Origin of the sequence: Streptomyces alfalfae (assembly GCF_004127445.1) — a bacterium.
In the GTDB taxonomy this organism is placed as follows: domain Bacteria; phylum Actinomycetota; class Actinomycetes; order Streptomycetales; family Streptomycetaceae; genus Streptomyces; species Streptomyces alfalfae.
This window is the reverse complement of sequence record NZ_QEXM01000038.1, coordinates 170,036-227,706: the sequence shown is the minus strand read 5'-3', so window position 1 is coordinate 227,706 and position 57,671 is coordinate 170,036. Positions and strand designations below refer to the sequence as shown.

Genomic DNA, 57,671 nt, shown 5'->3' with positions numbered 1-57,671 from the left:
GTTCCAGTCGCAGTGGCCCATGAGGACCTGGCCGCGCCCGGCGTCGAGCAGTGCGGGCAGCGCCTGGGTGGCCTCGTCCTCTTCGAGCAGGGTGATGCCCTGGCCCTCCCAGCTGCGCACCAGGGAGGCGCTGAGCCGCCTGCCCGGGTCCTTGGACGCCCAGGGGCCCCAGTTGACGGCGGTGGCGGGCAGGTTCGCGCCCGTGCGCTGTGCCATGAGGTGGTCGAGGAAGGCGTTGCCCGCCCCCGCGCCGGTCTGGGTGGCGGCGCCGAGCAGGGCTCCGGCCGTGGAGCAGCCGAGGAAGAAGTCGAGCTCGGGCAGGTCCGCTGTGGCCTCGTGCAGCAGCCAGGCGCCGTAGACCTTCGTGCGGAAGACGGCGTCCAGGCTCTCCCAGGTCTGCTGGGCGACCGGCAGGTCCTGCGCGGTCTCCTGGGCCGCGTGCACCACGCCGCCGACGGGCGGCGCCTCCCTGGCGAGTCCGGCCAGGACACGGGAGACGTCGTCGGCGGAGCCGATGTCGCAGGGATGGACGCGGGCCGTGACGCCTTCGCCCAGGTCGGGAGCGGGGCCGCCGGTTCGGCTCAGGAGCGCCAAGTGGCGGGCGCCCAGGGCGACGAGGCGGTGCGCGAGGGCCCGGCCGACCATGCCGGTGGCGCCGGCGACCACGTAGGTGCGGTCGGGGCGGACGGTGACGGGCGCCGAGGGGGTGGGCACGGGGTCGGCCGTGCGCAGCCTGCGCACCCAGCGCCCGCCGTCGCGGTGGGCGATCTCCAGTTCGTTCTCCTCGGCCGCCAGCCACTCGCCGACCAGGCCGGTGGCGTCGTCGGCGCCGGGCTGGAGGTCGACCAGGGTCACGCGGTAGCCGGGGAACTCCATGCCGAGGGCACGGCCGAAGCCCCACAGGGTGGCCGCTGCCGCCGGGTCGGCGCCCTTGTCGCCGGGCAGGTGCTGTGCGCCCTCGCCGACCAGCCAGAGCCGCTGCCCGCGGCCGAAGCCGCCCCGGGCCAGGGCGTCCAGCACGGCGAGCAGGTCGCGGTAGTTGACCTCGCATTCGGCGCGCAGCCGGGCCGCCGCGTCACCGTCGTCCGGTGCGGTGGCGCCGGCGTGGGCGCGCCACAGCCAGCACACGTCGGTGGGGCGTTCGCCGCCCGGTGCGCCCAGGGTGTCGGCGAGGGCCGCGGGGTCGGCCGCCACGGTGAGGGTGACGCCCTCGGCGGCGGCCCGCTCCGTGAGCGCCTGCGGCAGCCGGGTCGTGTCGCCCGCCACCAGCACGCGGCGCTGCTCGCGCCGGGTGTCCGGCAGTGCCTGGGCGACCCAGTGCTGCTCGTAGTACAGCCCGTTCGCGTGCTGCCGGCCCTCGGGGTCGCGCTCCGCCTGCCAGGCCGCCTCGGCGGCGCGGCGCTGCTTGGTGGGCAGCCAGTACCGCTTGCCGTCGAAGGGGTACGAGGGCAGCGTGACCCGGCGTTGCGGCGCGCCCTCGTGGTAGCCGGCCCAGGAGACCGGGACGCCCGCCTCGTACGCCTTGGCGAGCGAGCGGCGGATCATGTCGCCGTCGTGGTCGTCGCGGAAAGTGCTGCTCAGCCAGACGTGGTCGGCCTCACCGGCCGAGGACCTGGCCAGCGCGGTGAGCGCGGCCGAGGGGCCGAGCTCGACGAAGACGTGCCGTCCGCGCTGGTCCACCGCCCGCACGCCGGCCTCGAACTGCACCGGCTCCTGGAGGTGCCTGACCCAGTACTCGGGGTCGGCCATCTGCCGGCCGCGCGCCACGCGCCCGGTCACATTGGAGACCAGGGCCATGGTGGGCGTACGGAAGTCGACCGTGCCGAGCACCTCACGGAACTCGTCGACGATCTCGGCCATCAGCGGGGAGTGGTACGGGACGGCGCCCCGCAGCGGGGTGACCTTCACGCCGCGCTCGGTGAGGCGGCGGCCCGCGTCGGCGAGTGCCGCCTCGCCGCCGGTGAGCAGGCACTGACCGGGGCCGTTGACGGCGCCGATGCTCAGGTCGGGGTAGCTCTCGATGAGCGGGGCGACCTCGTCGGCCGGCGCGCCGACGGCGGCCATGCCGCCCTTGTCCCGCACCGCCTCGCTCAGCCGGCCGCGGGCGGCCACCAGTCGGGCCCCGTCCTCCAGGGAGAAGAGGCCGGCCACCGCGGCGGCGGCGAACTCGCCCAGGCTGTGTCCCATCAGGACGGAGGGGCGCACGCCCCAGGACAGCCACAGCCGGGCCATCGCGTATTCGAGGCTGAACAGCGCGGGCTGAAGGTACCGGGGTTCGTGGATGCGCTCGGGCGCCTCGCACTCGCCGCGGATCAGCTCGCCCAGGGGCACGCCGAGCAGCGGGGTCAGGATGCGGTCGCACGCGTCGAGGGCGGCGCGGAAGGCGGGGTACTGCCGGTGGAGCGCGGCGCCCATGCCGGGGTACTGCGTGCCCGTGCCGGAGAAGAGGAAGGCCACCTTGGGGGCGCCCGCAGAGCCGCCGCGGGCCGTGCCCTCGGCAAGGGCCGCGACGCGCTTGCTCAGCGCCCGTACGGCGCCGTCGCGGTCGCCGACCACTTCGGCGATGCGGTGCCGGAAGTGCGCGCGGCCGGTGTTGGAGGTGCGGCACAGGTCGGCGAGCGGGGTCTCGGGGTGCCGGTCGAGGTGGTCGAGGTGACGCTCGGCGAGGCGCCGCAGGGAGGTGCGGCTCTTGGCCGACAGGGTGAGTACGGCGCTGGGGCGCGCGTCCGCCGTGTCCTCGTCCGCCGGAGCCTCGGCCGGGGCCTCCTCCAGGACGACGGAGGCGATCGTGCCGGTCACGCCGAAGCCGTTGACCATCGCGCGGGCGGTGTCCGCGGCGGGCCAGGGGCGGAGCTCGGTCGGGACGGTGACGGGGGCGTCGTCCCAGGCGATGCGGCGGGAGGGGGTGACGAGGTTCAGGTGCGGGAAGACGGTCTTCTCCCGCAGTTGGAGCACCGCCTTGATGAGGGAGCCGGCGCCGGCCGCGCCCTCCATGTGACCGATGTTCGTCTTGAGCGAGCCCACCACCATGGGCCGGTCCTTGGTGTGCGACGCGGCGAACACATCGCTGATGGCGTCCATCTCGGTGGGGTCGCCTAGCGCGGTGCCGGTGCCGTGGGCCTCGACGTACTGGATGTCGCCGGGCTCCAGGCGGCACCGGGCGAGGGCGGAGCGCATGACCTGTTCCTGGGCGGCGCCGTTGGGGGCCACCAGGCCCGCGCTCTCGCCGTCCTGGCCGACCGCGGAGCCCCGGATCACGGCGTGGACGGTGTCGCCGTCGCGCCGTGCGTCGGAGAGCCGCTTCAGGACGAGCACGCCGCAGCCCTCGGCGCGGGCGTAGCCGTTGGCGCTCTCGTCGAAGGTCTTGCACTGGGCGTCGGGTGCGAGCACTCCGCCCAGGCGGAGGATCGCGTGGTTCTGGGCGTTGTGGATGACGTTGACGCCGCCGCTCAGCGCGACCCCGCACTCGCCGCCGCGCAGCGCCTGCACGGCGAGGTGGGTGGCCGTCAGCGACGAGGAGCAGGTGGTGTCGACGGTCATGCAGGGGCCGCGCAGCCCGAGGAAGAACGACAGGCGGCCCGAGACCGCGCTGTGGGTCAGTCCGGGCGCGAGGTAGCCGTCGAGGTCGGCGGGGGCGAGGTCGGTGGACTCGAAGATGTAGTCGAGCGTGGTGACGCCCATGAACACGCCGGTGTCGCCGTGGCGCAGGGAGACGGGGTCGATGCCCGCGTGTTCCAGCGCCTCCCAGGCCGTGTGGAGGGCGAGCCGCTGCTGGGGGTCGATGTAGGGCGCCTCTTTCGGCGACACCGAGAAGAAGGCGGCGTCGAAGCGGTCGACGTCGGGGACGAAGCCGCCGCGCGGCCAGTCGTCCCCCTCCGCCCCGGGCGCGGCGGCGCCATCGGCCGCCGCCCCGGAGCCGGTCGACGCCGCGTCGGGGCCGGGGGCCGCCGCGTCGGGCGCCATCTGGCGGCGTTCGCCGGCCGGCAGCGGCCCGATGCCGGAACGGCCCTCGCGCAGGAATTCCGCGAACGTGTCCGCGTCATTGTTGCCACCCGGAATGCGAAGGCCCATGCCCACGATGGCTATGGGTTCGTATTTCTCGCGTTCAAGGGCGGCGAGCGCTTCCTCCTTGCGTCGTAGATCGGCGATCACGGCGGCAAGTTCGGCCGCCGTCGGACTGGCTTGCTCCGACATTTATTCCCTCCGGTCAGAAAACAGATCACGCACAGAGATGGTCTATCAACTGACCGGCGGTGGGGTGACCGAAAAGAGCGGCCGTGGAAATCTCGCGCCCCAGCCTCCGCTCCAGGGAGAGCTTCACCTCGCTCAGCCGCAGGGAGGTGAGTCCCAGGTCGAGAAAGCCCACGTCCAGCGGGAACTCCTCGTCGTCGGTCATGAAAAGGGCGCTTCTGAACTCCCCCACCACCAGGCTCTCGACGAGCTCCCGGCGCTCGTGCTCCGGCAGGAGCTCCAACTGTTCCACGGCGAGAAAATCATGCGACACCACGCCACCGCCTCTCTACGAATCGACTGCTGCTCCGCAATCGAAACAGCCCCACCTGATAGTGAACTGATAGCCGCCTGATGGCACCCCTTCGCGGGTTCCGCCACGTTCCTGCAAGCGGCACGGAAATATTCTCCGGCCGGTTTACCGCCGCCGAATCGGTGCTATGTTCCCTGACATGAATGCAAACGAATTCAACGTGATCGATGAATTAGACAGGACACTCAAGACGCTCGGGCTCTCCCGCGACGAAGCCGTCAGCGAACTCGTCGTGAACGGGCGGGACCCGCTGGTGCCGTCCACCCTCCGGCTGGGCTCGGCGATGGGCATAGCCCTGCTGTCCGCCGCCGTGGGCGCGGCTCAGATCTGGCAGGAGTCGACGGGCCGCCCCCAGCGCCTCGGCCTCGACCTGGACCAGGCGCTCCACCAGCTCACGCCCTACCTCGGCGGCGGCAACACCCTGAACGGCTACGGCTCCAACATGGGCAGCGTCCTCGGGCTCGACGGCGCCCTCGCCCCCGCCCTGTGGGACCTGTACCGCACGGCCGACGACCGCTGGGCCATCCCGATCGCCTGCTACCCCAACACCCGCGACACCTTCCTCGACCTGCTCGGCACCGCGCACACCCGCGAGCACATCGCCGCGGCCATCGCGGACCGCGTCTCCTGGGAGCTGGAGGAGGAGGCAGCCGCCCGGGGCGTCCCCCTGGCGATCGTCCGCAGCAGGGAGGAGTTCCTCGCCCACCCCCAGGGCAAGGCCGTGCTGGCCGAACCGCTCGTGTCCGTCGAGCGGGTGGGCGACGCCCCGCCGCGCCCGCTGCCCGCCGGCGTCCAGCCGCTGTCCGGTCTGCGCTCCCTGCAGTTCACCCACGTCTTCGCGGGCACGGCGGCCGGCCGGGTCCTCGCCGAACAGGGCGCCGACGTCCTGCACGTGTGCGAGCCGAACGCCTTCGACCACGACCTGTGCTGGAACGAGACGGGCGTCGGCCTGCGCTCGGCCCGGCTCGCCCTGAAGCCCGAGGCCGACAGCGACGGCGAGGGCCGCCGCACCTTCCGCGAACTCCTGCGCTCCGCGGACGTGTTCGTGCACAACCACCGGCCCGCCAAGATGGCCCGGCTCGGCCTCACCCCCGAGGAGGTCGCCGAGATCAACCCCGGCGTCATCCACGTCTCCGTGCGCTGTTACGGCCACAGCGGCCCCTGGCAGGAGCGCGGCGGCTTCGACCAGCACGCCCAGGCCCTGACCGGCGTCAACTGGAGCGAGGGGCAGGACGGCCGCCCCCAGCTGCCGCCCGGCCGCATGCTCAACGACTACCTCGCCGCCTATCTCGCCGCCGCCGGCGTCATGAGCGCGGTCCTGCGCCGCGCCCGCGAGGGCGGCAGCTACCAGGTGCGCGTCTCCCTCGCCGGCGTCTCCAACTGGGCGTACGAGCTGGGCACCTTCACGCACGAGCAGTCCGAGCGGCTGCTCCCCCCGGCCACCCTGCCGCCGCCCCGGCGCCTCACCCGGCCCACCCCCCTCGGCGACCTCTCGCTGGTGGCCCCGCCGGTCACCCTGAGCGAGACCCCGGCCGCCTGGCGCGGCCCGCTCCTCGTCCCGCGCGGCTCGTCGCAGCCGCGCTGGCACGACGACGTGGCGTCCTGACGCACCGCGCCCGCCACGCGCTACGCCCTTCCGTCACCCCACCCGAAGAGAGAGACGCCATGTCCCGCATCCCCTGCCTCGACGACGCGTCGATGCCCGAGTCCCTGCGCTCCCTCAGCCAGGGGCGGATCATCAACGTCTACCGGATACTCGGCAACGCCCCCCGGTCGGTCACCCAGATCGCCCGCCTCGGCGCCGCGCTCTTCGCCGAGGGCAGCCTCAGCGCGATCGACCGCGAACTGCTCATCCTCACCTACGGCACCGTCTTCGAGGCCGAGTACGAGTGGGAGCAGCACGTCCCCATCTCCCGGGCCGTGGGCGTCACCGACGCCCAGCGCGCGGCCGTGCGCGGCAAGCGGTACGACGCCGACGCCTTCACCCCGGCCCAGCGGGCGCTCCTCGGCTTCGCGGCGGCGGCGGCCGCCTCACCCCTGGTGGACGAGGACCGCTTCGCGGCGGTGGCGGCGCACTACACCGAGGAGCAGCTCGTCGAGACCCTGGTCCTCGCGGGCTTCTACTACCTGCTCGCCCGCGTCTGCACCGTCCTCGACGTCGAGATCGACGCACCGGAGACCGACGAACTGGTGCGCATGGCACAGAGCATGCACAGCCACTGACCACGACTCCACGGAATCCGCATGACTCCTGGTCATGGAGTGCAACCGTTCGTGCACACGACGAGATATCGTTGACCCCAGACGGCCAACTGGCATGGATTAAGCCGCCAGTTGGCCGAAACGTGTGCCATGGGAAGTTCGTCGCGACCCAGGAGACGCCGGGAGGCACCGGCGTCGCCTTCCAGTCGGTGGCGTCGGCCACCCTGCCCCCGATGACACCCGTAGAGGACGTGATGACAGACCTGGTACAGGCCGCCACCGTGCTGCCCTCGGTGCTGACCCTGGCCGCCGGCGGTGCGGCCTGGCGGTTCCGGGGCCAGCGCCGGGGCGAGCGCGCAGAGAACGACCGCCTCCGCCGGCACGCCGAGGAGATCGCCGCGCAGCAGCGCGCCGCCGAAGACGTCCTGGCGCAGCTCGCCGGTGGTGTGCTGCCCCGCCTCGGAGCCGAGGCGGAGCGCTCGGGCACCGGCCGCGGGGCCGACATCGACCTGCCCGACGTCCTGGTCGGCACGGTGCTCGCCCAGCGGCTGACGGAGCTGGCCAACTCCGCGGCCCACACGGTGCGCAAGGTGCAGTACGACGCGCAGACCAGCACCGGCTCCCAGCTCACCGAGGTCCAGGAGACCGCGCGCAAGCAGGTCGAAGGCGCCCGGCGGGCCGCGGAGGAGTCCAGCCGCGCGGCGGTGCGCGCCGTCTCCTCCGCGATGGTCGGCATGGCGTCGAAACTGAGCCAGCGGGTCAGCCAGGGCGTGCGGCGCCACGAGGGCGACGAGGCGTACGAGACGCTGGTCGGCATCGACCACCCCACCCAGCAGATGCTGCTCGTGGCCCAGAACTACGTGGTCCTCTCGGGCGGCAAGCTGTCGCGCCGCTGGCCGGCGACCCCGATGACCGATGTGGTGCGGGCGGCCATGGGCAGCATCGAGGAGTACGAGCGGGTCGAGCACCAGGAGCTCACCGTCACGGTGACCAGCCGGGCCGTCGGGCCCGTCGTGCACGCCCTCGCGGTCCTCCTGGACAACGCGGTGCGCTACTCCCCCGCGTCCTCCCGGGTGCACGTCGCCTTCCAGGAGGGACACCACGGGGTCTCGGTCATCGTGGACGACGCCGGTCTGCGCATGAACGAGGAGCAGCTGACGTGGGCCAGGCAAATCCTGACCGGTGAGCGGCGCGACGACGTCAACCGGCTCGGCGCGCACCCGCAGACCGGCCTGCGGGCGGCGGCGGCCCTGGCGGGCGACTACGGCTTCCGCATCGACCTGGAGGCCCCGAACCCCTTCGGCGGCACCCGCGTCTACATGTTCATCCCCAAGAGCCTCCTGACGACGTCCCCCGCACCCCGGACCGCTCCGCCGCCCGCCGTCGAGCCGGAACCCGCGAGGCGCACCACCGCCAGCGGGCTGACCGTCCGGTCGCGGAAGACCCCGGCCGCGGGCGGGCGGACGCCCGCGGCGGCCCCGGAGAGCCCGGCGCCCGGACGCCCCTCCGTCGCCGCCGCCTGGGCGAGGGGGACGCGCAGCGCCCGTACCGAAGACCCGAACACCACGCACGAAGGAGCCTTACCGTGACCACCGGCAACGAACTTGGCTGGCTGCTGGACCGCTCACTGGGGTCCGTCGAGGGCGTCCGGCACGCGGTGCTCATGAGCTCCGACGGCCTGCTGCACTCCCGGACGTCCGGCATCGGACAGGACGACGCGGAGAAGTTCGCCGCGATCACCGCGGCCGTCCGGGCCGCCGCGCTGGCCTACGACGAGGAGACCGGCGGCGGGGGCACCCGGCAGGCGCTGATCGAGCTGACCCACCACGTGGGCCTGATCACCCAGGCCGGGGGCAACACCATGCTGTCGGTGCAGACGACGGGCCCCGACGCCGACATCGGCCTGATCACCCAGCACATGCTGGAGCTGGCCCAGCGCGTCGGCCATGAGATGAAGGTCGCCCCGCGGCAGCCTTCCGGGTCCGGCCTGCCGGCGACGTGAGCGGACCGCGGCGGGACCCGGACCTGGTCAGGCCGTACGTCCGTACCGAGGGACGGGTCCGCGCCGACCCGGACGTGCGCCTGGAGACCGTGGTGCTCGCCGCGAGCGGCCCCCGCGAGGGGCTGGGGGCGGACGCCCGGCGGGTGATGGGTCTGTTCGCCCACTCCCGCGGCGGCGGTCTGGCGGTCGCGGACATCGCGGCCGCCCTGGAGTTCCCTCCCTCCACGGTGCGCATCCTCGTCTCCTCGCTCATCGACGACGGCCTGCTGACCCGCCCGGTCGCCGCCGATGACGACCGACCCCAGACAGATCTGCTCCAGGAGGTACTGCGTGGTCTCCGCGCCCTCGTCTGACGGCCTCATCCACGTGCCTCCCGGCGTGACCCGGTCCGCAAAGATCGTGATCTCGGGGAGCTTCGGCGTCGGCAAGACGACGTTCGTGGGCAGCGTCTCCCAGGTCCCGCCGCTGCGCATGGAGGAGCGCATCACGGAGGCCAGCGCCGGTGTGGACGACCTCGCGCGCACCCCGCACAAGACGACCACGACGGTCGGCATGGACTTCGGGCGGCTGCACCTGAGCGACGCCCTCGTCCTCTACCTGTTCGGCACGCCGGGTCAAGGGCGCTTCCGTCCCCTGTGGGAGGGGCTCACCGAAGGCGCGCTCGGGGCACTGGTCCTGGTCGACACCCGCGATCTGGAGGCGTCCTTCGAGATCCTGGCGCTGCACGAGGAGCAGGGCACGCCGTACGCGGTGGCGGTCAACCTGTTCGACGGGGCCCCGCGCTACGACCTGGACGAGATCAGGCAGGCCCTCGACCTGGCCGCGCACACCCCGCTGACGACGTGTGACGCGCGGGACAGCACCTCCGGCGTCCTGGCCCTGATCACCCTCTGCGAGTACCTGACCGACGCGCACGCACCTGCCCTGGAGCCCCGCCCGTGACCAGCCCGACCACGACCGAGGCGGCGCCCGAGCGCCGTGTCGCCCTGTACGAGGCCGAGTTCGCGGCCGACCCGCACGCCGCGTACGCGAGGATGCGCGCGGAGTTCGGTCCCTTCGTCCCGGTGGACCTCGTCCCCGGGGTCCCCGCGACGCTCGTCATCGGCTACGCCCAGGCCCGGCGCATCCTCAACGACCCCCTGCGGTTCCCGGCCGACCCCCGGGTGTGGGAGCAGTCCGTTCCCGACACGTGCCCGGTCCGCCCGATGATGGAGTACCGGCCCAACGCGCTGCGCTCGACCGGCCCCGCGCACACGCGCTACCGGTCGGCGAACACCGCCGCGATCGACGCCGTCGACCAGCATGGACTCCGTACGCTGGTCGAGCGGGTCGCCGATGCCACCATCGCCGAGTTCCGTGCGGCGGGTGAGGCCGATCTGCTGACCCAGTACGCCTGGCCCATCGCCTTCCGCGTCCTGAGCGCGCTGCTCGGCTGCCCGGACGAGACGGGCCGCCGCATCGCCGACGGCATGGCCAAGATCTTCGAGGGGGTCGACGCCGCCTCCGGCAACGAGATCCTCGCGGGGGCCGTCGCCGACCTGGTGGGGCTGCGCCGCCGGCGGCCCGGTGACGACATCACCTCCCGGCTGATCGCGCACGACGCGGGGCTCGACGACGAGGAGATGGCCCACCAACTCGTCACGCTCTACGGGGCGGGCATCGAGCCCCTGACCAACCTCATCGCCAACACGGTCCTGAAGATCCTCGTCGACGACCAGTTCTCCGGCGACCTGCACGCGGGCGGTTCCTCGGTCCGCGAGGCGCTCGACACGGTGCTCTACCTCGACCCGCCCATGGCGAACTACTGCATCAGCTATCCGCCGCACCCGGTCGACGTCGACGGGTTCCTGCTGCCCGCGCACGAGCCCGTCGTCATCTCGATGACCGGCTGCAACAACGACCCCGCCCTCGGGGGCCGGCGCACCGCGGGCAACCGGGCCCACCTGTCCTGGAGCACAGGACCGCACGCCTGCCCCGCACGGCCGCACGCCTATCTCATCGCCGAGACGGCCATCACCCACCTGCTGGACGCGCTGCCGGAGATGGACCTCGCCGTCGCCCCCGATGAGCTGATCCGGCGCCCCGGGCCCTTCCACCGGGCCCTGACCGCCCTGCCCGTCTCGTTTCCCACCGCCGCATCCGCCTGAAGGGACACCCCCGCCATGACCGTGCCCACGCAGCCCATCGTCCTCGACCCCACCGGGGCCCGCGCCCACGACGAGCACCGCGAGTTGCGCGGGCAGGGCCCGGCGGCCCGCGTCGACATCCTGGGGGTGTCCGCCTGGGCGGTCACCGACCCCGCCCTGCTCAAGGAGCTGCTGACCAGCCCGGACGTCTCCAAGGACGCCCGCGCCCACTGGCCGGACTTCGCCGAGACGGTCCAGCGGTGGCCGCTGGCCCTGTGGGTCGCGGTGGAGAACATGTTCACCGCCTACGGGGCCGACCACCGGCGGCTGCGGCGCATGGTCGCCCCCGCGTTCAGCCACCGCCGCATCAGCGCCCTCCAGGAGGACATCGACACGGTCGTCACCGGCATCCTCGACCGCCTCGACGCGCTTCCGCCCGGCGAGACCGTCGACCTGCGCGAGCGGCTCGCCTTCCCGCTGCCCATCGCCGTCATCAGCCGGCTCATGGGCGTGCCGGCCGGGCAGCAGGACGCCTTCCGCCGCGTCGTCGACGGCGTCTTCGACACCACGCTGACCACCGAGCAGTCCGAGGCCAACACCGAGCAGCTGTACGAAGTCCTCCACCGGCTCATCGCCGCCAAGCGCGCCGAACCCGGCGACGACATGACGTCGCTGCTGATCACCTCGCGTGACGAGGACGAGGAGGGCGGCCTGTCGGAGGACGAACTCCGCGACACCCTGCTGCTGATGATCAGCGCCGGTTACGAGACCACCGGCAACGTCATCGACCAGGCGATCACCCAACTGCTGACCCACCCTGAACAGCTCGCGCTGCTCACCTCCGGCCGGGCCGACTGGGGTGACGCCGTCGAGGAGACCCTGCGCCTCGAACCGGCCGCGAGGCACCTGCCCCTGCGCTTCGCGTTGACCGACATCCCCCTGCCCGACGGCCGGACCATCGCGCGCGGCGAGGCGATCCTCGCCTCCTACGCCGCCGCCAATCGGCACCCCGACTGGCACGGCGAGACCGCGGACGCCTTCGACGTCACCCGCGCGTCCAAGGAACACCTCGCCTTCGGCCACGGCGTCCACTTCTGCCTCGGCGCCCCGCTCGCCCGCATGGAGGTCATCACGGCCCTGCGCCTGCTCTTCGAGCGCTTCCCGCGCCTGGAACTCGCCGTGCCCGCCACCGAGCTGCGCCCCCTCGGCTCCCTGATCAGCAACGGCCACCAGTCCCTCCCGGTCCGTCTCAGGCCCGCCACCGCGTGAGGGCGGCCCTCCGCCCGGAGGGGGAGGCGCAGCCGTGTCGTGACGAGGCGCAGCCGTGTCGTGAGGTGAAGTCGGACGAAGACGGATGACTGGCTCGGCGAGGACGGGGCACCCGTACATCTACACATATGTAGATTGCTTACGGAGAAAGGCAGCCAGCATGGAGATCTCAGGGATCATCACCGCGATCGTGATCGGTGTCGTCATCGGAATCCTGGGGCGTCTCGTCCTGCCGGGCCGCCAGCGCATCGGCGTGCTGTGGACCATCCTGGTCGGCATCATCGCCGCCCTCATCGGCACGGCCATCGCCGGAGCCCTGGACGTCGCCGACACCAAGGGCGTCGACTGGATCGAACTCGCCATCCAGATCGTCCTCGCCGCCGTCGGGGTCGCCGGCGTGGAACGGCTCAAGGGCCGACGCTGACCCTTGGTCCTTCCGCTCGGCGGAGGGCAGGGGGGAGGCGTCGCATGCGCTTCCCCCCTGCCGTCACGACAGGCCGGGATGGAAGGATTGGCCGGATGAACAGTGACAGCGCAGCCCTCGCCAACCCCGTGACCGCATCGCTGCTCGGAGCACACGCGCACCTGGGCCGACAGCTCGGGCAGGCGGCCACCTACCTGCCGGGGGTGTCGACCTTCTGCGCCCTGCCGGCCGAGCCCGGCGCCCAGGACTGGTCGGATCTGGCGAAGCTGCTGGGCCCCGGCGGTTTCGCCGACATGTTCAGCAGCCCGGCGCTCCCGCCGCCGGGCTGGGAGCCGGTCTTCGTCCTGGAGGGCCGCCAGATGCTCTGGCGCGACAGCCGCCCGCTCGACGACCGGCTCCCGGCGAGCGGTGCGGCGGCGGACGCGCCGGCGGTGGCCGAGCTGGGCCCGGACGACGTACCCGAGATGCTCGACCTCGTCGAGCGGGCCCAGCCGGGGCCGTTCGGACCCCGCACCCGCGAACTCGGCACCTATCTCGGCATCCGCGAGCGAGGGCGCCTGGTGGCGATGGCGGGCGAGCGGCTGCGGCCCCCGGGCTTCACCGAGATCAGCGCCGTGTGCACGGCTCCCGAGGCACGCGGCCGGGGCCATGCCGCCCGCCTGGTGCGGGCGCTGGCCGACCGCATCCTGGCCCGGGGCGACCACCCCTTCCTGCATGTGGCCGAGGCGAACACCGGAGCCATCGCCCTCTACGAACGCCTCGGCTTCGCAAGCCACCAGAAGGTGACCTTCCGCGGCTTCCGCACGCCGTGAGCCACTGGGCCGCCCGGCCCCTGCCTGCCCGTGCCGTCGACCGACCAGGTTTCAGCGTGGGGCCCGGCGCCGCCAAGGGCCCTCGGGCGCCAGCGTGTCGAGCAGCTCCAGCAGTCGCGGTGGTTCGACCGGGTCCGGCAGGGACCGGAGGTCCGGCCAGGCGAACCAGGCGTGCGAGTGCAGACTGGCCCGTTCTTCGGGCAGCAGCCCGGTCCGCAGCAGTGGTGGTCGTTCGACGGTGTAGCGGGCGATGAAGAACAGCTCCGTTGCGACGTGCCGCTTCCCCATCCATCGGACGTCACGGTCGACGGGCACCGACCGGTCAAGCACCGCGGCCGGGTCAAGGCCGGTCTCCTCGGAGAGTTCGCGCCGTGCCGCCGCGAGGGGTGTTTCGCCGGATTCGATGCCGCCACCTGGCGGCTCCCACAGGTAGGCGCCCTCGACCGGGTCCCGCCACCGCAGGAGAAGTATCCGGTCGGCGGCGTCCAGGCAGAGGATTCTCGCGGCGGGTCGATGCGTCGTCTCCACGAACGGGACGGTATGCCGCGTCCCGCCGCGAGGACCAGGCGGCAGCGGCGCCGCCACCCTCGCCCGGCGTCCCGCCGCGTCCGGCCCGGGAGCACCCCAGCCGTCTCCGGCGCGTATCTCCCGTACGAGGTCACTCGAACGGCGTCAGGTCGTGGCCGTCGCGCTGGGGCCGGGGCCGGGGCCCGGTGGAATGTGGACCGTCATGACGAGGTGGCAGGTGCCGCTGCCCGCACCGCGATAGGCGTGCGGGCTGTCGCCGTCGAACGTCGCCGTCTGGCCGGCCTCGACGGCATGCTCCCTGCCGTCGACCACGAGCGTCATCCGGCCGTGCGTGACGCTGACGGTCTCCACGACACCGGCCTGATGCGGATGGCTGGGATACTCCTCGCCCGGCTTTAGTTTCCAGCGCCACACCTCGACCGGGGCCGCCCCCGACGTGGTCAGCATGAGGCGGGCCTCGCCGCCGCGCTCACCCGCCCACAAGGGCACGACCTCGTCGGCGGACACCACCCGGACCCGCCCCTCCGCCGGCCCCTCCATCAGGGCGGACACCGAGATGCCGAGGGTGTCGGCGAGCCGGACCAGCGTGGCGAAGTTCGGGTTGCCCTGCGCCTTCTCCAGGCCCACCAGGGCGCCCTTGCTGACCTTGGCGCGCCGGCCCAGCTCGTCGAGGGACAGGCCCGCGCGCGTACGGGCCGCTCTGACGTTGTGCGCGAGCGTGCGCAGGGCTGCCTCTGCCTCGGGCACCTGATCACCGTCCTGACGTGTGCCGGGGGCCCGCTGGGGGGTGCGAGCCGTTGAGCGATGGAATGTACCGTCCGGTCGTTTGGTTGACAGGACGCGGTCGGTTCATTGTACGGTCGAGTCGTTCCATTGTGACAGTCGGCTGGTGTCCTGGCGCCGTCGTGCCTCAGCGCCCTGGCGCCGTCGGTCCGGGCGATCACGCCCCCGCCCTCCGCCGTAATCGCCCCGTAGGAGACCCCATGTTCATCCAGCCCTGGGACACCAGCCTGGACGACGCCGAGTGGCAGACCTGGATCGCCGAAGGCCACGACTTCGGCCTCCTGAGCGTCAACGGTCCGCCCGGCCAGGCCCCCGTCACCGTCCCCACCCACTTCACCGGCGGCGACGCGGGCCATCTGCTCATCCACCTCGCCCGGCCGAACCCGGTCTGGAAGGCGATCGAGCACGACCCGCACGTCACGTTCACCGTCATCGGCGACTACGCCTTCATCCCCGGCCCCTGGCGCGCCAAAGCCGGCACCCCGCCCGCCGAAGGCGTCCCCACCAGCTATTACGCCGCCGTCCAGTTCACCTGCCGCGCCCACATCATCGACGAGCCCGAGGCCAAGGCCGCACTGCTGCGCCGCCAGCTCGCCCACTTCCAGCCCCACGGCGACCATGCCCCCGTGGCCGTTGGCCAGGCCCCGTACGGCCGGATGCTGCCGGGCATCCGGGGGCTGCGCCTCGACGTCACCGACGTACGGGCCAAGTTCAAGTACGACGACCACAAGCCGGTCGAGCAGCGCGCCGGCATCGCCGACCGCCTCACCGAACGCGCCCAGGGGCTCGACGCGCCCACCGCGCGGCAGCAGCGCCGCCGCCTGGACCGCATGGGCCCTTGGGAGGCCTGACCCGCCGCCCCGGCTCCCACCCCACGTCACACTCCCCCGCCCCGACCCGTCCAGCCATCCGTCACCGCTTCAGGAACAGAGCCCTCCCTCATGACCCTTCGCATCGACCCCGCCGTCACCGACGCCTTCCCCGACACCCGGATCGCCGTGGTCACCGCCACGGGGCTGCGCGGCCATGAGCCGTGGCCCGCCACCGCTGCCGCCGTCCAGGAGCTGGAGCAGCGGCTCGCCGACGGCGTCTGGCGGCCGGCCGACGAGACCGATCCGCGCATCGAGGCGTGGCACACCGTCTACCGCTCCTTCGGCACCAACCCGCGCCGCGTCCGGCCCAGCGTCGACGCGCTCGGCCGCCGCATGGCCAAGAAGGGCACCCTGCCGCGCGTCAACCCGGCCGTCGACTCGTACAACACGGTCTCCGTCCGGCACGCCCTGCCCGCGGGCGCCTTCGACCTCGACCAGGTCGCGGGCCACATCGACATCCGGCACGCCGAAGGCGCCGAGGAGTTCACCCCGCTCGGCGAGCCGGACACCGTCGAGAACCCCAAGGCCGGCGAGATCATCTACACGGACGCCGTCGGCGTCCTGACCCGCCACTGGAACCACCGCGACGCCCACCGCACCCGGGTCACCGAGGACTCCACCCGCGTCGCGTTCGTGCTGGAGACCGTGCACGCCACCCGGGACGGCCACCTCCTCGAAGCCGCCGCGGACGAACTGCGGGACCTGCTCGCCCCGCACGCCGACCTGACCGCCGTCCACCACCTCAGCGCCGCCCACCCCCACGCCGACCTGGCTGGTGGGTTCACCGAGCGCCCTTGATCGTCTTCGGAGCGACGCCTAGGCTCCCATGCCCATGGAGACGGGGGAGCCGGACCGCGGGCGGCGGGCATGGCATGACGGGCCGGTCAGGCGTCGCGTCGTCGCGGGTCTGTCGGCCGGGGCGGGGTTGGTCGTTCTCGGCACGGTGTTCGTCGTGCTGCCGGGGGTGGTGGTCGACCACGATCTGGCCGGGGCGAGCGTCGCCGCGAAGGATCGGCTGAAGGCGGTGAACGATGTCCGTACGACGCTTCTGCAGGTGGTCGGCGGCCTGGTCGTCCTCTTCGGCGCGTACGCCACCTGGCGGCAACTGCGGGTGAGCCAGGACGGTTTGCGCGCCACCCAGGAGGGCTATGTCACCGACCGGTTCACCCGGGCCGTCGAGCAGCTCGGCAGCGACAATCTGGATGTGCGCATCGGCGGGTTGCACGCGCTGTGGCGGATCGCGGAGCAGTCCGCCCGCGACCGGGAGGCCATCATCTCCATCCAGGCCGCGTATCTGCGCACCCATCTGCCCTGGCCGCCGGCCGGGCCGGGGGCGCCGGCGGCGGACGTGCATATCAACGACATCGCACCCTTGGAGACCCGCGCCGCCGACACCCAGGTGGCGCTGACCGCGCTCGGCGTGCTGTGCCGTCACCGGGAGCAGTCCTGGGTCAATCTCAGCATCACCGACCTGCGCCGGGCCGACTGCGACGGACTGTGGTTTCCCGAGGTCAACTTCGACCGCGCCCGCATGGAGGCGGCGGGCCTGTACCACGCCAATCTGACCCAGGCGTCCCTGGTCTCGGTCAACCTGCGGCACGCCGACCTCACGACGGCGATCCTCCGCCGGGCTCGCTGCGTCCTGGCCGACCTGCGGGCCGCGAAGCTGGTCGAAACCGACTTGCGTGACGCCGACTTCACCGAGGCCGACCTGCGCGAGGCGAACCTGCGCAAGGCCGACGCGCACGGCGCGGTCTTCCACCGCGCCGACCTCGGCATGGCCGACCTGCGCGGCGCCGACCTGAGCACCGCCCATCTCTCCGACGCACGCCTGACCGGCGCTCTGGCCAGTGAGTTCACCCGCTGGCCCGCCGGTTTCGACCACACGGCCGCCGGAGTCGTCGACACCGACGACCCCGGGCCTGAGCCCTCGCCCCTGCTCCAGCCGCCCGGGATGACCTGGCAGGCGCCGCCGCTGCGGTCCGCTTCCTGACCCGGACGCGCCGGTCAGGACTGGGCGACCACGATCCTCCCGACCGGCGCGCCTTCTGCTCCGCGGCGTCCTGCCCTACGGCGCGGAGGCCCGAGGCCGGTCGACGATTCCCGCGACGATCCGCAGCAGCCGCTCCCCCACCCGGTCGATGCTGCCGTTCTGCGTGCTGACCTGCGCGCCTTCGAGGGCGAAGGTGATCTCGGCGGCGGCCTGCTCGGGGTCGGGGAGCCCGGCGTCGGCGCACATGCCGACCAGCCTGCGGGTCTGGCGGGCCTTGTGCTCCTCGATCACCTGCCGGGCGGGGTGGGAGCGGTCGGGCAGCTCCGCGAGGGAGTTGATGAACGGGCAGCCACGGTGCGAGAGCGTCGGCAGCCCCTCGGCGATGAAGCGCGCCAGGCCGAGGATCTGCTCCCTCGGCCGACCGGGGTGTTCGGTCTCGACCCGGTCGAAGGCCGCCTGGTAGTCGGCGGCGAGGATGCGCAGCCACTCCGCCACCAGGGCGTCCTTGGTGTCGAAGTGGCGGTAGATCGCCATCTTGGTGGTCTCGGCCCGCTCGGCGATCGCCTGGACGCCGACCCGCGCGATCCCCTGGCTCTGGAACAGCTCCTCCGCCGCGTCGAGGATGCGCTCGCGCGGCGGCAGCTTGGCCACTCTGCTCGGCCTGCTTGCCGTGGATGTCATCACCGCTCCGTGGGTCCTGAGTTCCGAACGCCTGCTACGGTACCAACCCGTCCTGCACGATACCGATCGGTATCGTGCAGGACTGAACGGTATCCACCTGCGTGGCGAAGGTACTGAGGAGTGGCAGTGAAAGTCAGCGAATACGTGGGTCATGACGCGGTCGGCCTCGCGGATCTGGTGGCCAGGGGCGAGGTGAGCCCCGCCGAGGTGGAAGCGGCCGCACGCGAGGCCGCGCGTTCGGTCGGTCCGCGGATCAACGCCGTCGTCGAGACGTGGGAGACCCGCGACGAACCGGCCCCCGGCGGCGCGCCGCTGGCCGGGGTGCCCTTCCTCATCAAGGACATCGGTGTCGCCATGGCCGGCAGGCGGATGGAGCTGGGCAGCCGTCTCGCGGCGGGCCACGTCGCGCAGGCCGACTCCGCGCTGATGCGGCGCTTCCGCCGCGCGGGGCTCGTGACGTTCGGGCGTACCGCGACACCGGAACTCGCCTACAGCATCACGACGGAGCCCGCGCTGTACGGGCCGACGCGCAACCCCTGGGACCTCGGGCGGAGCGCGGGCGGTTCCAGCGGCGGCGCGGGCGCGGCCGTCGCCGCCGGCGTGGTCCCGGCCGCGCACGCCACGGACGCGGCGGGCTCGCTCCGCATCCCCGCGGCCCACAACGGCCTCTTCGGGCTCAAGGCCACGCGCGGCCGCGTCTCCATGGGGCCCGGCGCGGACGAGTTGTTCAGCGGTTTGGCCGTGCAGGGCGTCGTCAGCCGCACCGTGCGCGACAGCGCGGTCCTGCTCGACCGGATCAGCGGGCCCGAGCCGGGCGATCCGTACTCCGCCCCGGAGCCGAGCCGCGCCTACGCCGAGGAGGTCAGCCGCGATCCGGGTGCGCTGCGGATCGGTGTCCTCCCGCAGGGGTGGGGTGGGCGCCGTACCGCCCCGCCGGTCGCCGACGCCCTGTCCCGCACCGTGGCCCTGCTGGAATCCCTCGGCCACCGGGTGACCGAGGCACAGGTCGGTCTCGGGGCGGACTGGGAGGAGTTCGTCCTGGCCACCGCCCGGCTGATGACGGCGAACCTCGCGGCTTCGGTCGACGAGCTCGCGGCGGCCTTCGACCGGCCCGTCGACTCCTCGACCCTGGAGGCGGAGACCCTTGCCGGCTACCGCTACGGGCAGCGGGTCACCGGCCCCCGGCTCGTCGCCGCGCTCGGGATACGGAACCGGGTGGGCCGAAGCCTGGCCCGGCACTTCGACGCCTACGCCGTGCTGCTCACCCCGACGCTGCCGGAGCTCCCCCCGGCCCTCGGGGTGTACGCGGAGGGCGCGGAGGCCCTGGACGGCTTCGGCTGGATCGCCCGGCTCAACGACCGCTCGCCGTTCACCATGGCGTTCAACGTGGCGGGCACGCCGGCCATGTCCGTGCCCGTGACGGCCGACCCCGGCACCGGGCTCCCCATCGGCATGCAGTTCGCCGCCGGTCACGGGAGGGAGGGCCGCCTGTTCCGACTGGCCGGCCAACTCGAACAGGCGAGCCCGTGGGCGGGCCGGACCCCGGCGGTGTGGGCAGGGGACGCCGCGGCCCTGTGAGGTCTGCTGTCCGGCACCGTGCCGGGAGCGGCGGGCGGGTCAGGTCCGGCGGGCGTACGAGGCGAGGCGGTCGGCGAGTGCGGCGACGAGGTCCCGCAGTTCGTCGGGGCTCTCGACGGTGAACGGCCGGTCGAGGGAGGCGAGCACCGGGGGCAGCCAGTCGAGGCGCTCCACCCGGAGTTCGACGCGCAGCCAGCGTTCGGCCGCCAAGTCCGCCTCGGGGGCGGTTTCTTCGATGGTCGCCACGCCGGCCGGGAGGCGGGTGCGGATCTGCTCGACCGTCCCGTGGACGCGCAAGATCACGTGGTGCCGGTACGCGGCCGTGGCGAAGCCGGTGATGACGCGCTCCGCCGGGTCGAGCCCCTCGGGCGCCTCGAACGAGCCCGGCAGGGGTCTCGCCTCCGCGATGCGGTCGAGCCGGAAGGTGCGGTCCTCTTCCAGCTCGGGGTCGGCGCCCGTGACGTACCAGCGGCCCGCGTGGGTGACGATCCCGTACGCGTGCAGGGTGCGGTTGCCGCGCCGGCCTTCGCGGTCGGTGTATCTGATCGTGAGTGGCCGCCGGTGGCGTACCGCGTCGGCGAGGGCGAGGAGGACGTCGGTGTCCGGGGCGGCGGGCTCGCCCGGCCGGTCGGTGAAGGCGAGGGATTCCAGGACGGTGTCGAGTCGGTGGGCGAGGCGCGCGGGCAGCGCGCGCCGGATCTTGGCCGCGGCCGTCTCGCTCGCCGTTCCGGCCGTCGTCAGTCCCGCTCGGCGGCCGGCGGCCAGGCCGAGCAGGACGGCGAGCGCCTCGTCGTCGGTGAGCATGAGGGGCGGCATGCGGTAGCCGGGGGCGAGCCGGTAGCCGCCGTAGCGGCCTCGCACCGATTCGACGGGTACGTCGATGTCGACCAGGTGGTCCACGTACCGCCGCACGGTCCGGCCGTCGACGCCGAGTCTGTCGGCGAGTTCGGCCACGGTGCGGGTGCCGCCGGACTGCAGGAGTTCCAGGAGGGCGAGGACGCGGCCGGTGGGGCGGGACATGTTCCCCAGCGTAGGGCGAATACTGGACGGGTTCTGTCCTCTATCTGTTCTAGCGTGCGGCGGGCAACGACGTCACCAGCCGAAGAGCAAGAGGACCACCATGTATTTCGTCTCCATCCGCGTCATCACCGCCGACGTCGCGCGGCTCGTCTCGTTCTACGAGAAGGCCACCGGAGTGGCGGCATCCTGGGCCACGGAGGACTTCGCCGAGATCAGGACCTCCGGCGCGACGCTCGCGATCGCGAGCACGCGGACGGTCCCGCTGTTCGCGCCCCGGTCCGCCCGTCCGGCGGAGAACCACAGCGTGATCACGGAGTTCCTGGTCGACGACGTGGACCAGGTGTACGCGAACCTGACGGACGTCGTCGACGACTTCGTCAACGAACCCACGACCATGCCGTGGGGCAATCGCGCCCTGCTGTTCCGCGACCCGGACGGCAACCTCGTCAACTTCTTCACCCCGGTCACGGAGGCGGCCATCGCGAGGCACGAGAACACCACCCCCGAGCACCACTGAACAGCGCCACCCCCGGTCCGACTGAACCGCCCCTGAGCCGTCCGCGTCACAGGACGGAACCGCCTCGCTTCGGCTCGCCGCCTCCGCGCGGCCGGGGGGCTCATGGACGGTCGGTCATTCTCACGCCTCGCCGGCTCGCGAGCGGCGGCCGCGCTGGTGGCCGTCGGCCTGGCGGCTGTCTGCGGGTGCGGCGGTGAGGGAGCGGAGGGCAGTGACACCGGGCGTCCGGGGGACCACGCCCGGCACCCTCCCGCCACAGCCGGTCACCCGCTCGACCGAGTGGTCCGGATCGTCGAGGAAGGGCGCTCGGTGACGGTGGCGGCCCTGCACGGGGCGTGCGGCGACGGTGTCGAGGTGAGCGCCGTCGGGACGCGCGGCCGTGTCGTGCTGACGGCCACCGTCACGGGGCGCCGGAACGGCGGCGACCGCACCGAGCGGGCACGCATGCGGCAGGTGGCCGTGGAACTGCGGCGCCCCCTCGGCGGGCGTCCGCTCGTCGATGCCCGTACCGGGCGGCCCGTCCCCGGAAGGGGCCCGGCGGGAAGCCCTCAGCGGGGGTCAGGCGGTGGGCGGCAGTTGTGCCGTCGAGCCGCGGACGACCAGTTCTGGTTCGAAGAGCTTGTTGCTCGTCCCGTAGTCACCCGCCGGGAGGTGGACGCCCCTCAGCTTGCCGCTGGTGTGCATGCGGACTTTGTCCAGGGCGTTCTGCACGTCCTGGTGGTCGAACCGGGCGGGCACGACGTATGCACCCGGGTCGGGGTCGGTCTTCGGCGCCACCTGCTCCAGTTCGACGGAGTCGATGGCGTAGCGGGAGGTGTTGGCGCTGTCCTTCTGCAACTTGGTCCTACTGCCCGCCTTGACCGTCCCGCCGAGCATCGCGTGTGCCTCGTCGTGGATGTGCCGGGCGGGGCCCGCGCCGGGTGAGTTGCCGGGTGCGGCTTCGTCCCCGTACAGCCAGGCGTACTCGGAGGTGAGGTAGATCGCCTTGCGGAAGGTGCCGCCGACGTAGATGCTCAGGGTCGCCTCGGTGCCGCCGCCCGGTGCGTCGCACCGTCGCGGTCAGCGGCAGCTCCGAACTCCTCGACGCGGCGAAGGTCGACGGCGTGGGACCGCTGACGACGATGTGGCGCGTGGTGCTGCCGCTCGCCCGGCCGATCCTCGCGGTGGTCTCCGTCCTGTCCGTCGTCACGGCCTGGAAGGACTTCCTCTGGCCGCTGCTCGTCCTGCCCGACCCGGCGCGGCAGCCGCTGCTCCGAAGGTCCGGAAGGAGCACGAGGACGTGCTGCGCTTCTGGTTCGAGCGCGGGGGCGGGCCGATGTGCGCGTCGACTCGGCGGCGCTGCTCGCGAAGGCCGACGGGCTGCCCTCCATGGACCCCGCACGACCGCACCCCTTCCACGACCGGCCCGAGCTGCACGGCATCTACCGCTCCTGGCGGCGGATCGCCGACGAGTACGGGGCCGCGCTCATCGGCGAGATCTGGCTGCCGGACGCGGAGCGGTTCGCCCGCTACCTGCGCCCCGACGAGCTGCACACCGCCTTCAACTTCGACTTCCTCTCCCGGCCCTGGGACCCGGCGCGGCTGCGGGAGTCGATCGACCTCACCCTGTCGACCCACGCCCCCGTCGGCGCGCCCGCCACCTGGGTCCTCGCCAACCACGACGTGACCCGTACGGCCACCCGCTACGGCGGGCCGACGACACCGGCTTCGCCTTCGAGCGCAAGCGCTTCGGCGTCCCCGCCGACCTGGCGCTCGGCACCCGCAGGGCCCGTGCCGCCGCCCTGCTCACCCTGGCGCTGCCCGGCTCGCTCTACCCGTACCAGGGCGAGGAGTTGGGGCTTGCCGGAGGCGGAGATCCCCCGGGAGCGCATCCAGGACCCGACGCACGCCCGCTCCGGCGGGGTCGACCCGGGCAGGGACGGCTGCCCGACGCACGCCCGCTCCGGCGGGGTCGACCCGGGCAGGGACGGCTGCCCGGCGCCGCTGCCGTGGGACGGCGTCCCGGAGCGCAGCCGGCTGCCGGTGCAGCCGGACTGGGCTTACGCCGCCGAGGGTCAGGCGCGCGACCGGGCTCGATGCTCACCCTGTACCGCACGGCGCTGCGGCTGCGGCGCTCCTTCGGCGACGCGGGACCGCTGCGCCGGCTCCGCGCCGACGAGCCGTACGTCCTGTCCTTCGCGCGCGCCTCCGAGCGGGACGGCGCCACGTGGATCTGCCTGGTCAACTTCGGCCCCGAGGACGTGGCGCCGTCCGCGGGCGCCGAACTCCTGCCGGCCAGCGGCCCCCTGTCAGCGCGGGGGCGGCTGCCGCGGGACGCGGCGGTCTGACTGCGGGCCTGAGCACCGTCGGCGCCGCCGTCGAGCGCACCGCTCCCGCTGCCCGCGTCGACCGATCGTGCCGCCATGATCTCGAACCGTCCCTAGCGCTGCCGGAGTCCCCCGGGCATCACTCCGCCGGTCGGAGCGGCCCCACGACTCCGGCGGGTTCTACGGGTGACGCGGCTGCTAGCCGCGGCGGGCGGCAGGATAGCCTCGCCGCCGTGACCATCGACTCGCGTACGAGCACCACGGACGCCACCGGGGGCGTCACCGCGGCGGCCGGGCGGGGGCGCGCCGCCACGCGGTGTGTCGACATCGCCGCCCTGCTGACGCCGCTCCTCGTGTTCGCCGTCCCGTCGGCGCTGGTCCGGGCCGGAATGATCAATGACGGTTTCCTGCTCCTCAATCTGTGCTCACTGCTCGTCAGCGCCCTGGTGGCGGTCTACGGCCACATGTGCTGGCACGCCCGCCCGGCCAACGGGGACCTGCTCTGTGCCCGCACCCTCACCGGGCGGCGCACCCTCGACCTCACCCGGCTGACCAAGGTCGGCCGCCTTGAGGTGCCCGGCCAGACGCGGACCGACGACCGGCTGATCCTGACGGACGCGCACGGCGTGCGGCTCGTCGTGCACAAGCTGCGCGGCGGCGACGGCACCGTCGACAACCTGGTCCGGCGGGCGCTGACGAGGCGGCCGCCCGGCGCCGGAGTGGTGGTGTCGGACCGGGCCGCCGAACGTCTCGGGCTGCGGGCGGAAGTGGCCCGCCCGCACGGCCGTCTTTGCCCCGGACGCAAGATCCGCGAAGGTCTCGTCGGATGGCTGCCGCTGCTGTCCGTCCTCGTGCTGACGCCGGTGTCCATCGGGCTCCTGCTGCTCGCCCTGACGCTCTCCGGGGCCGTCTGAACCGGGACGCGAACCGGTACCGGACACGGCTCGCGCCGCATGGCCGGAATCCCATCTTGACGGCGCCCGGCCGAAGTCTATGGTCTGGACTAATCGGCAGCCGGGCACATCCCACCCCACTGCTCGGCCCCCGTACCGCTCCGCCGCCCCACGAGCACTTCACGTCGCACACCCCCAGGAAGCACGCCCCGTGAAGGAGTACGCATGGACAAGAAGCGGAAGATGGCCGCGGTGATCGGCGCCGGCATGGCACCCGTCCTCGCCCTGACCCTGCCGACCGGTTCGGCCAGTGCCCACGGATACGTCAACGGTCCCGCGAGCCGCCAGGCGCAGTGCGCCGCGCGCACGGTGGCCTGCGGCGACATCAAGTACGAGCCGCAGAGCGTGGAGGGTCCCAAGGGCCTGCGCAGCTGCAGCGGCGGCAACGCCCGGTTCGCCGAACTGGACAACGACAGCAAGGGCTGGAAGGTCAGCGACGTCAGCAGGACGCAGACCTTCACCTGGACGTTCACCGCCCGGCACCGCACCGCGAACTACGAGTACTTCGTCGACGGCACGAAGGTCGCCACCATCGACGGCCACAACCAGCAGCCGCCGTCGACCGTCTCCCACCAGGTCAACCTCGGCAACTTCACCGGCAGGCACAAGGTCCTCGCGGTGTGGAACATCGGCGACACGTCCAACGCCTTCTACGCGTGCATCGACGTCAACATCCGCTGAGCACGCCGTCGGTCTGACGCCTCCTCCGCCGTCCTCACCACGTCCGTGCCCACCGCGTTGGTCCTGGCGCGCCGGTTCAGCCGCCCTGTGATGGCAGACCGGCCCGTCTCCCGCGAGACTGAGTGGTGCAACGTGCAACGAACCCGCACGACCGCGTGAGGACGCAGAGGAGACACCAGATGCTGTTCGGCAAAGAGCATGTCAGGCGCTACCAGGAGACCGACGGCGCGGAGGGCCACGACTGGCAGAACACCACGGTGCTGATCCTCACCACCACCGGCCGCAAGAGCGGGGAACCGCGCAGCACTCCCCTGATCTACCGGCCGTACGGTGACGCGGTCCTGGTGGTCGCCTCCAACGGGGGCGCCGACGCGCCGCCCCTGTGGTACCGCAACCTGGAGGCGAACCCCGAGGTGCAGGTGCAGATCAAGGGCGACCGCTACACCGCCCGGGCCCGCACCGCGACCCCGGACGAGAAGCCGGACATGTGGCGGACGATGGTCGCCACGTGGCCGGCGTACGAGGAGTACCAGACCAAGACCGAGCGGTCGATCCCGGTGGTGGTCCTGGACCGCGTCTGAGCGAGCAGCGCCTTCCGGCCCCCGGCGGACGTGACTGCCGGGGGCCCTCCCGTGCCAGGGGGCCGGCGGCCCCGTGGTCCTAGACGGTGCTGAGCGGATGTGCCGCCGTGGCCGAGCGCGGGGGCCAGGCGCGGGGGGCCAGGATGCCGAGGACGTAGGCGCGCGCCACGAGGGCCGGGCGGGTCGCCGCGCCCAGCAGATGGCGCAGGCGGCTGAGGTGGTAGTCGACCGTCTGGCGGGACAGGTTCAGTGAGGTCGCTATGCCGCTGTTGCTGCTGCCCTCCGCCAGGAGGGAGAGGATGCGGACCTGCGCGGCGGTGAGCGAGGGACGGGCCTCGTGGGCGAGGCTCTGGTGGGTGACGACGGCCCAGACGTGCCGGGCCCGCGCGGTCGTGTGGCCGATCGTCGTCAGGTGGAGCTGTGCGCGCCGGTGCAGGCCGTGGGCGTCCACGAGGACCGCCGAGGTCTCCACCCGTCTGGTGCGACGCGCTATCAGGGTGTTCCACCGGTGGTGCAGCCGGTCGAGGCCGGGCTCCGGGGCCAGCAAGGTGTGCGCCCGGCGGCCGACCAGTTCATGGAGGCTGATCCCGAACAGTTCGGCCGCCGCCGCGCTCGCCTCGACCACGCGGCCGTTCGCCGAGAGCAGTGCGCAGGGCAGCCCGCTGTGGTCGCGCAGCGCCTGGAGGTTCTCCTCGGCCTCCTGCCACTGGACCGTGGCGCGCAGGTGGTCGGTGACGTCCACGTAGATTCCGGCCACGCAGGTCCGCGCGCCCTCCCGTACGGGGAAGCGGTGGCCCACGGCCCGGCCCGCGCTGCCGTCGGGGCGCCGGTAGCCGATGGTGTGGCGTACGGGCGTGCCGCGGTCGAGTATCTCCTGGTCGAGGGTGCGGAACTGGTCGGCGTCGGCCGGTGCGTCGAAGTCCTCGATGCACTTGCCCACCACCTCCTCCGGCACGGTGCCGTAGAGGTGCGCGTAGGCGTGGTTGGCCCACAGGTAGCGGCCGTCGCTGTCCCGTATGAAGGCGGCGGCCGGCGCGAGGTCCACGAGGTCGGCGAAGGCGGCGTATCGCCGCGGTGTCCCGGCGGGGGCGTCGGCCTCCACCGCCGGGCCGTGCGCATGGCTGGGGGCGCGGCTCTCGTGGTGGGGCCGGCCCGCGTCGAAGGCGCGGCCCCGCTCCGGCACCGGCCCCGTGTCGTCCACGTCCGACCAGTACACGGGGAGGTGTTCGCGCGGTGCCCTGAGCCTGGAATCGTCCACAGTGGTCTCCGTCCGTATATGACTGACTGACAGTCAGTCACCTTGCGTCGGATGTCCGGCCCTGTCGCCCACACGATCCCGCCGCCCGGCCGAAGCGCCGGGGGTCGCGGGCTCTCAGGCAAATGCCTGAGTCGTGCACGGCCTCGGCGGTCTCACGGGCGCCTGCCACCTGTTCCCCTTGAGTGAGCGGGTGAACACGCCCCGCCACGTGGACCCGGGGGCTCCCCGGACTCACCACGCCATCCCCCCGCATACGGCGATCCGTGGAATCCGGACGAATGGAGACGAACTTCAGTGAGCAAGGTGCTGTTAGTGCATGCCAAGGGTGGTCCGCCGCTCGGTCACGTCCTGTCCCGGACGGCCGCGAGGGCGCAAGTGCACCTGCTGGCCCTCAGCGCTCTTCCTCCCGCCGTGGCGGACTCCGCCGGCAGACTGTGCGCCTCGGTCATCACGCCCGGCCGCACGCACCGCTCCGACCTGGTGTCCTTGATCGTGTCGCGGGCCAGGGCCGTCGGCGTGGACGCGGTGCTCACCTTCTCCGAGTACGCGGTCGTCGCCGTCGCCGAGGCGTGCGAGGCCCTCGGCCTCGCGGGAGCCGGCGGCGCCGCCGCGCTCGCCCGTGACAAGCGGCTGATGCGGCGCACCTGGCAGCGGCACGGGCTGCCCCAGCCCGAGTTCCGCCCCGTCGCCACGGAGGCGGACCTGCGCGCGGCGGCCCGCGACCTGCCGGGACCGCTGCTCCTCAAGGCGGCCTGGAGCGCGGGCTCGACGGCGCACCAGATCATCCGCTCCCCGCACGAGGCGTCCGCCGCCTGGGCCCGCTCCCGTGACGTGATGGCCGAATCGGCCCAGTTGGGCTACGCGGAGCTGCATGTGGCCGAGGCCGACGCGGACTTCGTGGTCGAGCGGATCGTGACCGGCACCGCGGCGGACTGGTTCGACGAGCCCGGCTGGGGCGACTACGTCAGCGTCGAGGGCGTCGTGGCCGACGGAACCTTCCACCCGGTGTGCCTGAGCGGCCGGATGCCGACGGTCGAGCCGTTCACCGAACGCGCGGGCATCACCCCCGCCCTGCTGGCGCAGGACGCCCAGGACCGGATCGTGGACCTGGCCCGGCGTGCCGTCGACGCGCTCGGCCTGCGCGACTGCGGCACCCACACCGAGATCAAGCTCGGCGCGGACGGCCGGATGTGGCTGATCGAGACGGCCGCGCGGTTCGGCGGCGCGATGACCGTGCCGCAGATCGAGGAGGTGTTCGGGCTCGACCTGGTCGGCATGCTCGTCGACCATCTGCTCGGCCGCCCGGTCGAGTGGCCCGAACGGGCCCTCACCCCCGCCCGGGCGCGCGGCGCGGCGGGTTCCCTCGTCGTCCTCGCGGTCGACGGCGACGGCGAGGCGTGGCCGGAGCGCAAGGTGTGGGACTTCCCCGCCGTCGCGGCGGGCGTCCCGCTCAGCCGGGGCAGTGCCCTGTCGGTGGTCGCGGAGAGCTCGCTCGCCGACGGCCAGGTCGTCCCGGTCTACGACCCGGCCGCGGGCGCCAACACCATGGCGGCCCTGTGCCTGCTCTCCGCCGCCGACGCGCGGACGGTGCTCCGCGACTTCGAGACGCTGGTGGACGCCATCCCCCGGGTGCTGCCCGGCGCCCGCGAGGAGGTGCCGGCATGACCGCCCACCTGCTCACCGACGCCGCGGGACCGGCCACGGACCGCACGGTCATCGGCGAGAACCTCTCCCTGCCGCTCTTCCGCACCCTCTCCGGGGTCCTGGCGGGCCACCCGTACCTGAAGGTCGTCGTCGACCGTGCCGAGGACACCTGGCACCTGCTCGACACCGCGGCGCACCCCTTCCACGTGAACTACATCGCCACCCGCGTCCTCGGCATGGACCTCGCCACGCTCGACGCGGAGCTCGACGCGTTCAACGCCTCCGTCTACATGGACCCCGGGCGTCGCTTCCTGCTCGGTGTGCTCTCCCTGCACACCGGCGAGGACACCGACGGCCGCGAGCGCACCTTCCTCGTCCTGGAGACGACCGAGGCCGACACGATGCACGGGGAACTGCTCCAGTTCTTCTACGCGTTCGTGCGCGCACGCGTCGACGGCCGGCTCCCGCTGCTGCTCAAACCCGCCAACCACGGGCAGGAGGAGGCGCTCGCGGCGATCAGCGAACTGCTCGTGCCCCGCGTCCTGAGCCACGAGCTCTTCGGCTCCAGGGCCAGGACACCGCTGAACCCGGGCGAGGCCACGGGGCGGCTGCGGTTCTTCCGTACGCAGGAGGAGTACGCGGCGGCGGAGGCCGGGCTCGGCTGGGCGGACATCGTGGCGATGCCGTGCCTGCCGGACGACGTGCCGCGCGTGGCCGGGTTCCTCAACACCGCGCCGATCACGCCGCTCTCCCACACCAACGTCCTCGCCTCCGGCTGGGGCATACCCAACGCCATCGTGCGCGACCTGGAACAGCTCGTCGAGCGGGACGGCCTCGACGGCGCGTGGGTGCGCTACCGGGTCGCCGACGACGAGATATCCCTCGAACGCCTCGACCACGAACCCGCCCTGCGCGCCCCGGCCTGGCACCAGCAGCGCATCCGCCTCGAACCACCACTGCTCGAAGACGTCCCGGTACTGGCCCTGCACCGGCTGCGGGCCGCCGACCGCGACCGCTACGGCACCAAGGCCGCCAACCTCGGCGAGCTGCACCACGTGCTGGACAGCCGCACGGCCGACCTCACCGCCTTCTACGGCCGGCCGCGGCCGCCGCGCGAGGACCTCTACGGACACCTCGCCGCCCGCCTCGGCCTCAGCGGTCCCTCCGAGGCCGAACTCCGCGCCCGCGCGGCCGAGTTCGTGGCGGACGCGGTCGGCGCGCCCGAGGGCGTCGCCCTGCCCTTCGCGCTCCAGCAGCGCTTCCTCGCCTCCTCCCCCGTTCTCCAGCAGGGCATCGGCAAGCTCAAGATGGCACTCGAACTCGACGCGACGGACGTCCTGGACTCCCTGTGCCTGCAACTGCAGCACCTGATCCGGCACACGCCCGTGCCGGAGTCGGTCACCCGGCAGATCAGCCAGGCCTTCCCCGCCCCCGCGGACCCGCGCGGACGCCTGGTGGTGCGCTCCTCGTCCAACGCCGAGGACCTTCCCGGCTTCTCGGCGGCGGGCGTCTACGACTCCGTCACCACCGTGCACGGCGCCGGGGAACTCCTGGACGCCGTGCGCCAGGTGTGGGCGTCCCTGCTCTCGCCCCGCAGCGTGCGCCTGCGCCACCAGGTCGGCATCTCCCTGGACGACACCTACATGGGCGTCATCATCCAGGAGTACGTGCCCGCCACCCTCGGCGGTGTCCTCGTGACCTGTGACCCGACCCGCCGCGAGGACTTCCGCAACGTCTACCTCAACTGCTCCCCCGGCTCCCCGGAGCAGGTGGTCGACGGCTCGGTCCTGCCGCAGCAGTACCTGTACAACACCGTGGAGGGCGGCGGACGCACCGTCGCCCTCGGCTCCTGGGGCGCCGGGCTCTCGGCCGCCGTCCGCGCCCGGCTCGCCGACCTGTCCCTGACCGGGCGGCTCCTTCAGTCCCACTTCAGCGCGGACGACGTGGACAAGCCGCTGGACATCGAGTGGCTGATGACCGGCAAGGGCGACTTCCGGCTGGTCCAGATCCGCCCGTACGCGCTGTGAGGGCAGCGCGCTCCGGCAGGCCCGGCGCGGGCGCCGGACCGACCGACACCGCCCGCCGGATCATCCGGCTCAACTACGGCTTCCAGCTGCTGTTCAACCTGCTGTGGTGGATGCCGGTGTTCTACGCCTACCAGAAGGCCGCCGGGCTCTCGGACGGGCAGATCTTCGGCATCCAGAGCATCTACTACGTCGCCTTCTGCCTGTTCGAGATCCCGACCGGGCTGATCGCCGATCGGATCGGCGCCCGCAACTGCCTGCGGGCCGGGGCGGTGGTCATGACGGCGGCGAACCTCGCTCCGGTGGTCAGCGCCTCCTACACCGGGTTCCTCGTCCACTTCCTGGCCATCGCCGCGGGCAGGTCGCTCACCTCGGGAGCGGCGAGCGCCTACCTGTACGACGGTCTGCGGGCCGAGAACTGCGACGAGCACTATCTGCGGGCGGAGGGCACCGCCCGCGCCCTCGGCCTGGCGGCGAAAGTCGTGTGCTGGCCACTGGTCGGGCCCTTGATGTCCGTGGCCCACTCCGCCCCGTACGTGCTCAGCGCGGCCGGCGCGGCGGGCTCCCTCGCCTGCGTCGTCGCGCTGCCCCGCCTCGCGGGATCGGACGGGGGCGAGCCGAAGGCGGACGGCGGGCGCGGCGCGTTCCTGCGGGACGCGGGCACGGCGCTGCGCTGCGTCGCCTCCTCGCGGTGGCTGGCCCTGGTGATGGTGCAGGGCGTGGCCGTCTTCACGCTCTCCCGGATCTGCCAGGTCAACCTCTTCCAGCCGATCCTGCTCGACCACGGCATCGCCGAGGCCTCGCACGGCGGGGTGATGGCGGCGATGACGGTGGCCGAGGCGGTGGCCGCGGCCCGGCCCCAGTGGCTGAGCCGCAGGCTGCCGCCGGTGGCCTGGGTCTCCGTCCTCAGCCTCGCGCTGGCGGGCGCCCTGGCCGCCATGACGTTCGGCGGGCCGTGGGCGGTCGTCGTACTGCTCTGCCTGTTCGCCGCCGCGACCGGCTTCGCGTATCCCGTGCAGCGCAAGCTGGTGAACGACGCGGTGCCCGCGCACGCCCCGCGCGCCACGCTGCTCTCGGTCGAGAGCATCGTGGACCGCGCGGTGTGCGCGCTGGCCGCGATCGCCGTGGGCGCCTACCTCTCGGCCGGGCGACTTGACGCCCTGCTGTGGCACAGCGCGCTCGCGACGCTCGTCCTGCTCGCCGTCTTCCAACTGCTGCTGCGCGGCCGGGCGGTGCGGCGCGGGGTCACCGGCCGAGAAGGTCGACCCACCCCACCGGAAGGTACGCCGGCCGGTGCGGCCGGCCGATCCGGTACGGAACGAAGCCGAGCGAGGCGGCCACGTTGACCTCCTCGGCGGTCTCCGCCTGGTAGACGACCCGGCAGCGGCCCGAGCCGGCCTTCGCCCGCTGCCAGAGGGCGGGGGCCGGTTTCCGCTCGGCCTCGGTGCGCGGGGTGAGCACGCGGTCGCCGAAGTCCTGCCACGCGAAGGGCACGGGCCCCTGCCACGTGGCGTCGACCTCCTGCTTCAGCCTGGCGGCACGCTCGGCGTCGGTCGCGCCCCAGGAGGACGGCACGTTGGTGATCAGACCGACCTTGATGCGGCGTTCGCGCAGGGCCCGCACATAGGCGGCGGCGCCGGCACGGTAGCCGGTGCCGCCGTCCTCCGCCGTGTGGACGAGGGTCTCGCCCAGGTCGAAGTAGACGATGGGGCACGCGCGTTCGCGTGCGGCGACGGCAGCTCCCCGTGCCGCGGCTCCGCCCGCGTCGCCGGTGGGCGCCGCGCCCGCCGGGACGGCGCAGAGCACGGTCGACACCAGGGCCGCGCCCAGCACGGCACGCGCACGGACGGAACCCGTGACGGCGGATCTCTGCATGATGTCGTCGCCCTTTCCTCGCGGACACTGGTCCACGGCGCTCTACCCCCGAACCTCCCGTGTCACGCGGATACGGCGGCATCGCACCGCCCTCGGGCACCTCCGTCACGATGGGGCACGGCAGGCGCCCGGACAGCTGAACCATCGGTTATGCCGATAAACCTGATACCGGGCAAGATCGCTGCATCGTGGTAACCCAGAGGCCTTTCGCGCGAGTTGGGCGTGCCGACGCCTAGCGTTTCCGACGTTCGCCGCCGTTCGTCGTCGTTCGCCACACCGCCGCGAAGGAGAAACCACCCGATGACCGTTGACACCAGCCCGGAGGCGGAGCAGGAGGCGCCCCGGCAGTTGAGCCTCGGCACCGAGGCTGCCCGCAACCTCGCCTCCACGACCAAGTCCGCGCCGCAGATGCAGGAGATCACCTCCAGGTGGCTGCTGCGGATGCTGCCGTGGGTGGAGACCAAGGGCGGCACGTACCGGGTGAACCGCCGCCTGAGCTACGCCGTCGGGGACGGCCGCATCGAGTTCGTCCAGGACGGCGCGGCGGTCCGGGTGATCCCCGCGGAGCTCGGCGAACTGGCCCTGCTGCGCGGCTTCGACGACGCCGAGGTGCTGGCCGCCATCGCCGACCGCTGTGTCCAGCGCGACTTCCGCGCCGGTGAGGTGCTGGCCGAGCGGGGCACACCGGCGGAGCAGATCCACCTGATCGCCCACGGCCGGATCCGCCAGACCTCGGTCGGCAAGTACGGCGACGAGACCGCCGTCGCCACGCTCGCCGACGGCGGCAGCTTCGGCGAGAGCGCCCTCCTCGACGCCGACGCGCGGTGGGAATCGACCGCCACGGCGGAGACCGCGGGCACCCTGCTGACCCTGTCCCGCGCCGACTTCGCGGCGGTGGTGTCCTCGGCTCCGGGCCTTGAGGCCCACCTCCGGGAGTTCGGCTCGCTCGCGGACCGGCGGCAGAACCGGCAGGGCGAGGCGGAGATCGCGATGTCCGCCGGGCACACCGGCGAGGCGGAGCTGCCCGGCGCGTTCGTGGACTACGAAGTCCGCCCGCGCGAGTACGAACTCTCCGTCGCCCAAACGGTTCTGCGGGTCCATACGAGGGTCGCCGACCTCTACAACGGGCCGATGAACCAGACCGAGGAACAGCTCAGGCTCACCATCGAGGCGCTGCGCGAGCGCCAGGAGCACGAGCTGATCAACAACCGGGAGTTCGGCCTGCTGCACAACGCCGACTTCAAGCAGCGCATCCAGCCCCACTCCGGGCCGCCCACCCCCGACGACCTCGACGAGCTGCTCTGCCGCCGGCGCGGCACCAAGTTCTTCCTCGCCCACCCCCGGACGATCGCGGCGATCGGGCGCGGCTTCACCGCCTGCGGCCTCTACCCGGACAACGTCGACCTCGGCGGGCAGCAGGTCCCGGCCTGGCGCGGCGTCCCGATCCTGCCGTGCAACAAGATCCCGATCACCAAGGAGAACACCAGCTCCATCCTGGCCATGCGTGTCGGCGAGGACAACCAGGGGGTCGTCGGACTGCGGCAGACCGGCCTGCCCGACGAGTACGAGCCGGGCCTTTCGGTGCGCTTCATGGGCCTGAACGAGCAGGCGATCACCTCGTACCTGGTCAGCACCTACTACTCCGCCGCGATCCTCGTGCCCAACGCGCTGGGGGTCCTGGAGAACGTGCAGATCGGCCGCAGCCGCGGCTAGGGGGTTTCGATGGATCTCACCCTGCAACAGGTCCTGCGCGGCCCCAGTGGTCTGGGCACGGCGAGCCTGCGCCTCGGCCGGTACGAGGAGCTCGCGGCGCCCCCGGGACCCGGGACCCCGGAAGCGGTCGTCGGCCCTCCGGAGCCCGAGGCTCCGGAGGCGGCGGGCCGGCCGGTCCCCGGGCTCTACCACCACCCGGTGGCGGAGCCCGACCCGGCGCGGGTCGAGGAGGTCAGCCGCAGGATCAAGTCGTGGGCGGTGGACGAGACGCAGGTGTACCCCCCGGAGTGGGAGGAGCAGTTCGACGGCTTCTCCGTCGGCCGCTACATGGTCGCCTGCCACCCGGACGCGCCCACCGTCGACCACCTGATGGCCGCTACCCGGTTGATGGTCGCCGAGAACGTCCTCGACGACTGCTACTGCGAGGACCACGGCGGCTCCCCCATCGGCCTCGGCAGCCGGCTGCTGCTCGCGCACACGGCTCTCGACCCGCTGCACACGGTCGAGGAGTACGAGCCGCGGTGGTCGGAGTCGCTCGGGTCCGACGCGCCACGGCGGGCCTACCGCTCCGCCATGGCGTACTTCCTCCAGCACGCCTCCGCCTCGCAGGCCGACCGGTACCGGCACGACATGGGCCGGCTGCACCTGGGCTATCTCGCCGAGGCGGCGTGGGCGCAGGAGGAGCACGTGCCGGAGGTGTGGGAGTACCTGGCGATGCGGCAGTTCAACAACTTCCGCCCCTGCCCCACGATCACCGACACCGTCGGTGGCTACGAACTCCCCGCCGACCTGCACGCCCAGCCCGCCATGCAACGGGTCATCGCGCTGGCCGGCAACGCCACCACCATCGTGAACGACCTGTACTCCTACACCAAGGAGCTGGACAGCCCCGGCAAGCACCTCAACCTGCCGGTGGTGATCGCCGAACGCGAGGGCGTCTGCGAACGGGACGCCTATCTGAAGGCGGTCGAGATCCACAACGACCTCATGCACGACTTCGAGAGGGAAGCCGCCGCCCTGGCGGCCGCCTGCCCCGTGCCGAGCGTGCAGCGGTTCCTCCGAGGAGTGGCCGTGTGGGTCGACGGCAACCACTACTGGCACCAGACCAACACCTACCGATACAGCCTGCCCGACTTCTGGTAAGGAATGAACCTCCACGTGACCAGCGTTGAACTCACCACCGGCACCTCCGTCTCCATCCCCGCGCCGGCGTCCCCGTACCAGGGCGACATCGCCCGCTACTGGGACGGGGAGGCCAGGCCCGTGAACCTGCGCCTCGGCGACGTCGACGGCCTCTACCACCACCACTACGGCATCGGCGACGTCGACCACGCCGCCCTCGGCCCGGTCGACGACAGCGGCTACGAGGACCGGCTGATCGCCGAACTGCACCGCCTGGAGTCGGCGCAGACCGAGGTCCTCCTCGACCACCTCGGCCCCGTCGAGCGCGGCGACACCCTCGTGGACGCGGGCTGCGGACGCGGCGGCTCCATGGTCATGGCCCACCAGCGCTTCGGGTGCCGGGCCGAGGGTGTCACCCTGTCGGCCAAGCAGGCCGACTTCGCCAACCGGCGGGCCAGGGAACTCGGCATCGAGGACCACGTCCGCGCCCGGGTCTGCAACATGCTCGACACGCCGTTCGACACGGGCCAGGCCACGGCTTCGTGGAACAACGAATCGAGCATGTACGTCGACCTGCACGACCTCTTCGCCGAGCACTCCCGCATCCTCACGACCGGCGGCCGCTATGTGACCATCACGGGCTGCTGGAACCCCCGCTACGGCCAGCCCTCGAAGTGGGTCTCGCAGATCAACGCGCACTTCGAGTGCAACATCCACTCCCGCCGGGAGTACCTGCGGGCCATGGCCGACAACCGGCTGGTCCCGCAGACCGTCATCGACCTGACGGCGGCGACCCTGCCGTACTGGGAGCTGCGAGCCACGTCCTCGCTGGTCACGGGCATCGAGGAGGCGTTCATCAACTCGTACAGGGACGGTTCGTTCCAGTACCTGCTGATCGCCGCCGACCGCGTCTGACACAGCGGGGCGAAGACGCCGGGCCCGTCGTCCGACAGGCCCGGCAACGCGGGTCGGCCACCGAACCGCGCCGACGGGTCATGATGACCGGGTGGCGGCAGAAGACGTTGAGCACACGGACGACGGTCACTTCATCATCGTCAAGGGGCGGCGCTGGCGGGCCACCGACCCGCGGCTGGCCGACGACGTCAGGGAGCGCCTGGTGCACCATCTGATGGCGGCCCGCCGGGCCGTGGCCGCGGCCCGCGACGACGAGGCCGCGCGCAAGGCCGCACGGGCCAGGGTGCAGCTCGCGAAGACGGGCCTCGGGGAACGCGGCACCGCGTGGTGGGAGCTGCCCCTCGCCGAACGGCGCGGACGCGCGGCCGACTGCCTGCGCCGACTGGAACAGGACTGAGCGGTCAGGGCCGCGGGCCGGGGTTCAGGTCAGCTGTCTGCGCACCAGCTCGCGCAGCCGGCCGTTCTCGTCGGCCAGGAGCTGGGCCGGGGGGCCCTGCTCCACCACCCGCCCCTCGGACATCACGATCACGCGGTCCGCGTCCATGACCGTCGTGAGGCGGTGGGCGATCACGACGCGGGTCGCGTTCAGTGAGCGGGTGCTGTCGATCACCGTGCGCTGCGTCTCGTTGTCCAGCGCGCTCGTCGCCTCGTCGAGGAAGAGGACCCGGGGGCGGCGGATCAGCGCCTGGGCGATCATCAGGCGCTGGCGCTGGCCGCCGGAGACCGCTCCGCCGCCGGAGAGCATGGTGTGCAGCCCCATCGGCATGCGCTTGATGTCCTCGGCGAGGCCGGCCATCGCCGCGGCCTCCCACGCCTCCTCCTGCGTGAACGCCTCGGACCCGCAGACGCACTCCAGGATCGATCCGGTGAGCGGCCGCGCGTTCTGCAGGACCACACCGCACTGGCGGCGTACGGCCGCCTGGTCGAGGGCGGCCAGGTCCTGGCCGTCGTACAGGACCTGGCCCGAGACCGGCTCGTCGAAGCCGATCAGCAGGCGCAGCAGCGTGGACTTGCCGCAGCCGCTCGGGCCGACGATCGCGACGAACTCCCCGGGGCGGACCGAGAGGGACACGTCGTCCAGGACGAGGGGGCCGTCGTCCGTGTACCGGAAGGTGAGGCCGCGGGCCTCGATCTCGCCCGTCAGCTCGCCCGGCTGCGTGCTCGCCCCGCGCACCTCCGGCGCCTCGTCGAGGACCGGCTTGATCTGTTCGAACATCGGGAGGACCGCCGCCGCGGAGAGCAGGGCCCCGGTGAGCTGGGTGACCGACGTCAAGAGCATCGTCACGGCGGTGCTGAAGGTGAGGAACTCCCCCGCGGTCAGGCTGCCGCGAGCCGGACCGGCCAGGAGGACGAACATGACGAGGGTGCACAGCGGCAGGTAGACCGCGTTCAGGACCGTCGTCACGTTCTTGATGCGGCCCGCCCGCCGCTGCAGCTCCCTGCTGCGCGCGAACTCCCCCGCCCACGCCGCGTACGCGAAGCTCTCGGCGCCGGCGACGCGCAGTTTGGGCAGCCCGCGCAGGGTCTGGAACGCCTGGTTGTTGAGCTTGTTGGCGAGTTCGACCAGGCGGCGCTGCCAGCGCAGCTCCCACAGGCCGAGGGTGAGGAAGACCGCCGCGATGACGGCCAGCATCCCCAGGGCGGCCAGCGCGAGGGGGACGCTGTAGAGCAGCAGGAGGACGATGTTCATCGCGCCGATCGTGCTCGCCTGGAGCACGACGGGGCCGATGCCCGACAGGACCCGGCGGATCGCGCTGACCCCCATCGCCGCGCTCGCCAGTTCGCCGGTGGAGCGGGAGGCGAAGAAGCGGGTGGGCAGCCGCAGCAGCCGGTCCCAGACCGCCGGCTGGAGCGCGCTCTCCATGCGGCCCTCCATCCGCAGGATGGTGAGGTTCTGGAGCAGCATGAAGGCGGCGGAGACGATGCTCGTGATCATCAAGGCCAGGGAGACCTGGGCGATCGCGCTCTTCTCGCCGTTCGGGACGAGCACGCCGAGCACCTGGCCCGTCGCGATCGGCACCAGCGAGCCGATCGCGACGGTCACCAGACCGGCGAGCACGAGGTTGCGTACGTCGGCGCCGTTGCCCCGGAGGCTGAAGCGGAAGAGCCGCCAGGGCGTCAACGTCCGGTCGGGCAGCGGGCGGTAGAACATCACCGCCCGCGGCTCGAACTCCTCCGCGTTGGTCTTGTCGACGCGGGTGCGCCGCCCCGATGTGGGGTGCACCGCCTCGTAGCCGCCGCGCCGCCACAGCAGGGCGACCGGTGTCCCGCCGGCCGCGCGGTGGCCCACCAGGGGGCCGGTGTTCTCACGCCACCAGCGTCCGTCGAGCCGGACGGCGCGGGTGCGCACGCGGGAGGCCACGGCGATCTGCTCCACCGGGTCGATCCGGTCGCTCACCGCGCCGCCCGCGGCCGGACCCGCCAGGGTGATGCCCGTGGCCTCAGCGACGAGCCGGCAGGCCGCGTACGTCGCGTCGTCCCCGCCGCGGGAGCCGGGGTGGCGCCCGCCGCCCCGGCCGGAGCGGCCGATGGAGGCGATCAGGGTGCGGTCGGCCTGTGCGCGGACCGCCTCGCCCGCCTTGATGCCGGCCGCCGTACGGTCCTCGTGGGCCCGTTCAAGGCGTTCGATCCAGCGGTCGAGCGTGGCCAGGAGGCGGAACTGCTGGTTGACCATGCGCTGCCACATGGCCGGGTCGACGAGCAGGTCACCGGCCGCTTCCGCGCTGTGGGCCGCGCCGTACTGCACGCTGCCCGGGGCGACCGGCATCCAGAGGATGTCGTCGTCGGCCACCACGTCGTCGCCGGTGGTGCGGCCGTCGAGCGGCGCCTCGAAGAGGACCCGGTGGCCGCGTCCGACGCCGAGCGCGAAGGCGTGCTCCAGGAGGCTGAGGGCGGCGTCCTGGGTGTCGTACTGGCTGGGGTACCGCTGCTCGTGGGCCCAGGTGTCGCCGTGGTCCGGGCGGTACAGCTCGCGCAGCGGGATGCGGCGCAGCACGCAGCCCCGCAGCGGGCGGCCGACCAGGGTGTGCTGCGGGCCCTCGACCGGGCCGAGCAGCAGGGTGCCCGGTTCGAGGCGGCCGAGGAAGTGCCAGTGGCCCTGCTGCGCGGCGTCGACGGCGAACAGGTCGAGGGCGCCCGCCACGACGAGCCAGAGAACCTGCGGGCCCTCCAGGTGCAGGCTGCGCAGGTCCGTGCAGTCGGCCGGGCCGCCGAGCGCGCCGAAGGCGGCGGTGACCGTGTCGCCTTCGGCGTACGCGGCCCGGGTGTGCTGCTGCGGTGCCGAGGTCACTCAGTGCTCCTTGACCAGGTCGGCGTAGGGGCCGCCGGCGGCGGCGAGGTGTTCGTGGCGTCCGCGTTCCACGACCGTGCCGTGGTCGAGGACGACGATCTCGTCGCTGTCCCGCACGGTGCTCAGCCGGTGCGCGATGACGACGCAGGCGCAGCCGCGGCGGCGCAGGTTGTCGATGATGGCCTGTTCGGTCTCGGCGTCCAGGGCGCTGGTCACCTCGTCGAGCACGAGGATGCTGGGGCGGCGGACCAGGGCCCGAGCGATCTCCAGGCGCTGGCGCTGGCCGCCGGAGAAGTTCTGGCCGTCCTGCTCGACACGGCCGTGGATGCCGCCGGGCCTGCGGGCGACGACGTCGTACAGGCAGGCGTCCTCAAGGGCGGTGACGACGGCGTCGTCGGGGATGGAGGGGTCCCACAGCGCGACGTTGTCGCGGATGGTGCCCTCGAAGAGGAAGATGTCCTGGTCGACGAAGGAGACGGAGGCGGCGAGCGCGCCGCGCGGGATGTCCTCCAGGCGCTGTCCGTCGATGCGGATCGTGCCCTCCCACGGGCTGTAGAGGCCGGAGATCAGCCGGGAGACGGTCGACTTGCCGCTGCCGGAGCCGCCGACGAGGGCGACCTGCCTGCCGGGGCCGACGGAGAGGGAGAAGCCGGTCAGGAGCGGCTTGTCGAGGGGGCTGTAGCCGAAGGTGACGTTCTCCAGGGTGACGTGGCCCTTGAGGCGGCGGGTGCTCGCCTCGGGTCGGGGGCGGGAGTGGAGCGGGTCGACGGGGAAGTTCTCGACGTCCTTGAGGCGGGCGACGTCGGCGCCGAAGTCCTGGATGCGGCCGGCGACGCCGTTGAGGCGGGTGATCGGCGCGGTGAAGCGGGTGACGAGTGCCTGGAAGGCGACGAGGAGGCCGATCGAGAGGTGCCCCTCCACCGCGCGCAGGCCGCCGATCCACAGGATCAGCGCGCTGTTGAGCGTCGCGAGGGTCGGTGCGACGATGCCGAGCCAGGCGCTCGGCACACCGAGGCGCTGCTGCTCCTCCAGTGTGGTGGCGTGCTGGCCCGCCCACCGCCGGAAGTAACCGTTCTCCCCGCCGGTGGCCTTCATGGTCTCGATCAACTGCAGACCGGTGTACGAGGTGTTGGTGAGCCGGGCGCTGTCGGCGCGGAGCTTCTTGGTGCCGGTGGCCCGCAGCCGGATGACGAACCGCATGGCGACGATGTTCAGCAGCGCGATGCCGACGCCGACGAGGGTGAGCTGGGGGTCGTAGGTCCACAGCAGGGCTGCGTAGAGCAGGACGACGATGCCGTCGACCCCCGCGGCGGTGAGGTCGCGGGCGAGGGTCTCGGCGACGGCGTCGTTGGAGGCCAGGCGCTGCACGAGGTCGGCGGGGCCGCGCTGGGCGTAGAACGTCACGGGCAGGCGCAGGAGATGGCGCAGGAAGCGGGCGCTGCCGAGGGTGGAGGAGATGATGCGCCCGCGCAGCAGGTTGGCCTGTTGCAGCCAGGTGAGCACGGCGGTGAGCGCCACCATGGCGCCCATGGCCGCGAACAGCGCGCCGAGCAGCGAGGTCTGCCTGCCGATCAGGAACAGGTCGATGTACGTGCGGCTGAGCGCGGGCAGCGTGGCCCCGGCGGCCACGAGGAGCAGGCTGGCGAAGAGCGCGGCGAGCATGGTGCCCGTGGTGCCGCGCAGCCGTGTGGGAAGCGCCTTCATGATGCCGGGCCTGCGGCCTCCGGGGCGGAAGCCGTCGCCCGGTTCGAGGACCAGGACGACACCGGTGAAGCTGGTGTCGAAGTCCTCGGCGGGGATGAAGCGGCGGCCCTTGTCGGGGTCGTTGATGTGCACGCCGCGGCGGCCCAGGCGGCGCCCCGCGCCGTCGTAGACGACGTAGTGGTTGAACTCCCAGAACAGGATGGCGGGCGCCTTGACCTCGGCGAGGGCGGCCGGTTCCATCTGCATGCCCTTGGCCGTCATGCCGTAGCTCCGCGCCGCCTTGAGCAGGTTGCTGGCGCGCGAGCCGTCGCGGGAGACGCCGCAGGCGATGCGCAGCTCCTCCAGCGGGACGTGCCGTCCGTGGTGGGCGAGGACCATGGCCAGGGCGGCGGCGCCGCACTCCACGGCCTCCATCTGCAGGACGGTGGGCGTACGGACGGCCTTGTGGCGCGTGGCCCTGGCCGGCTTGCGCGGTGCGGCGCGACGGCCGCGGCGCGGCGGCTCGGGGCGGTGCCTGCGCCGGCCGCCGGGGGGCGGCAGGGGCTGCCGGCGGGCCGGGGAGGGGTGCGGTGCGGTCACGGAAGCAGCCAATCGATCAGGCGCTGCTCGGCGAGGTGGAGGGCGCCGGTGGCCGGGGTCAGGGATTTCGGTGCGTAGGGCGGGCCCTGCTTGGACCAGGCGTAGCCGGACTCGGCGGTGGCGGAGGGTTCGAGCCGCACGAGGACGGCCACGGGCGGCCCGTCCCGGGTGAACCGCGCCGCGAGTTCCTTGTCCCCGAGGAACGCGGTGACCTTCTGCGTGCTCTGTGCGGTGCGCCCGACGGCCTTGACGCGCCCGCGCAGCGTGCCGTACTCCTCGGTGGGGACGGACTGGACGGTGAGATCCACCGGGGCGCCGACGGGGACGGTGGCGGCGCTGTCCGCCGGCACGTAGAGCATCGCGAGGAGGGGGTCGTCGGAGCCCGAGACGCGCTCGACGGCGGCGACGTCGGCGCCGGTGGTGACGACGGCGCCGATCCTGGCGACCACGGTGGTCACCCGGCCCGCGGCGAGGGCGCGTACGGCCCTGTCGCCCTGTTCCGTACGGACCTTGAGCACGGGCGCGCCGGCGGAGAGCCGCTCGCCCTCTTCGGTGTAGACGCGGGTCACCTGGCCGGTGACGGGGCTCTGCAGGACGTAGCTGCCCTGGCCGTGGGTGAGGACGCCGGGGGCGCGGAGGGTGGAGGAGACGGAGCCGGTCACGGCCCAGACGCCCGCGGCCGCCATGACGACGAGAGTGACGGCGAGGACCAGCAGGCCCTGGGGGCGGGCGTAGCGGACCGGCAGGTCGAGTTCCTCGGGCGACTGCAGTTTGGACAGAGCCTGTTGGCGGAACTGCACGGAACGCTTTCCTTACTGTGCCGACGACGGCGGCAAGCCCCGGAACTGGATGTTCCGGGGCTCGCCGATCAGTGGTGTCCCGACGAGGTCGAGACTCAGAGACCGGCGACCGTGCTGGTGGCCAGGCCGGCGATCGGGCCCGTGTTCAGGCCGGTGGTGTCCTCGACGAGGCCGACGGCCGTGCCGACGGTGGCGGAGACCGGGGCGATCGAGTCGACGGTGCCGGTCACGGTGCCGATGGCGTTGGCGGAGAGGCCACCGGAGACGTTGTCGAGGTCGGCGTCGGAAATCTCGAGGGTCTCGACCTGGGGGGTGTTGTTCATGGTGAACTGCCCTTCTCATGAGCGGTGCAAAGGTGTTTTCAACACCGCGGATTTCTGGGGACGAATTCCGCGGTGGCCAGGATCAAAGCACGTTCGCACGTCGTACATCCAATCGAGCTGACGGCGCTCCGTCGCGGCAGCGGCATGGAATCACCGCTGCGTGCAGGCTTGTTCACCGGGCGAGGACATCGCCTTCACAACATTCACAGAAGGAAATTCGACACACGGAAGGACTCCTTCCACCAAAGCGGACACTCCCACCGTGAAAACCGGACCCCGTGGTCCGCGCACGAATATCAGGACGTCGCTTTCGTTGAATTCCGTGACCGCGCTGCACAGTGGATGTGCAGGTCCATTGAAGGCCCGCCGGTGTCTGCCCCGGCCTGGCGGAGCGCACTTTTGGGCCGAGGCCGCGCGGCGCCCTGACGGCCACCCGACTCGCCGGGCGGCGACGCCTCGGGCCGAGCGGCCCGCTGGTGCGCATCGCTATTCGGGCATCTCCCCCGCGTCCCTCCCCATGTGGGGCGGGGCGCGCGCGCCGGGCCGTGGCCACTGGGACGCGGCCCCGTCCGTCCGTCGTGGGGCAGCGCGGATGACTGACGCCCCGAGCGCGGCACGGGGCGCCGGAGCCGCCCGATCGGCGTGCCGTGTCCCGCTTCCGGGGACGGCGCGCGCCTTCGGCGGGTCGGCGTGAACGGTTCGTTGCGGCCCCTGTCCGGCGGCAGTAGAAGAGGTGTGACGCCTCAACATTGCGGCCGCGGCGTCCAGCAAGGCAGCAAGGCAGCAAGGCATCACATCGCAGCTCCCAGAGAAGCCAGGTGATCCAGCATGCCGCACGACCCGCACAGCGCAGTCACCAGCGAACCCGAGGACGGCACCCCCACCCTCGCCGTGGAGCAGGAAGCGGTCCTGCAGCCGGCGTCCCAGGGGACCGAGGGCGAGTCCCAGCACTCGACGGGCGAAGGCCTTGAGCACGTCGAGGGCTACCGCCGTCCCGAGCACTTCGCACCCGAGGCCTGGACGGCGCCGACCGCCACGCTGCCCGACATCGGAGAGGCGTCGTTCGGCCCGCCGCCCCCGGCCCCGGAGACCGTGCACGGCCCCGACGACCGCGTACAGATCACCAACACCAGCGTGTACCCGTGGCGGGTGCACTGCTATCTGCTCATCACGGCCCGCGACAACGCCCTCTACCAGGGCACCGGCTGGCTGCTCGGCCCGCACACCCTGGCCACCGCGGGCCACTGCGTCTACATCAAGGGCAGCGGCGTGGCGGGCCGGGACGGCTGGGTGAAGAGCATCCAGGTCATGCCCGGACGCAACGGCGGTTCGCTGCCCTACGGCAGCATCACGTGCACCAGCTTCCGCTCCGTGCTCGGCTGGACGGAGAACGGCGACGAGAACTTCGACTACGGCGCCATCATCACGCCCAACAACATCGGTTCCACGGTGGGCTGGTTCGGCTTCGGCGTATATTCGGACTCCGACCTGCTCAAGACGACCGGCAACATCGCCGGTTACCCGGGCGACAAGCCGCCGGGAACCCTCTGGTACGCGGCGCGCGGGGTCGACTCGGTCGCCGCGCGCAAGGTGTACTACGACATCGACACCGCCGGCGGACAGAGCGGAAGCTCCGTCTACCGCATCGACAACAACAACCGCTACGGCTTCGCCATACACGCCTACGGCGGTTCCCGGGTGAACTCCGGCACGAGGTTCACCACGCCCGTCTACAACAACTACGTGGCCTGGAAGGCGTGAACCGACCCCGATGAGCGGCAGCAGTCCCGGAGTGGAGATCACCGGTGTCGTCCGCGACGCCTCGGGCGCACCGGTGGCGGGCGCGCACGTCCTGTTCACCGACGGCCCCCGGCCCCTGCCGGACATCGCTGCCCTGACGGACGCCGAGGGGCGCTTCTCCCTCGGCGTCCCCTCGCCGGGCTCGTACACCCTCATGTGCCGGGCGGACCCGCTCCTCGGCCCGTCGGGCACGGCCGAGGCCACCGTCCGGGTGGAACCGGGGGCGCGGGCCACGGCCGCGGGCCCGGTCCGCGTGGACCTGACGCTCGGCTAGCGGGGCCGCGGGACCGCTGCCCTCACCCCCGCGCGGCCTTCTCCCCGAGGAATCCGAGCACCAGCGCGGTGACCCGGTCGGGAAACTGGTCGTGCGGGTAGTGACCGGCGCCGTCGATCATCTCCAGGCGGCCGAGGCCGGGCGGCAGCGCCTCGACGATTGCCGCGCCCTCGGCGTGCGGATCGGCCCAGTCGGGGTCGAGCGTGCCCATCACGACGAGGACCGGGCAGCGGACGTTGCCGAGCTGTGCGCCCGCGTCGGCCGGGGTGCTGCGGCCCATGCCCCGCACGGCCTTCATCCGGCCCGGCTCGCGCAGCAGGGAGTCCACGCGGCCGAGCCGCTCGTCCCAGTCGGCCGGCTTCACCCCGGGGTAGGCCACGTCGAGGTACGAGCGCCAGAGCGGCAGACTGCCGAACAGGCCCGTGCCGAGCAGGCGCAGCATGCCCTGCCGGAACCGCTTGACCCGCAGATCGCCGAGGCGGACCGACTGCGCGCGGGTGAAGGGCGCCAACTCCACCACCGCGCTGATCACCCCGGGTTCCCGCGCGGCGGCGATGGTGGCGGCGCCGCCCGACACCGAGTGGCCGACGAGCACGGCGGGACCGCCCAAGTGCCGGACGAGGGCGAGCAGATCACCGGCGATCGCCGTACGGCTCCAGGCCGGCCAGTCGACGCTGGACTCACCGCAGCCGCGCAGGTCGACCGCTGCGACCCGGTACCCCGCCGCCGCCAGCTCCGGGACCACCGCCCGGTACGCGGCACGGCTGTCGCCCATCCCGTGCGCGAGCACGACCAGCGGGCCCGTCCCCGTCACCTCGTACGCGAGGGCGCCGCCGTCGACGGCGAGGTACTCGGTCATGTCGTCCCCCAGCTTCAGCTAACGTTGTTAGCCGTAAGCTAACGCCATTAGCCGAGACTGTCAACGGTGGCGCCGGAGCGAGCGGGACGGCGGGCGGTCCACTGGGTGTAGTGGTGCGGCCCCCGCAGGCGTCCGAGCCGGCGAAGAGGTCCAGGAACCCCTGGAGGAACTCCTCGCTGTGCGCCGCCGCGAGCGCGGGCGCGACCTCCTCCCTGAAGATCCGGCCGAAGCGGGCGTACGTCGGCGTCGACGTCCGGTCGGTCACGTCGTGGAACTCCAGCAGGTCGAGCCCGGCGTCCGCGATCTGCCGGGCGATCTGTTCGGGCCGCGGGTACTCGCTGAGCAGCGCGATGCCCCGGAACGCCTCGGCCACCGCCTGCTGGGCGGCGCTCGCCGAGCCGTGGAGGAAGTAGTCGCACGCCACGAGCCTGCCGCCCGGCTTCAAGGCCCTGGCCAGGAGGGGGAGCACGACGGGGCGGTCCATGTGCCCCAGGGACTCGATGGCCACGACGGCGTCGAAGCTCGCCTCCGGGCAGGCCAGGTGGTGGGCGTCGGCCACCTCGAAGCGGACCTTGTCCGCCAGGCCCTCCCTGGCGGCGTGGCGCGTCGCCTCCTCGATGTGGCTCGGGACGACGGACACGCCCAGCACGTCCGCCCCGGTCTCCCGGGCGATCCGCAGGGCCGGGACGCCCATGCCGCAGCCCAGGTCGAGCACCTTGTCGCCCGGCCCCACCGCCAGTTCGGCGATGGCCTTCCCGGTCAGGTGGTCCTGCGCCTCGGCGAGGCTCCTGGGGTCCGCGGGGGAATCCCACCACCCGCAGTGGAAGTTGCTGCCGCCCAGCTTCGACAGCAGTTCGGCGGCGAAGTCGTAGGAGGTCTCGATGACCCCGGGAGGTGGGGCGGCGGGTGGGAGGGACGCGTCCTGGGACGCCACGTCGGGGGGGCATGAGCTGCCTCTCTGTCGACCGGATCGTTCGTCACACGCCCTCGGGGGCGTACGGATGCGCTTCTTGGGGCTGCGGCGCCCACCGGGAGAACTGCCGCAGGCCGTACAGCAGGGGCACTCCCGGAAGCGAGAAGCTGCTGACCACCCGGCCGAGCACCACGGTGTGGCTGCCGACCGTGGACAGCTCGGTGGCCCGGCACTCGGCCACCGCGAAGGCGTCCCGCACCAGCCAGGGATGGCCCGAGCTCCCGAACCGCCGCCACGTCACCGTCGCGAACCGGTCGTCGACGGGGGTGGAGAACTTGACGGCGGTGTCGCGGGCGCAGGAGTTCAGCAGGTTCACGGCGAAGCCGCCGCTGCCGCGGATGGCCGAGAGCGTGCTGCTGGTGGTGTTGAGGCACAGCAGCAGGGTGGGCGGGGTCAGGGTGACGCTGCACAGCGAGGAGCAGGTGGCCCCTCGCGGCTGCGCGTCCGTGTCCAGGCTGGTCACGACCGCCACCCCGGTCGGGAACGCGCTCATCAGACTGCGGTAGTCGTCGACGTCCGCCGACGACGGGTCGGCGGTGCTCATGCGCCGTGGAGCCGGCGGAGGTACTCGTGGTTCAAGGGCAGCGTGTCGGCCAGCTTCCGCTGCTCCTCGGCGACCCGGTCGAACAGGTGCTGGGCGCCCTCGGCCGCGTCGGGGTGGTGCATGAGGGCGGGCAGCGGGTGGTCCGGCTCCAGGCCGAGGCCGGCGAAGACGCAGTAGTAGCTGCCGTTCGTCCAGAAGTTGCGGAACTCCACGTCGAAGTTGTCGTAGTAGGCGCCCTCCGTGCTCGCCGGCTGGTTGATCGGCAGCCCCGCGCGGTACATGGCGACCTTCTCCTTGATCCCCTCGGGGAGGTGGAGGTCCTTGTTCGCCTTCCAGAAGGGCGTGTCGGTGCGCGGGGAGAGCGCGAAGTGCGCCTGGATGAAGTCCCGGGTGTCGTCGAACATCGCCTCGATCTCCGCGTTGAAGCGGTCGGCGAGCACGGCGTCGAAGCGCTGGTCGGGGAAGTGTTTCGCGAGATGGTGGAGCGCCGCGGTGATGAAGTAGATGCCGGTCGACTCCAGCGGCTCCAGGAAGCAGGAGGCCAGGCCGACGCTGACGACGTTCTTCACCCACGCGCGGCGGTTCCTGCCGACGCGGAAGCGGACGTGGTTGAGCCGGTCGCCCACCTCGTCCGGGTCGAGCCCCCACATCCGGCAGAAGTCGGTGGTGGCCCGGTCCTGGTCGGCGAAGGCGTCGGAGTAGACGTAGCCGGTGCCGAAGCGGCCGAGCATCGGGATCTTCCACGTCCAGCCGGACTCCATCGCGATCGCCGAGGTGTACGGCTCGACGCCGTTCGCCTCGTCGTCGTTCGGCAGGGCGTACGCCACCGCCCTGTCGCACAGCAGATGGTCGCTCATGTCGACGAACGGCTCTTCCATGGCCTGGTTGATCAGCAGCCCGCGGAAGCCCGAGCAGTCGATGAACAGGTCGCCCTCGATGACGGCCCCCGACTTCGTCCGCAGGGCGGTGACGAAGCCGCGCCCGTCCCTGCGCGCCTCCACCATCTCGTCCTGGACGTGCGTGACGTTCTGCTTCTCCGTGGCGTGGCGGCGCAGGAAGTCGGCGACCAGATGGGCGTCGAAGTGCCAGGCGTAGCGGGTGACCGGCTCGCCCCCGTGGTCGCGGGGCGCCTTGAGCGCGTCCATGATCGCGACGCCGGGGAAGCAGGCGTAGTCGAAGGGCTTCCCGGTGACGCCGTGCTTGCGGTTGTAGACCCAGTAGTGCGAGAGAGGCAGGCCCTCGTGTTCGGGCAGGAGCCCGAAGGGGTGGTGGAAGTGGTCCGGACGGCCGTCGATCTCACGCGCCCGCGCCTCGCCCTTTCCGGGCGTGCACCAATTGATGAACTTGACGGCTACTTTGTAGGCCGCGTTGCATTCGGGCATCCACTCTTCCTCGGAGAGGCCGAGCTGGTCGAAGAAGACCCTCTGCAGGTTCGGCACGGTGGCCTCTCCGACGCCGATCCGCGGAATGGACGGCGCTTCCAGGACCGTGACGCGTACCGTCTCCCCCAGTTTCTTCGCCAGATAGGCGGCCGACATCCAGCCCGCGGTGCCACCGCCCAGAATCACGATTTCCTTGACCCTTTGGTCCATGCCAGGAACCCCCTCCAACTGTGTCTCGGAAAGCCGGATTCCGTTCAGCGTATGAGCGGTCGGCACCGGCGGAGCAGGGCCGGGCGTGCAACCTACGCGATCACGTGGGATGACCCGCACACCCCTCGTACGTGCGTTCCGCGGGCCCTCATTCACTGTCGGTGAGCGGCCCCGACTTGGGGATGTGGCGGCGGACGGTGATCGCGCACAGTCGACTGCCATGTGGGCATCAACGCAGTTGGAGCAGGAAGAAGCGGCGGACGACGGCGTGGACGTCGCCGTCCTCGGCGCGGGTGTCGCGGGCTTGGTGGCGGCGGGTGAACTGGAGGCCCTGGGCCACCGGGTGACGGTCATGGAAGGCAGTGAGCGGATCGGCGGCCGGGTCTACACCCACCGGTTCGGCACGGCGCACGACGCTCCGTACGCGGAACTCGGCGCGATGCGCATTCCGTCCTCCCATGAACTGACGATGCGGTACGTGAAGAAGCTCGGTCTCGAATCGGCGCTGCGGCCCTTTCGCACCATCCTCAGCGACGACAACAATTACGTGACCACCGGAAAGGGTTTCGTCCGGGTCAAGGACGCCGCCGCCCCCCTCCTGGCGGATCTGCACGGTCTCCTTCCCGCGGCGCGCAGGGCCTCGTACAAGGAACACACCCTGCTGTTCGGCGCGTGGCTGACCGCGCTCGTCCGCGCGGTCGCGCCGGCCGAATTGCGGGACAATCTCGCGTCCGAACTCACCACCCTCCTCCCGCTCGCCGACGACACCGACCTCACGCCGTACGTCCACGGCGTACGGGCCGACCGGCTCCATCTCGGCCCGGTGTTCCGCGACCACCCCGGCCTGCGGGCCGGTTGCAGCCCGAGGCTCTGCGGCTTCCTCGACGATCTCCTGTTGGAGACCGACACCGACCTGATGTGCCTCAGCGGAGGGATGAGCCGGATCGTCGACCGCCTCGCCGAGCGCCTGCGCGCGCCGGTCCTGATGGGCCATGAGGTGGTCACGCTGCACGCCGAACGCGACCGGGCGGGCGTGGAACTGCGGGTCGGCGGGCGGGAGTTGACGCGCGCGTTCTCGGCCGTCCTGTGCACGCTGCCCTTCTCCGTGCTGCGCGGCATGGCGCTGACCGGCATCGACGACGACAAGCGCGAGGTCATCAGCAGCGTCGAGTACGGCGCCGCGACGAAGGTGGCCCTGCACTGCCGCGACGCCTTCTGGGAGGCGGACGGCACCCGGGGCGGGGCCTCGGCGACCGGCGGGCGCGCCCGGCAGACCTACTACCCGCCGTGCGAGGGCGATCCGGCCAAGGGGGCGACACTGCTCGGCTCGTACGCGATCGCCGAGGACGCCGACCTCCTCGGGCGGTTCCCCGCACAGGTCCGGCACGCCGCCGCCGTCGAGGAACTCTCCCTGCTGTACCCGCAGCTCAAGGAGCCGGGTGCCGTCCTCGACGCGGCGAGCATCGCGTGGGCGGGCAACCGCTGGAGCAACGGCTGCACCTCGCGCCGCTGGCGCTGGGGCAGAGACGCCGGCCGGTGCGCCGACGAGATGCGGCGGGCCGCCCGCCCGCAGGGACGGCTGTTCTTCGCCGGGGAGCACTGCTCGGCCACCCCGGCGTGGATCAACGGCGCCATCGAGTCGGCGCTCACCGCGGTGACGGAGATCGACGAGGCCCTCAAGGGGGCGCGGTGAGCATCTTCGACCTCCCCCGGCTGCACTTCGCGGGCACCGCGGTGACCCGGCTGCCCACCGGCCCGCGCGGCGGCCTCTACGACCTCGCCCGCCACCGCGCCCTGACCGCGGACGGACGGCCGTTCCCGCTGGACCGGCCGCCGCGGGAGTACCACGAGCACCTCGACCGGCTGGGGCGGCGCTTCGAGCCGGACGGCCGGGTCACCCCCGAGGGGCGGTTCAGCACCGTCAAGGGCTGGAACTTCGGCGGCAACGGGCACTTCTGGGTGGACGCCCGCATCACCGCGTGGGAACGCGTCCCGGGGGAGACCGACACGTCCGACCCCGTCGTGGGCCGGCACGTCGACATGTGGGGCCACTACAACGACTACCTGTCGACCACGTACAACCGGGCCCGCGTCCTCGACATCGACCCGGCGTCGCGCTGGACCACCACCCTCATGGTCGGCCGGTTCGGCTTCGGCAGGAAAGGCCGTTCGCACGAGGTCGGCTATCTGGCGACCGGCGACGTGACGGGCCTTCAGCCGCCGCGCAGGCAGAACTCCCGGTACGTCCTCGACCCCGGGGACCACCCGTTGGCCGACGAGTTCGCGCGTTCGGTGGTCCACCAGTTCGCCGTCCCGTCCGCGCACGGCCTGACCTGGGCCGACGAGACGGAGGCCTCCGATGCGGCCCGGCTGCTGCGCGAACGCGTGGCAGAAGGCGAGTTCGCGGGGCTCGTCGTGCGCTTCGCGCTCACCAACATGGCCACGCCCCGCGCCCACGACGCCCCTGACGTCTGGCAGCTGCGCGGCACCCTCGCGCCCTGGCGCCGCGAAGAGGAGCGGACCTGCCCGGCCGGGCGTCCGCTCACCGCCCGCGGGCCGCGCCGTGCGGGCACGGCGACCCCGCTGCACAACGCCGCGGTCCACGTGACCGACGCGCACACCACGGTCGACCTCGTCACCGCCGTCCCCGTGCGCCACCGGGGCGCCGAGCCGGGACCCGGGCCCCTGCACCCGCTCGGCCCGCGCCTCGACGTCGGTGACCTGGAGCTGCGCACCCGTGACTCCGGGCGGCTGGTCGCCCGCGTGCCGGCCAGGGCCTACCTCGCGGGCGCCGACCTGACGGGCGGGCTCGTCACCGTCCCCACGCACTCCTCCCCCGCCGCCGAGCCCCTGGTCCTCGTGGGCACGCTGCCGGACCAGCGGCCGAGGGTTCTGCTGGCCGAGGAGGAGACGGTGGTCCTGGTCGACGACTCCGCCCTCTTCCTCGACCCGGCGGAACCCTCCGGCGACGCCGCGGAGGTGGCACTGCGCGCCTACCGGCTGGGGCTTCCCGCGGCGGGGGTCACGCTGCGCGTCACGCAGTTCTTCAACCCGCGCGCGCTGCCGGGTCACCCCGTGGCGGAGGCGGAGGGCGCGCGGTGCGGTGACGTACGGATCGTGGACGTGCGACCCGGCGCGGCACGGAAGGACGGTGACGACAGCGGCTGGGCGGCGTCCTGCACGCTGACGACCGACGCCGACGGGCGCGGTTCCTTCGCCGTCCGGCACGCCTCCGCCGGCGCCACCCGGCTGCTCGTCCTGCCGGACGGGGACGAACCGCCGTGCGACGCCGCCGAACCCGGGTCCGCCGTCCGCGCGTACGACAACGACGACCGCCTCGGCTACTGGCCCGCCGTCTGCGCCGTGGACGTGCGGGCCCTGCCCGACACCCGGCGCCTCGACGACATCCCCCGCGACCAGGTCACCTTCGAGGTGCTGTACCGGGAGGTGTACGCCCCCTACGAACTGCTCCACTCGTTCATGAAGGACGAGATCTTCAGCCTCGCCGACCGCTCCCGGGTGGCCACCTACGCACGGCTCATCTGGCTGATGTGCGACCCCGCCAACAAGGACAAGACCTACTACATGCCGCCCACCCGCGACATGACCGGGCCGCAGACGAGACTTCTGCTCGCCTATCTGCGGCAGGACGAGGCCGACCGCAGACCACCGCCGAGGACGGTGCCGCGGCGGGTCCGCGACGGCGCCCTCACCACGCGCGCACAGCTCCACGAGGCGCTGCGCGAGGCCGCCACCGCCGAACTCGCCGTCATGCTCCAGTACTTGTACGCCGGGTGGTCGATCCCGCTGTACGGCGCGGGCCGGCAGCTGGTGCGGCGCGGCGAGTGGAGCCCGCGTCGGCTCCGCCTGGCGTGCGGCGACGGCGGGGAGACCCTCAGCAACGGCATCCGCGGCACTCTGATGGGCGTGGCCAGGGAGGAGATGACGCACTTTCTGGTGATCAACAACATCATCACCGCGATGGGGCTGCCGTTCCACATGCCGCGCATCGACTTCGGGACCCTCAACAGCCGGCTGCGGATGCCGCTCGACATGAGCCTGGAGGCGTTCGGTCCCGGCAGCGTGCAGCGGTTCATCGCCCTGGAGCAGCCGCACGACGTCAGCGCGGGGCTCGCCGATGACACGGTGCGCGAGCGGGAGGACGGCCGCCCCTACCCCTACCAGTCGCTCAGCGATCTGTACGCCGCGATCCGCGAGGGCATCGCCACCGTGCCGGACCTCTTCGTGGTGGAGCGGGGGCGGGGCGGCGGCGAGCACCATCTGTTCATGCGCCGGTCGGTGGACGCCGCGCACCCCGACTACCAGTTGGAGGTGGACGACGTGGCCAGCGCCCTGTTCGCCGTCGACTTCGTCACCGAGCACGGCGAGGGCAACGTGCTGTCCGGCGCCGCGCCCGAGGAGGAGTCGCACTACGACACGTTCCTGCGGATAGCGGAGCTGCTGGCCGCCGAGCACCACGGGGAGCGCCACGGGGACGGGTCCCCGCGGGGGCGACGGCCGCCGTGGAGCCCCGCCTACCCGGTGCTGCGCAACCCCTCGCTGCACGCGGGGAACCCGGCCTGCGACCAGGTGACCGCTCCCGGGGCCCGTGCCGCCCTGGTGGCCTTCAACGACGCGTATTTCCTGATGAACCAGCTCATCGTCCAGCACTTCGGTGTCGCGGCGGACAGCAGTCTGCGGCGCTCCCGCCTCATGAACGCGGCGATCGACGTCATGACGGGGATGATGCGGCCGCTGGCCGAGCACCTGGTCACCCTGCCGTCCGGCCGCCCGGGGCGCACGGCGGGGCCCTCCTTCGAGCTGGCGGAGCAGCCGGCCCCGATCCCGCGTGCGGACGTGGCGGCACGGGTGTTCAGCCGCCGCTTCGCCGAACTCGCCGAGGCCTGCGCCATGTTGCCGGGCCTGCCCGAGCGGGTCCCCGAGCTGATGCGTTCGTACGCGGATCATTTCGGCAAGGGGGGTCATTGACCCCTCACCGGGGTATGCCGCCGTGCGGGCGGCCCCCGGACCTTCCGGCCCGTTACATGGTGCTTCACCCGCTTCAGACCGATTTGACGGACGTTCGCCCGCCCCTCGACCATTCCACCCGAAGCCGACCTGATTAGAGGCACAAGGGGACCGCGGTTGCCATCACGTGTAGACACCCCCCACACCGACCCGACTCTCTCGTCCCGCTCGCTCCTCACCACCGCCGCTTTCATGCCGCTCCCCCGGCCGGGACCGCGTCTGCGCGGCCGGGAACAGCAGCGGGAGCGGTTGCTGCACCTGCTCGACACCACCCGTTCCGGACCCCGGCGCGGCGGTGTCGCCCTCGTCGAAGGAGTGGCAGGGGCCGGCCGCAGCAGACTCCTCGGTGACACGTGCGCGGTGGCGGCGCAGTGCGGGTTCTCCGTCGCGTACGCCGACGCCGACGAGGTCCGCCGCGCCGTCCCCCTGGCTCCCCTGATCGCCGCCCTGGACCTGCGCACCGACGTGGAGCACCCGCCCCTGGACCTGGCCGCCACCGCCGCCGGCCACTCCGCCTGGCTGATCGACCGGCTGCACACCTCGCTCGCGGAACGGCTGCGCCGCGGCCCCGTGGCCGTCGTGCTCGACGATCTCCAGTGGGCCGACACCACGACGCTGGCCGCCCTCGGCACTCTCGTGGCCCGGTGCGCGACGCAGCAGGTGGCCTGGGTGCTGGCCCGCCGCGCCGGGGAGGCGGAATCCCTGCCGGCCAAGCTGTTCGCGGCCCTCGGCGACGCCGAACGCTCGGAGCGGGTGCACCTGCCGCCGCTGGACGACCGTGCCGTGGCGGAGCTGGCCGCCGACCGGCTGTCGGCCGAACCCGCGCCCGAGCTGCTGGCCTGCGTCAAGGGCGCGGACGGCAACCCGGCGGCGCTCGTCGCGCTGCTCGACGGCCTGGTGGAGGAGCAGCGGGTACGCGTGGCCGAGGGGCGCGCCCGGCCGGCCGGGGACGTCCAGAACGGGCCGGTGCCGCGCCGCTTCGGCGTCCTGGTCCGCGACCGGGCCGCGGCCCTTCAGCCGGGCACCCGGCTGCTGCTGGACGTGGCCTGCGTCCTCGGCCATGCCGCCCTGCCCGAGGACATCGCGCAGATACTGGGTGGGACCACGGCCTCGGTGCTGCCCGCCCTGCAGGAGGCGCTGGACTCCCGGTTCCTGGTGTGCGAGGGCGACACCATCGCCTTCCGGCACGAACTGGTCAGGCAGGCGCTGCTCGCGACGCTGCCGGGGCCGCTGCGCGGGTCGCTGCACCGGCAGGCCGCGGACATGATCATCGGCAGGGACGGCGGTGTCCTGCCCGCCGCGGCCCACCTGGTGCACGGCGCACGCCGCGGGGACACCCGGGCCGTCACGGTGCTCTGTTCGGCGGCCACCGCGGTCGTGGCGACCGAGCCCCGCACGGCGGCCGAACTCGCCCAGCGCGCGTTGGAGATCACCGGTCCGCTGCACCCCGTACGGGCGAATCTGGTGCGCGTCGCGGTCGAGGCGCTGACCCGCTGCGGCCCCCTGCCCCGGGCGATCGCGCTGGCCGAGGAGTCCCTGGGCGGCGCTCTGCCGCAGGAGCAGGCCACCGTGCTGCGGTGCGAGCTTTCGGCGGCGCTGCTGCTCGCGGGCCGGGCCGCGCGGGCCGTGGCGGTGGCCGGGCCGCCCTCGCCCGGCGCCGCGGGGGCCGAAGGCCTCGCCGAGCGCATGGAACTGGGCCGGCTGCACGGCCTCGCCGACCTGGACGCGGCGGCCGCGGAGCGCGAGGCGCGGCAGGAGATGACGCGCCGGGGCGGTCCCTCCGCCGGGCTGCGGTGTGTGCTCGCCCGTTCGCACTGGCACGCGGGCCGGGTCGGCGAGGCGCTGCGGCAGGCCCGCGCGGCGGTCGCCTCGGCCGGCGAGGAGCGAGGCGTCTGCCGGCCGTTCGCGCCCCGCCTCGCGCTGGCCGCCATGCTCACCCACCTGCGGGAGACCACGGAGGCCACGGCTCTCCTCGACGTCCTGCGCGGCGAGATCGAGGCCGAGGGCTGGCCGGTGCTGTGCGGCGCCGCCAAGATCCTCGGGTCGTCGCTCGCCCTCGCCCAGGGCGCCCTGGCGGAAGCGGCGACCCAGGCCGCCGGAGGCCTCGCAGCCGCCGACGAGGCGGGCATGCCGCGGTACTCGCCGCTGGGGTGGCGCACTCTGGCCGAGGTCGCGCTGCGCCGAGGAGACCTCACCGCGGCCGACGAACACGTCGAGCGGTTGACGCGGACGGTCGCGGAGCAGGGGCTCGACGGCGCCGCGGCGACCGCCTCCCGGGCGGGCGCCGCGTGGATGGCGGCACAACTGGCGGCGGCGCGGCGGGACGTGGAGGGCCTGGACGCCGCGCTCGCCGCCGTCCACGCGGACCCGTACGCCCTGCGCTCCCTGCTCTGCGAGGAACCGGCGGCGGCCGCCTGGCTGGTGCGCACGGCGGCCGACCGGGGCGACGGGGAGCGGGCCGCCGAGACGGTGCGCGCGGCGCAACGGCTCGCCGCCGACAACGCCGACGTCCCTTCCCTGCTCGCCGCCGCCGCGCACGCGCAAGGGGTGCACCAGCGGGACGCGGACACGCTGCGGCGGGCGGTGCAGACGCACCGCGACCCGTGGTCCAGGGCCTCCGCCGCCGAGGATCTGGGGGCGCTGTGCGGGGCCGACCGCGCCGCCACGGTGATGGAGTTCGAGTGGGCCATGGCCAAGTACGCGCGCCTCGGCGCCGCACGCGACGAGGCGCGTGTACGGCGTCGGCTGCGCCGCCTCGGGGTGCGTCGGCGGCACTGGAAGCACGCGGACCGGCCCGCGTCCGGGTGGGCGAGCCTGACCGACACCGAACGCAGGGTCGCGGACCTGGTGGCCCAGGGCCTGACCAACCGTCAGGTGGCCACCCAGATGTTCCTGTCCTCCCACACCGTGGGCTTCCACCTGCGGCAGATCTACCGCAAGCTGCGGCTGCGCTCCCGCATCGACCTGGCGCGCACCCACCCGGGCGTCGACGACGGTCCGGGGCGGCACGTGACGGACCGTCCGGCGCCGCCGCCCGCCGACGCGGGCGCCCCCGCGGACACGGCGAGCCCGCGCGGCCCGGCCCCTCATGCCCCGAAGACGCCGCCCGGTCCCGCCCTGCCGGCCCCGGCTCACCCCGCCGACACTACGCAACCGCGCTGAAGGACCCGGCCGGCCTTGTTCCCCGCCCCGGGAGATTGCTTGCATACACGACGTGATGAACCAAGGCGTCGCACCGATCCCCGCCCCTGTCCGCCCCGGGCCGGCAGCGGCCGTCACCGACCCGCCGCCGGAGATCGACACCACGCTGCCCAGCCACGCGCGCGTCTGGAACCACTGGCTGGGCGGCATGCACAACTTCGCCGTGGACCGCGCCGCGGGCAACCGTCTGGCGGCGGACAACCCCGGCCTCGTGGAACGGGTGCGCACCACCCGGCACTTCCTCGCCCGCGCGGTGCGCCACCTGGCCCTCGACGAGGGCGTC

The 57,671-nt window shown here is 72.9% G+C and carries 46 protein-coding genes and 4 pseudogenes (2 of these 50 running past the window's edge); 33 read left to right on the top strand and 17 right to left on the bottom strand.

Annotated features, from left to right (window positions below; all coding sequences use genetic code 11):
- A protein-coding gene (locus DCW30_RS17485; RefSeq protein WP_076687716.1) for a type I polyketide synthase crosses the window boundary here: on the bottom strand, window positions 1-4,194 show its 5' portion. It extends 399 nt beyond the left edge of the window; 4,194 of the gene's 4,593 nt are visible here — the first part of the coding sequence; its start codon is at window positions 4,192-4,194; its stop codon lies off the left edge, out of view.
- Window positions 4,195-4,219: 25 nt separating this feature from the next.
- Entirely contained in the window at window positions 4,220-4,483 is a 264-nt protein-coding gene (locus DCW30_RS17480; protein ID WP_232626579.1) for an acyl carrier protein, read from the bottom strand.
- A 199-nt stretch (window positions 4,484-4,682) separates the two neighbouring features.
- Between DCW30_RS17480 and DCW30_RS17475 the strand changes: the two genes are divergently transcribed.
- The 10 genes from DCW30_RS17475 to DCW30_RS17430 all read left to right on the top strand — a co-directional run bounded on the left by DCW30_RS17475 (window position 4,683) and on the right by DCW30_RS17430 (window position 13,378).
- Entirely contained in the window at window positions 4,683-6,149 is a 1,467-nt protein-coding gene (locus DCW30_RS17475; protein ID WP_162933603.1) for a CoA transferase, read from the top strand.
- A gap of 59 nt (window positions 6,150-6,208) precedes the next feature.
- On the top strand, window positions 6,209-6,766 hold the full coding sequence (locus DCW30_RS17470) for a carboxymuconolactone decarboxylase family protein (protein ID WP_076687714.1): 558 nt from the start codon (window positions 6,209-6,211) through the stop codon (window positions 6,764-6,766).
- A gap of 233 nt (window positions 6,767-6,999) precedes the next feature.
- Entirely contained in the window at window positions 7,000-8,334 is a 1,335-nt protein-coding gene (locus tag DCW30_RS17465) for an ATP-binding protein (protein WP_076689708.1), read from the top strand.
- Entirely contained in the window at window positions 8,331-8,747 is a 417-nt protein-coding gene (locus tag DCW30_RS17460) for a roadblock/LC7 domain-containing protein (protein WP_076687713.1), read from the top strand. The genes DCW30_RS17465 and DCW30_RS17460 overlap by 4 nt, the downstream gene beginning before the upstream one ends.
- Window positions 8,744-9,100: a DUF742 domain-containing protein gene (locus DCW30_RS17455; RefSeq protein ID WP_079106980.1), complete on the top strand. Its 357-nt coding sequence runs from the start codon at window positions 8,744-8,746 to the stop codon at window positions 9,098-9,100. The genes DCW30_RS17460 and DCW30_RS17455 overlap by 4 nt, the downstream gene beginning before the upstream one ends.
- Window positions 9,036-9,689 (top strand): GTP-binding protein, encoded by a 654-nt coding sequence (locus tag DCW30_RS17450; RefSeq protein WP_076687712.1) that lies wholly within the window; start codon window positions 9,036-9,038, stop codon window positions 9,687-9,689. The genes DCW30_RS17455 and DCW30_RS17450 overlap by 65 nt, the downstream gene beginning before the upstream one ends.
- Window positions 9,686-10,894 (top strand): cytochrome P450, encoded by a 1,209-nt coding sequence (locus tag DCW30_RS17445; protein WP_076687711.1) that lies wholly within the window; start codon window positions 9,686-9,688, stop codon window positions 10,892-10,894. The genes DCW30_RS17450 and DCW30_RS17445 overlap by 4 nt, the downstream gene beginning before the upstream one ends.
- A 15-nt stretch (window positions 10,895-10,909) precedes the next feature.
- Window positions 10,910-12,142, top strand: a complete 1,233-nt coding sequence (locus tag DCW30_RS17440; protein WP_076687710.1) for a cytochrome P450 family protein — start codon at window positions 10,910-10,912, stop codon at window positions 12,140-12,142.
- A gap of 160 nt (window positions 12,143-12,302) precedes the next feature.
- Window positions 12,303-12,566, top strand: a complete 264-nt coding sequence (locus DCW30_RS17435; protein WP_062768635.1) for a GlsB/YeaQ/YmgE family stress response membrane protein — start codon at window positions 12,303-12,305, stop codon at window positions 12,564-12,566.
- A gap of 95 nt (window positions 12,567-12,661) precedes the next feature.
- Complete coding sequence (locus tag DCW30_RS17430) at window positions 12,662-13,378, top strand: GNAT family N-acetyltransferase (protein WP_076687709.1); 717 nt, start codon at window positions 12,662-12,664, stop codon at window positions 13,376-13,378.
- A gap of 51 nt (window positions 13,379-13,429) precedes the next feature.
- Here the strand turns inward: DCW30_RS17430 and DCW30_RS17425 are convergent, their stop codons facing one another.
- On the bottom strand, window positions 13,430-13,906 hold the full coding sequence (locus DCW30_RS17425) for an NUDIX hydrolase (protein WP_076687708.1): 477 nt from the start codon (window positions 13,904-13,906) through the stop codon (window positions 13,430-13,432).
- A 144-nt stretch (window positions 13,907-14,050) separates the two neighbouring features.
- A complete protein-coding gene (locus DCW30_RS17420; RefSeq protein ID WP_076687707.1) occupies window positions 14,051-14,653 on the bottom strand; it encodes a helix-turn-helix domain-containing protein in 603 nt (200 codons plus the stop codon).
- A 236-nt stretch (window positions 14,654-14,889) separates the two neighbouring features.
- On the opposite strand from DCW30_RS17420, the gene DCW30_RS17415 reads away from it, so the two are divergent.
- The 3 genes from DCW30_RS17415 (at window position 14,890) to DCW30_RS17405 (ending at window position 17,554) form a co-directional block, all read left to right on the top strand.
- Window positions 14,890-15,540 (top strand): FMN-binding negative transcriptional regulator, encoded by a 651-nt coding sequence (locus DCW30_RS17415; protein WP_076687706.1) that lies wholly within the window; start codon window positions 14,890-14,892, stop codon window positions 15,538-15,540.
- Window positions 15,541-15,630: 90 nt separating this feature from the next.
- Window positions 15,631-16,359, top strand: a complete 729-nt coding sequence (locus tag DCW30_RS17410) for a B3/B4 domain-containing protein (protein WP_076687705.1) — start codon at window positions 15,631-15,633, stop codon at window positions 16,357-16,359.
- 34 nt (window positions 16,360-16,393) lie between these two features.
- Window positions 16,394-17,554, top strand: coding sequence for a pentapeptide repeat-containing protein (locus tag DCW30_RS17405; RefSeq protein WP_237283598.1), 1,161 nt, complete (start codon window positions 16,394-16,396; stop codon window positions 17,552-17,554).
- 75 nt (window positions 17,555-17,629) lie between these two features.
- Here the strand turns inward: DCW30_RS17405 and DCW30_RS17400 are convergent, their stop codons facing one another.
- The gene (locus DCW30_RS17400) at window positions 17,630-18,235 is read right to left on the bottom strand and encodes a TetR/AcrR family transcriptional regulator (RefSeq protein ID WP_076687703.1); all 606 of its coding nucleotides are present in this window, start codon (window positions 18,233-18,235) and stop codon (window positions 17,630-17,632) included.
- Window positions 18,236-18,361: 126 nt separating this feature from the next.
- Between DCW30_RS17400 and DCW30_RS17395 the strand changes: the two genes are divergently transcribed.
- Window positions 18,362-19,813 (top strand): amidase, encoded by a 1,452-nt coding sequence (locus DCW30_RS17395; protein WP_076687702.1) that lies wholly within the window; start codon window positions 18,362-18,364, stop codon window positions 19,811-19,813.
- A gap of 39 nt (window positions 19,814-19,852) precedes the next feature.
- Here the strand turns inward: DCW30_RS17395 and DCW30_RS17390 are convergent, their stop codons facing one another.
- Entirely contained in the window at window positions 19,853-20,833 is a 981-nt protein-coding gene (locus DCW30_RS17390) for a helix-turn-helix transcriptional regulator (RefSeq protein WP_076687701.1), read from the bottom strand.
- A 100-nt stretch (window positions 20,834-20,933) separates the two neighbouring features.
- Between DCW30_RS17390 and DCW30_RS17385 the strand changes: the two genes are divergently transcribed.
- Window positions 20,934-21,350, top strand: coding sequence for a VOC family protein (locus DCW30_RS17385; RefSeq protein ID WP_076687700.1), 417 nt, complete (start codon window positions 20,934-20,936; stop codon window positions 21,348-21,350).
- Window positions 21,351-21,968: 618 nt separating this feature from the next.
- Here the strand turns inward: DCW30_RS17385 and DCW30_RS17380 are convergent.
- A pseudogene (locus DCW30_RS17380) lies at window positions 21,969-22,397 on the bottom strand (carbohydrate-binding protein); the annotation flags it as partial.
- On the opposite strand from DCW30_RS17380, the pseudogene DCW30_RS38355 reads away from it, so the two are divergent.
- The 5 genes and pseudogenes from DCW30_RS38355 to DCW30_RS17355 form a co-directional block, all read left to right on the top strand.
- Window positions 22,391-22,525, top strand: a pseudogene (locus DCW30_RS38355) (ABC transporter permease subunit); the annotation flags it as partial. The pseudogenes DCW30_RS17380 and DCW30_RS38355 sit on opposite strands and share 7 nt — an antisense overlap.
- Before the next feature lie 47 nt (window positions 22,526-22,572).
- A pseudogene (locus DCW30_RS17370) lies at window positions 22,573-23,677 on the top strand (alpha-amylase family glycosyl hydrolase); the annotation flags it as partial.
- A 212-nt stretch (window positions 23,678-23,889) separates the two neighbouring features.
- Window positions 23,890-24,570: a hypothetical protein gene (locus DCW30_RS17365; RefSeq protein ID WP_076687698.1), complete on the top strand. Its 681-nt coding sequence runs from the start codon at window positions 23,890-23,892 to the stop codon at window positions 24,568-24,570.
- A 204-nt stretch (window positions 24,571-24,774) separates the two neighbouring features.
- A complete protein-coding gene (locus tag DCW30_RS17360) occupies window positions 24,775-25,290 on the top strand; it encodes a lytic polysaccharide monooxygenase auxiliary activity family 9 protein (RefSeq protein WP_062768686.1) in 516 nt (171 codons plus the stop codon).
- A gap of 179 nt (window positions 25,291-25,469) precedes the next feature.
- A complete protein-coding gene (locus DCW30_RS17355) occupies window positions 25,470-25,871 on the top strand; it encodes a nitroreductase family deazaflavin-dependent oxidoreductase (RefSeq protein WP_076687697.1) in 402 nt (133 codons plus the stop codon).
- Between the two features lie 79 nt (window positions 25,872-25,950).
- Here DCW30_RS17355 and DCW30_RS17350 read toward each other — a convergent pair whose 3' ends face one another.
- The gene (locus DCW30_RS17350) at window positions 25,951-27,129 is read right to left on the bottom strand and encodes a PAS domain S-box protein (protein WP_076687696.1); all 1,179 of its coding nucleotides are present in this window, start codon (window positions 27,127-27,129) and stop codon (window positions 25,951-25,953) included.
- A gap of 411 nt (window positions 27,130-27,540) precedes the next feature.
- Here DCW30_RS17350 and DCW30_RS17345 point away from each other — a divergent pair, with 411 nt between their 5' ends.
- The 3 genes from DCW30_RS17345 to DCW30_RS17335 are packed head-to-tail and all read left to right on the top strand — an operon-like array spanning window position 27,541 to window position 32,143.
- Entirely contained in the window at window positions 27,541-28,794 is a 1,254-nt protein-coding gene (locus DCW30_RS17345; RefSeq protein WP_418347325.1) for an ATP-grasp domain-containing protein, read from the top strand.
- The gene (locus tag DCW30_RS17340; RefSeq protein WP_076687694.1) at window positions 28,791-30,800 is read left to right on the top strand and encodes a PEP/pyruvate-binding domain-containing protein; all 2,010 of its coding nucleotides are present in this window, start codon (window positions 28,791-28,793) and stop codon (window positions 30,798-30,800) included. Before DCW30_RS17345 ends, DCW30_RS17340 begins: the two co-directional genes overlap by 4 nt.
- The gene (locus tag DCW30_RS17335; RefSeq protein WP_076687693.1) at window positions 30,797-32,143 is read left to right on the top strand and encodes an MFS transporter; all 1,347 of its coding nucleotides are present in this window, start codon (window positions 30,797-30,799) and stop codon (window positions 32,141-32,143) included. Before DCW30_RS17340 ends, DCW30_RS17335 begins: the two co-directional genes overlap by 4 nt.
- Here the strand turns inward: DCW30_RS17335 and DCW30_RS17330 are convergent.
- Window positions 32,043-32,672 (bottom strand): HAD family hydrolase, encoded by a 630-nt coding sequence (locus DCW30_RS17330; RefSeq protein WP_076687692.1) that lies wholly within the window; start codon window positions 32,670-32,672, stop codon window positions 32,043-32,045. The two genes, DCW30_RS17335 and DCW30_RS17330, sit on opposite strands and share 101 nt — an antisense overlap.
- A 300-nt stretch (window positions 32,673-32,972) precedes the next feature.
- Here DCW30_RS17330 and DCW30_RS17325 point away from each other — a divergent pair, with 300 nt between their 5' ends.
- From DCW30_RS17325 to DCW30_RS17310, 4 genes and pseudogenes are all read left to right on the top strand, one after another.
- Window positions 32,973-34,385, top strand: coding sequence for a family 2B encapsulin nanocompartment shell protein (locus DCW30_RS17325; RefSeq protein WP_076687691.1), 1,413 nt, complete (start codon window positions 32,973-32,975; stop codon window positions 34,383-34,385).
- A gap of 21 nt (window positions 34,386-34,406) precedes the next feature.
- Window positions 34,407-35,528, top strand: a pseudogene (locus tag DCW30_RS17320) (family 2 encapsulin nanocompartment cargo protein terpene cyclase); the annotation flags it as partial.
- A 3-nt stretch (window positions 35,529-35,531) separates the two neighbouring features.
- Window positions 35,532-36,422 carry a geranyl diphosphate 2-C-methyltransferase gene (locus DCW30_RS17315; protein ID WP_076687690.1) on the top strand — a complete coding sequence of 297 codons (891 nt, stop codon included), beginning with the start codon at window positions 35,532-35,534 and terminating at the stop codon, window positions 36,420-36,422.
- A gap of 91 nt (window positions 36,423-36,513) precedes the next feature.
- A complete protein-coding gene (locus tag DCW30_RS17310) occupies window positions 36,514-36,819 on the top strand; it encodes a hypothetical protein (protein ID WP_076687689.1) in 306 nt (101 codons plus the stop codon).
- A 24-nt stretch (window positions 36,820-36,843) separates the two neighbouring features.
- On the opposite strand, the gene DCW30_RS17305 is transcribed toward DCW30_RS17310, so the two are convergent.
- From DCW30_RS17305 to DCW30_RS17290, 4 genes are all read right to left on the bottom strand, one after another.
- On the bottom strand, window positions 36,844-39,711 hold the full coding sequence (locus DCW30_RS17305; protein ID WP_076687688.1) for an NHLP bacteriocin export ABC transporter permease/ATPase subunit: 2,868 nt from the start codon (window positions 39,709-39,711) through the stop codon (window positions 36,844-36,846).
- Window positions 39,712-41,994, bottom strand: a complete 2,283-nt coding sequence (locus tag DCW30_RS17300) for an NHLP family bacteriocin export ABC transporter peptidase/permease/ATPase subunit (protein ID WP_076687687.1) — start codon at window positions 41,992-41,994, stop codon at window positions 39,712-39,714.
- A complete protein-coding gene (locus tag DCW30_RS17295; protein WP_076687686.1) occupies window positions 41,991-42,794 on the bottom strand; it encodes an HlyD family efflux transporter periplasmic adaptor subunit in 804 nt (267 codons plus the stop codon). Before DCW30_RS17295 ends, DCW30_RS17300 begins: the two co-directional genes overlap by 4 nt.
- A 95-nt stretch (window positions 42,795-42,889) precedes the next feature.
- Complete coding sequence (locus tag DCW30_RS17290) at window positions 42,890-43,117, bottom strand: hypothetical protein (RefSeq protein WP_062768727.1); 228 nt, start codon at window positions 43,115-43,117, stop codon at window positions 42,890-42,892.
- A gap of 828 nt (window positions 43,118-43,945) precedes the next feature.
- Between DCW30_RS17290 and DCW30_RS17285 the strand changes: the two genes are divergently transcribed.
- Window positions 43,946-44,878: a trypsin-like serine peptidase gene (locus DCW30_RS17285; protein ID WP_076687685.1), complete on the top strand. Its 933-nt coding sequence runs from the start codon at window positions 43,946-43,948 to the stop codon at window positions 44,876-44,878.
- Window positions 44,879-44,888: 10 nt separating this feature from the next.
- Window positions 44,889-45,191: a carboxypeptidase-like regulatory domain-containing protein gene (locus tag DCW30_RS17280; protein WP_079250252.1), complete on the top strand. Its 303-nt coding sequence runs from the start codon at window positions 44,889-44,891 to the stop codon at window positions 45,189-45,191.
- A gap of 22 nt (window positions 45,192-45,213) precedes the next feature.
- Here the strand turns inward: DCW30_RS17280 and DCW30_RS17275 are convergent, their stop codons facing one another.
- From DCW30_RS17275 to DCW30_RS17260, 4 genes are read right to left on the bottom strand one after another with little or no spacing between them, the layout of a single operon-like run.
- A complete protein-coding gene (locus tag DCW30_RS17275; RefSeq protein WP_237283475.1) occupies window positions 45,214-45,966 on the bottom strand; it encodes an alpha/beta fold hydrolase in 753 nt (250 codons plus the stop codon).
- A complete protein-coding gene (locus DCW30_RS37490) occupies window positions 45,872-46,984 on the bottom strand; it encodes an SAM-dependent methyltransferase (RefSeq protein WP_076687682.1) in 1,113 nt (370 codons plus the stop codon). The genes DCW30_RS17275 and DCW30_RS37490 overlap by 95 nt, the downstream gene beginning before the upstream one ends.
- Window positions 46,985-47,027: 43 nt before the next feature.
- Entirely contained in the window at window positions 47,028-47,567 is a 540-nt protein-coding gene (locus DCW30_RS17265; protein WP_076687681.1) for a flavin reductase family protein, read from the bottom strand.
- Window positions 47,564-49,159, bottom strand: a complete 1,596-nt coding sequence (locus tag DCW30_RS17260; RefSeq protein WP_076687680.1) for a tryptophan halogenase family protein — start codon at window positions 49,157-49,159, stop codon at window positions 47,564-47,566. The genes DCW30_RS17265 and DCW30_RS17260 overlap by 4 nt, the downstream gene beginning before the upstream one ends.
- 220 nt (window positions 49,160-49,379) lie before the next feature.
- Here DCW30_RS17260 and DCW30_RS17255 point away from each other — a divergent pair, with 220 nt between their 5' ends.
- From DCW30_RS17255 to DCW30_RS17240, 4 genes are all read left to right on the top strand, one after another.
- The gene (locus DCW30_RS17255) at window positions 49,380-50,852 is read left to right on the top strand and encodes a flavin monoamine oxidase family protein (protein WP_162933602.1); all 1,473 of its coding nucleotides are present in this window, start codon (window positions 49,380-49,382) and stop codon (window positions 50,850-50,852) included.
- Window positions 50,849-54,148 carry a ferritin-like domain-containing protein gene (locus DCW30_RS17250; RefSeq protein WP_076687679.1) on the top strand — a complete coding sequence of 1,100 codons (3,300 nt, stop codon included), beginning with the start codon at window positions 50,849-50,851 and terminating at the stop codon, window positions 54,146-54,148. The genes DCW30_RS17255 and DCW30_RS17250 overlap by 4 nt, the downstream gene beginning before the upstream one ends.
- A gap of 156 nt (window positions 54,149-54,304) precedes the next feature.
- Window positions 54,305-57,349, top strand: a complete 3,045-nt coding sequence (locus tag DCW30_RS17245; protein WP_123985637.1) for a helix-turn-helix transcriptional regulator — start codon at window positions 54,305-54,307, stop codon at window positions 57,347-57,349.
- A 55-nt stretch (window positions 57,350-57,404) separates the two neighbouring features.
- Window positions 57,405-57,671 carry the 5' portion of an SAM-dependent methyltransferase gene (locus DCW30_RS17240; RefSeq protein WP_079250250.1) on the top strand. 594 nt of this gene lie beyond the right edge of the window, so only the first 267 of its 861 coding nucleotides appear in the window; it begins with the start codon at window positions 57,405-57,407; its stop codon lies beyond the right edge, outside the window.

Bases quoted from the DNA above. Each gene is read 5' to 3' on its own strand.
- DCW30_RS17355 (WP_076687697.1), top strand. From the start codon at position 25,470: ATGCTGTTCGGCAAAGAGCATGTCAGGCGCTACCAGGAGACCGACGGC.
- DCW30_RS17385 (WP_076687700.1), top strand. From the start codon at position 20,934: ATGTATTTCGTCTCCATCCGCGTCATCACCGCCGACGTCGCGCGGCTC.
- DCW30_RS17390 (WP_076687701.1), bottom strand. From the start codon at position 20,833: ATGTCCCGCCCCACCGGCCGCGTCCTCGCCCTCCTGGAACTCCTGCAG.
- DCW30_RS17315 (WP_076687690.1), top strand. From the start codon at position 35,532: ATGAACCTCCACGTGACCAGCGTTGAACTCACCACCGGCACCTCCGTC.
- DCW30_RS17275 (WP_237283475.1), bottom strand. From the start codon at position 45,966: ATGGGCGACAGCCGTGCCGCGTACCGGGCGGTGGTCCCGGAGCTGGCG.
- DCW30_RS17410 (WP_076687705.1), top strand. From the start codon at position 15,631: ATGACCCTTCGCATCGACCCCGCCGTCACCGACGCCTTCCCCGACACC.
- DCW30_RS17450 (WP_076687712.1), top strand. From the start codon at position 9,036: ATGACGACCGACCCCAGACAGATCTGCTCCAGGAGGTACTGCGTGGTC.
- DCW30_RS17475 (WP_162933603.1), top strand. From the start codon at position 4,683: ATGAATGCAAACGAATTCAACGTGATCGATGAATTAGACAGGACACTC.
- DCW30_RS17360 (WP_062768686.1), top strand. From the start codon at position 24,775: ATGGACAAGAAGCGGAAGATGGCCGCGGTGATCGGCGCCGGCATGGCA.
- DCW30_RS17255 (WP_162933602.1), top strand. From the start codon at position 49,380: ATGTGGGCATCAACGCAGTTGGAGCAGGAAGAAGCGGCGGACGACGGC.
- DCW30_RS17265 (WP_076687681.1), bottom strand. From the start codon at position 47,567: ATGAGCACCGCCGACCCGTCGTCGGCGGACGTCGACGACTACCGCAGT.
- DCW30_RS17285 (WP_076687685.1), top strand. From the start codon at position 43,946: ATGCCGCACGACCCGCACAGCGCAGTCACCAGCGAACCCGAGGACGGC.
- DCW30_RS17430 (WP_076687709.1), top strand. From the start codon at position 12,662: ATGAACAGTGACAGCGCAGCCCTCGCCAACCCCGTGACCGCATCGCTG.
- DCW30_RS17415 (WP_076687706.1), top strand. From the start codon at position 14,890: ATGTTCATCCAGCCCTGGGACACCAGCCTGGACGACGCCGAGTGGCAG.
- DCW30_RS17325 (WP_076687691.1), top strand. From the start codon at position 32,973: ATGACCGTTGACACCAGCCCGGAGGCGGAGCAGGAGGCGCCCCGGCAG.
- DCW30_RS17435 (WP_062768635.1), top strand. From the start codon at position 12,303: ATGGAGATCTCAGGGATCATCACCGCGATCGTGATCGGTGTCGTCATC.
- DCW30_RS17330 (WP_076687692.1), bottom strand. From the start codon at position 32,672: ATGCAGAGATCCGCCGTCACGGGTTCCGTCCGTGCGCGTGCCGTGCTG.
- DCW30_RS17400 (WP_076687703.1), bottom strand. From the start codon at position 18,235: ATGACATCCACGGCAAGCAGGCCGAGCAGAGTGGCCAAGCTGCCGCCG.
- DCW30_RS17405 (WP_237283598.1), top strand. From the start codon at position 16,394: ATGGAGACGGGGGAGCCGGACCGCGGGCGGCGGGCATGGCATGACGGG.
- DCW30_RS17260 (WP_076687680.1), bottom strand. From the start codon at position 49,159: ATGGACCAAAGGGTCAAGGAAATCGTGATTCTGGGCGGTGGCACCGCG.
- DCW30_RS17340 (WP_076687694.1), top strand. From the start codon at position 28,791: ATGACCGCCCACCTGCTCACCGACGCCGCGGGACCGGCCACGGACCGC.
- DCW30_RS17290 (WP_062768727.1), bottom strand. From the start codon at position 43,117: ATGAACAACACCCCCCAGGTCGAGACCCTCGAGATTTCCGACGCCGAC.
- DCW30_RS17280 (WP_079250252.1), top strand. From the start codon at position 44,889: ATGAGCGGCAGCAGTCCCGGAGTGGAGATCACCGGTGTCGTCCGCGAC.
- DCW30_RS17470 (WP_076687714.1), top strand. From the start codon at position 6,209: ATGTCCCGCATCCCCTGCCTCGACGACGCGTCGATGCCCGAGTCCCTG.
- DCW30_RS17465 (WP_076689708.1), top strand. From the start codon at position 7,000: ATGACAGACCTGGTACAGGCCGCCACCGTGCTGCCCTCGGTGCTGACC.
- DCW30_RS17440 (WP_076687710.1), top strand. From the start codon at position 10,910: ATGACCGTGCCCACGCAGCCCATCGTCCTCGACCCCACCGGGGCCCGC.